Consider the following 54,786-nt stretch of genomic DNA (forward strand, 5'->3'; position numbering starts at 1 on the left):
CGAGGTGCTCACCAGCCGCACCCATCAGGGGCTGATGCCGTTCAAGCCCCGGCCCGAAGCCCTGGACGCGCACGAAGAGGTCGCCGCGGCGGTGGCCGGAGGGGACACAACGGCGGCAGAGTCGGCAATGCACCACATCCTGAACGAGGTCCGAGAGGCTATGGGCCTTCACTAATCCCCTCTGGTGCCGCTTTCCCGCTAAGCGCATAATCTTAGGGCCGCTCCAAATTCGCGGACATAATGAACGAGCGGATCATTCACCGGCTGCACCCAAAAGGCCGCCGGCATTCTGGCGAACGCGGGCCCGGGCTGGCCCGCTGGCTTCGCACCCCTGCTGAAAAAACGGTCTCAGAGGGTAGAAAGACAATGCTGCATCGCACCAAAAAGGGACTCATGTCCATGCTCGTCGCCGGCGTCCTGACGGCCGGGCTCATGCCCACCACTGCCGCCGCCCATGGTGGCGGGGACGACGACGATAAGGATAGGAAGCTGACCTCCGAGCAGCGCAAGCTGGTCAAGACCCTGAAGGACGTCACCGAGGAATACCGCTCGCTGGCTGAGGCGAAGGAGGACGGCTACAAGAAGGTCACCCCATGCGTGGCCAAAAAGGGCGTGGGCGCAATGGGGTTCCATTACGCCAAGAACTCGCTGATTGACGCAAAGACCGACCCCCGCAAGCCGGAGATCCTGGTGTACATGCCCAACAAGGAGGGCAAGTACAAGCTGGTAGCCGTCGAGTTCCTGTCAACTGCTAAGAAGCGTCCGGAAATTGCTGGCGTGAAGTTCGAGAACGGACCGTTCCCCGGCACGTTCGCCCTGCACGCATGGATCTGGCGCGACAATCCTGACGGCATGTTCGCGGCGTACAATCCCAGGCTCCACTGCCCCAAGTAGCGTGAGCCCCCGCCGGTTGAACTGGTTCGCCGGTTGAGCCTGTCGAAACGTACCGCACATTGATCTCGACAGGCTCGATCAGCGGTCAGTAGCTCACTTTGCCTCTGCTCGCCAGGCGTCCGACTTCCCGGACTTCCAGGAAAAACTTCACACCGCCGTCGGTCAGCAATGTCCGCCGCCAGCCGATCCTTTGAGGCTCCAGCAGATGGAGGCAACCGAGGGCTCCTCTGACAACTTGGTTGATTTCCCTTGCCCACTCCTCGGGAATCGGCTCACCGGACCGCGTGACGAACCCGGCATCCTCCAGGGCAGCGCGGGCCACCTCCACCTTGCGGTTCCACGGCGGGGCGATGCCGCTCAGATGCCAGTGCGAGTAGAGGCGGGTGACGAGATAAACGGCGTCGTGCTTGGGCCGGGCGATGGCGTCGACGGCGTAGTCCCAGAGGTCGTCGGGCCGCTCCAGCGCGCGCCTGCCCCGGGGAGTCAGCACAAGGCGCCCCTTTAGGTTCCGGAGCAGTTTCCAGTTGATGAGGTGCTGCCGGAGTTCCATCACGGGCCACACATTCACCTCCCGGTTCGCCTTTCCCACGACTGAATCGCTCCAACCGAGCTCCTCCACGGTCCGCCGCACCAGGTCCGGCTTCAGGTAGCCGTCCTTGGTGAGTTGCACGCCGTCGGGCGACGCCTGTTCCAGCAGCCACCGCACCGGCCGCAGCACGGCGTCGCGTTCCTCCTCCGTGAGGGGCCGGGGCCACCACTGGAGGCTGAGTATCCGCAGCTTGCGGTTTGTGGAGCGAAGGTCAAAGGCTGATGCGTCGAACTGGGAGTCAAAGTCGCCGGTCAGCTGATAGAGCCAGCTGCTTGCATCTCCGTGTTCCGGGTGGGTCTTGTCCGCCAGAATCTGCACCAGCCGCCGGTAGCCGCCAGCGCCGCCGGAGTCCTCCACCGGCCCGCGGTTGGCTCCACCAGTGCAAATGAGATCGCCGGGACCCAGCCCGATGGCGCCAAGGACCTCCACGTGATGCACCCAGCCGTCGCCGAAGTCGTACTCGTAGTCAAAAGCGGAACGTTGCGGCTTGCTGGGGTCCAGGAGGTCGGAGAGTACGACGACGGAGGCCGGTTCCGCTTCGTAATCTTCCGTTTCGGGGTCCGGAAGGCCCGTTAGAGTCCTCGGCTCACCCTTGCCGCTCATGTACCGGATGCCGTAGAGGTGACGGTCCTCCCATCCGAAGGCCACTTGGACGGCCAGATGGAACTGAGGGACGGTCAGCGCCGACGGAACCTGAAGCCGGCGCCAGATCTCCGGTTCCGTACCCGTGATGCTGATCCGCAGGTCAAAGGCGGGGACGGCACCGGTTGATTGCATGAGGACCATTGTTTCAGAGTGCCGCTAGTTGGGCTGTCGAAACCTGGCGCCTTGACCTCGGCAGCCTCTCGATCGGCGGTCAGCAGACCCGAGAGCTCTGGTCCGGCGCAGTCCGCAGGTCTACGATGCAGGTGCGCGCCTGCGGTCGCCGCCGTGCCGCAGCACGCGTCAGAGCAACTGCGTGGGAGGACACGTCATGGAATGTATTACGTGGTTTGTGCCGATATTGCCCGGCAAGCTGGACGAGTGGAAAGGGCTCATCGAGGAGATTCACGGCCCCCGGGAGGAGGAACACCGGCGTTCCCGTGAGCGCATGGGACTGACCCGCGAAGTCGTCAGCCGCATGCAGACGCCGCAGGGGGACTTTGCCTGCCTGTTCCATGAGGGCGAGGATCTGGCCAAGTCCTTCCAGACGGCCGCCATCTCGGACGATCCGCACGATCAGTGGTTCAGGGAGAAAATCCAGGCGATTCACGGCATCACGGCCGACATGCTGCAGGGTCCCCTCCCGGCGACACTTCATTACGATTTCAAGGCCGGGTGACCTGCGGACGCCGAGCAGCTCCGGCGCCCGTAGCGCTGCCTGCCTAGGAATACCTTCCGGAGGCTGAAGACCCCCGCGCCGGAGGCGTTCCTGCGGCTAACTGCACACTTGGATTAACAATAAAGCAGGGCCCGTCCGGAGACGGGCCCTCGGTTTCTGGTCTGCCCTGCAAGGTTTTCCCAAGGTCGCAGGACTAGAAGTGTAACTCCCCGGATGACCGTAGATTCATCCGTCAGGCGTTGAACGTCGTCGCGCGCATCCGCATGCATATCTCCCATTGTCAGGCCCGGTCCCCCGGGATTTCCCCCAGATGACAGAGAGGTCATCATGCGCATGGTCATCCGATTCCTCACCCCTTTGACGGTGGCTGGACTACTTGCTGGACTGCTTATGGGCCTCGCCGCTCCGGTCGCGAGTGCCGCCGTCGTACAGGTCAGCGCAACGGTCGAAACTGCCCCGATGCATGGGACAGGGGATGCTGCGGACGACCCCGCCATTTGGCTCCATCCCACCGACCCGTCGATGAGCACCATCATTGGCACGGACAAGAGCAGGGATGGGCGCGGTCTCGTCGTCTACGACCTGTCTGGACGGGAGTTGTTCTACTACCCCGATGGGCGCATGAACAATGTTGATGTCCGCTATAACTTCCCCCTCGGCAGCAGCCGCGTCGGCTTGGTCGGTGCCTCAAACCGGGAACGGAGCCTTGACTTCTATAGGGTCAACGAGTCGGACCGCTCGCTGACAAAGGTGGGCAGCTTCACGCCCACTGCCAACATCGGCACGCCCCGCGGATTCTCGTTCTACCACTCCCCGGATACGGGTAAGTACTTCGCTTATGTCACCGATATCGGCAAGGTCGAGCAGTGGGAACTTGACGGCTCCACCGGCTCAGTTACCGGCCGGCTCGTGCGCAGCTGGACGGTGAGCGGTCCGGCGCACACTGAGGGTCTGGTGGCCGACGACGAGATGAAGCGGCTCTACATTGCGCAGGAGGACGTCGGCGGAATCTGGCGCTACGGCGCCGAGCCCGGGGACTCAACCGCCGGGACGAAAGTTGTCAGCACGATCGAGAACGGCGGCGACATCGTCCAGGACATCAAGGGCATCAGCATCTACTACGGTAGTGGTGGCGCCGGTTACCTGCTGGCCGCGAGCCAGGGCTCCAACCAATTCCACGTCTATGCCCGCGACGACAACCGGCCGCTGGGAGCTTTCGCCATCCCGGCCGGGAACGGGATCGATGCTGTCACCGGCATGGACGGGATAGACGTCACCAACTTCGGCGTCGGCGGGCCTTTCCCCCAAGGCTTCTTCGTCACCCAAGACACAGCCAATGACAACGGGCTGCAGCAGAACTTCAAGCTGGTGCCATGGCAGTCCATCGCTGCCGCCTACGCCCCGGCTTTGCTCGTCGACGCGGTCTACGACCCGCGCAAGATCGGGGCGGGGACCACCACCCCCGATCCGCCGGACACCACCATCACGAGCACGCCGGCCAACCCGTCGAGCTCCACATCGGCTCAGTTCAGCTTCACCTCGGCATCCAGCAGCGCGACCTTCGCCTGCTCGCTCGACTCGGCAGCATTTGCCAGCTGCACCAGTCCGGCGTCGTACTCCGGACTCCTCGATGGCGCACACACTTTCCGGGTTCGCGCCTCTGACCAGAACGGCGGTGACCCGTCCCCCGCCAGCTATACGTGGACCGTGGACACGACCCCTCCGGCAGGGGACACCATGCCGCCGGAGACGTCGATCACGTCGGGACCACCTGCGTCATCGACGTCGACCAGCGCCTCCTTCGCATTCACCTCGAATGAAGCCAATTCGACGTTCCAGTGCAGCCTGGATGGTGCGGCGCGCGCCGCATGCACGTCGCCCCAGACCTACACCGGTTTGTCCACTGGATCCCACACATTCGATGTCTGGGGTACTGACGCAGCCGGCAACACTGACCTGACAGCAGCGAGGCATGCCTGGAGCGTCGGCTCCGGCGGCGGCACGACGGAGACCGTGACGCTCACGGCCACCGCTGACACTTACGTGTCCAGCGGGGCCTCGGGGACGAATTTTGGCACGGGCACTGTGTTGGGTGTGGACAGCAGCCCGGTGGAGGCCACGTACTTCAAGTTCGACCTCTCGGCATATGCGGGCAGGACGCTGCAGAGTGCGACGTTGCAGCTGCGCAGCGCCGGGAGCGGATCGACCGGCAGGCAGAACGTCAAGCTGGTCGCCACTGACACCTGGACCGAGAGCGGGACCGGCGCGATCACATACACCAACCGCCCGGCGCTCGGCACCACCAGCATCGGCACGCTCGGCCCGACAACGACCAACACCAACTACAACGTTCCGCTGACCGTCAGCGGCCTGACCGGTGAACTCGGCCAACAGCTCTCACTCGGTATGGACTCCAGCAGCAGCGACGGCCTGGACCTCAACTCCAAGGAGGCCGGCAGCGCGGCCGCACCCAAGCTCGTCCTCACGGTCAGCGGCAGTGGCGGTGGCGGTGGCTCTGATACGACGGCTCCGACGGTGACGGCTACGTCTCCGGCTGATGGCGCGGCTGGTGTAGCGGTTTCGGCGAATGTGACGGGGTCGTTCTCGGAGGCGATGGATGCCTCGACGCTCACGTCGAATACGTTCTCTCTGAGGACTGGGACGACGACGGTGCCGGCATCTGTGACGTACGGCGCGGACAGGGTCGCGACGTTGAACCCGACTGCGGACCTGACGGCGAATACGACGTACACGGCGACGATCAGGAGCGGCCCCGACGGGGTGAAGGATCTTGCCGGTAACGCGCTGGCGACGGACAGGACGTGGACCTTCACCACGGCTGCCGCGGTCGGCGGCACTTCCGAGACCGTCACGCTCACGGCCACCGCTGACAGCTACGTCTCGAGCGGGGCGACGACGACGAACTTCGGCACGAGTACCTTGCTGGCTGTGGACAACAGCCCGGTGGCGCACACGTACTTGAAGTTCAACCTCTCGGCCTATGCAGGCAGGACCCTGGAAAGTGCGACGTTGCAGCTGCGCAGCGCCGGGAGCGGATCGACCGGTACCCAGAACATCAAGCTGGTCGCCAATGACGGCTGGACCGAGAGCGGGACCGGCGCGATCACCTATAACAACCGTCCGGCGCTTGGCACCAGCATCGGCAGGCTCGGCCCCACCACGACCAACACCAACTACAACGTTCCGCTAACCGTCAGCGGCCTGACCGGTGAACTTGGCCAACAGCTCTCACTGGGCCTGGACTCCAGCAGCAGCGACGGCCTGGACCTCAACTCCAAGGAGGCCAGCAGCACCGCCGCACCCAAGCTCATGCTCACGCTGAAGAGGTAGGTACAGGTTCCCTGCTAATGGCCCGGATCGTGGTCACGCTTGGTCGGCCGATAGCCAGCAAGTTCGGCGCGGACGTCGCCTTCCTCGTGCCCGCCCTTTCCCTTGCCGAGCGGCAGCGCTTTGAGCAGCGGGTGCACGACAGCCATTACAGCGATGCCCCAGACGACTCCGACGACGGCCGAGCACAGGGTGTTCACGAGCCAGGCCAGGAATCCGCCCACCACCGCGATTCCGACGAAGGGGTGCTCGAGGGCATGGACCAGGTCATACGGCGCGTGCCAGCCGAGGTCGTGGGCTCCCTGCAGCATGATGTGGCCACCAACCCAAAGCATGGCGATTGTCCCGATAGCGGTGATCGCGGCCAGCACGGCGGGCATCCCCTTGACGAGCAGCTCGCCGAAGCGCTTGGAGCGCGCGGAGTCTTTGGTAGTCAGGTGCAGGCCGATGTCGTCCATTTTGACGATCAGTCCGACGGCACCGTACACGAGCACCGTGATCACCAGGGCCACGACGACCAGAATGATCGCCCGGGACAACAAGGAATCTCCGGCCACCTCGTTCATCGAGATGACCATGATTTCGCAGGACAGGATGAAGTCGGTGGTGATGGCGCCCTTGATCACCTTGGTTTCCGCTTCGGGGCCCCGTTCGACCGCCGGGGCTTCTTCGTCCGCGGAGTGGTGGCCGCGGAGCTTGTGCCAGACCTTTTCGGCACCTTCGTAGCAGAGGTAGGTGCCGCCCAGCATGAGGATGAACGGGATGGCCCCCGGGAGGAAGGCGCTAATGAGCAACAGTGCCGGCAGGATGATCAGCAGCTTGTTCCGGAGCGAGCCCCAGAAGATCCGCTTGATCATCGGCAGCTCGCGGGACGGGTCTGCCCCGGACACGTACTGCGGGGTGACGGCGGCGTCGTCGATCACCACGCCGGCGGCCTTGGCCCCAGCCTTGGCGGCTCCGGCAGCGACGTCGTCCACCGAGGCGGCCGCTATGCGGGCCAGGGCGGCGACGTCGTCCAGCAGGGCGACGAGACCGCCGCTCACAGGTCGCCCCGGTGCTGCTCGAGGGCGGACGGCTGGGCGTGGGTGCCTCGGTTGAGTCGCGTGATTGGCATGTTCGGAGTATATGTCTTACGACAGCCGCGCACCGATTCGGGCCCAAACTGCAGATGCTGCCAACCTCCGTTCGAGGCGTGCAGGCGGCACAAGGAATAACGAAAAAACAGGGCCCGTCCGAAGACGGGCCCTGCTCGAAACCTAACGGTCCCGGTTCTCTAGGAAATTAGAGAGCCTGGATGTTGACAGCCTGGGGACCCTTGGGGCCCTGCTCGGTGTCGAAGGAAACCTTCTGGTTCTCTTCGAGGGAGCGGAAGCCGCCGGAGTTGATCGCGGAGTAGTGCGCGAAAACGTCCTGCGAGGAGTCGTCCGGGGAGATGAAGCCGAAGCCCTTTTCAGCGTTAAACCATTTGACGGTACCAGTAGCCATTATTTTTGTCCTTCGTGAAGGTGGAGGGAAAGTCCCGACTTTCGGGCCCTCCGGTGTGGGGTGTTCAAAACCGCTACTTCAGAAGAACGCGGACTTTCGACCGCGCGTACTGCCTGAACTACCAACTGCATAAACACAACAACGAGTACAACACTACAGGAGATTTTCACCACCGGTGACCACGGCTTCCGGCCAGGACCCAGACCCGGCCGCCGTCCGGTATCACGACGGCGGTCTGCCGGCTTGGGTGTCGACCGGTGCCGGGTGCGGGAATATGCTTCAGACAAGTCCAGCCTCTCCCGCCACCCCACCGCCAAGGAAGTGTTCAGAATGCAGATGCCCAAGCCGTCCGAGGAGGACAAGGAGCGGTTCCGTGCTGCCGTGCCGGATCATCCGGACGTGGTGGTGAAGCCGATGTTCGGAAACCTCGGCGCCTTCGTAAACGGGAACATGTTCGCCGGGCTGTTCGGTCCCACCATCGGCGTCCGGCTGTCCGAGGCCGACCGAACACTACTGGAGAGCTCCGAGCGGACCGTGCCGTTCGGCCCGGAGGAGCGGCCGATGGGCGGCTATGTCGGACTGCCCGAGGTGTGGAACGAAGAAGGCGACGGCGATCAAGCGCGGGCACGGGCGTGGGTGATGAAGGCCTACGCCTATGTGGCCGGACTGCCGCCAAAGGAGCCCAAAGCACCCAAGGAACCCAAAGCGCGCGGCCAGAAGAAATAGCGCCCGGGGGATTTCGCGGGCCGCTGCCGGCAGGACTCCGGCTGCGGCCGCTAACCGGCAGCACCTCGCGGTGCCCCACCGTTAACCCCCGGTTCACGCTGGGATCAGGGGCTGTAAGAATTCCCTGCATACCGTCGGCTCCATGGACAACATCTCACGCAGGTCAATTCTTTCCGCCGGCCTCGGGGCCGGACTGGTCGCCGCTTTGCCGGGTGCCGCCGTCGCGGTTTCAACTACGGACGACGCCGGGCTCCGCAGCGATCCCTTCTTGCTCGGCATCGCCTCCGGCGAGCCGTGGCCGGACGGCTTCGTGCTGTGGACGCGGCTGGCGGTCGATCCGCTCGCCGAAGACGGCCTGGGCGGCATGCCTTCGCGCAGCGTTTCCGTGGCCTGGGAGGTCGCAGAGGATGCCGGCATGCGGAAGGTGGTGGCCCGCGGGGTCGAGCAGGCACGGATCGAGAACGCCCACTCGGTCCATGTGGAGCTGCAGGGCCTGAAGCCAGGGCGTGAGTACTTCTACCGCTTCCGCAGCGGCCGCCACATCAGCGCCGTCGGCCGGACCCTCACCAGCCCGGCGCCGCACGAGACGCCGGCCGCCCTGGCCATGGCGTTCGCGAGCTGCTCGCAGTATGAGCACGGCTACTTCACGGCCTACACCCGCCTGGCCCAGGATCACCCGGACCTCGTGCTGCACCTGGGTGACTACCTGTACGAGTACAAGAAGGGCAGCTACCTGATCGGCGGCGGGAACCCGCGCGACCACGAAGGACCGGAGACGGTCACCCTGGAGGGTTACCGGCAGCGGCACGCGCAGTACAAGTCCGACGCCGACCTGCAGGCCGCGCACGCAGTCGCACCGTGGCTGGTGGTCTGGGATGACCACGAGGTGGACAACAACTGGGCGGACGAGGTTCCGGAAAACAACGATCCGGCCCAGAAGAACGACACCACCGAGCGGTTCCGCGAGCGCCGGGCCGCGGCCTTCCAGGCGTACTACGAGAACATGCCGCTGCGCCGGTCGTCCGTGCCTGCCGGCTTCGACATGAAGATCTACCGCACCATCCAGTGGGGCCAGCTCGCCAACTTCCACATGATGGACACGCGGCAGTACCGGGACGACCAGCTTGCCGGGGACGGCTGGAAGAAGAACGTCACCGAGCGGCTGGCCGAGAACCGCTCCATCACCGGCGCGGAGCAGGAGAAGTGGCTGCTGGACGGCTTCCGGAACTCCACGCAGCGCTGGGACATCCTGGGCCAGCAGGTGTTTTTCGCCGAGCGCGACCGGAACAGGGCCCCCGAGATCGACGACTTGTCCATGGACGGCTGGGACGGCTATGCCGCTTCCCGCCGCCGCATCACCCAGGGGTGGGTGGACGCGAACGTGCGCAACGCCGTCGTGCTCACCGGTGACGTGCACCGGAACTGGGCGAACGACCTCAAGGTGGACTACAAGGATCCCGCGTCGCCGGTGGTCGGCTCGGAGCTGGTGTGCACGTCCATCACCTCCACGGGCAACGGCTCCGGCTCCACCGCGGATCCAGTCATGGCGTGGAACCCGCACCTGAAGTTCTATAACGACAACCGCGGCTACGTGAACGCGCGGATCACCAGGGACTCACTGCAGGCAGACTTCCGCGTGCTGGACTACGTCACGGCGCCGGGCTCCCCTGTGTCGACGAAGGCTTCGTTCGAGATCCAGGACCGCGTGCCGGGACTGGTGGCGCGCGGGTAGCCGCCTTTTCTCTGAGCGCGACGCCCCGGCGGGGCATTTCTGCACCGCTTTGCAACCGCCAAAGCCTGGGCGCCCCCGGAATTCCGAGGGGCCAAGGCTGGTGCAGCACGGAATGTGGTGCAGATTTGCGCCGAGGTGACTTCCTTTTGCTGCCTTGACGCCTGCCCTTGAATGCCGCACAAGGGCACTCTAAAATTAGAGAACCTAGTTTTAGAAGGTGACGCCATGGAGACGGCACAAGCGGGAACCTCGCCAAGGCCCGCACAGAGGGGCGGCGGTTGAGATGGACTGGCAGGGCTGGGCGCTCTTCGGACTGCTCGCCACCGCGGCCCTGACCGTGGTGATGATTGCCGCCCAAATGGCCGGCTGGACCCGGCTCGATCTGCCCCTGGTCCTGGGTACCCTCGTCACCCCGGATCCGGACAAAGCGAGGGTCGCCGGGTTCTTTATCCACTTGGCGGCGGGGCAGGCCTTCGCCCTCGGCTACGCGGCGGTGTTCGCGCTGCTTGGCCGGGCCACGTGGTGGATCGGTGCCCTGCTGGGGCTGTTGCATGTTGCCGTGGCGCTGACCGTGATTCTCCCCCTGCTGCCCGGCATACATCCGAGAATGGCCACCACCAGGGCCGGTCCGGAAAGCCGCGCGACGCTGGAACCTCCGGGCCTGCTGGCCCTGAACTACGGGATCCAGACGCCGGCGGTGGCCGTGGCCGCCCACGTGGTCTACGGCTCGCTACTCGGACTGCTCCTCACGGTCTACTGACGCCTCTCAATACGAGAGAAGGTGAACGCATGGCACCCGTTAGCACCCCCGCCCTGTCGGATTACGGGCTGCTGGGAGATACCCGCACGGCCGCCCTGGTCTCGGCCGACGGCAGCCTCGACTGGCTCTGCGCGCCCACCTTCGACGGCGAACCTGTCTTCGGCGCCCTGCTCGGCGGGCCGGAAGCGGGCACTTTCCGTGTGGGTCCCGCCCTGCCCGCGCCGGCCGTCGCCCGCCGCTACCGGCCGCACACCGCCACGCTCGAGACGGTATGGTCCACGGGCGGAGGCACGCTGTCGCTCACGGAAGCCATGGTGGCGGAAGTGTCGGGCAGCCTGCTGCCCACCACCCTCCTCATCCGGCGGCTGTCCGCCCATGGCGCCCCGGCCGAGGCCGCCGTCGACTTTGACCCGCGCCTCGGCGAGCGCCACCTCCACCCCCGCGTCCGGCCGGGCCGGCACCTGGTCTGCGAGTGGGGCCCGCTGGCGTTGTCACTCGGCTGCAGCGGCGGGATGAGGATTACTCCGGGGACGACGACGGCACTCACCGTCGAGCCCGGCCGTCCCGTCGTGTTCGTGCTCGCCGTGGCCTACGCGGAACCGCTGATCTGGGTGGACCCGGAATCCGCGTGGGATCTGGTGGAAGCCGACGAGTCGCGCTGGCGGGAGTGGGCGTCGGGCATCAGCGGGGACATCCCGTTCCGTGACGCCGTCCTGCGGAGCCTGCTGACGCTGAAACTGCTGACCTATTCCCCCTCGGGCGCACCCGTCGCGGCACCCACCACGTCGTTGCCCGAGGACCCTGGTGGTGTCCGGAACTGGGACTACAGGTACGCGTGGCCGCGGGATGCCAGCATCGGCATCGGCGCGTTCCTGGGCGTGGGCAAGGACAGCGAGGCCCTCAACTTTTTGAACTGGCTCCTGCATGCCAGCAGGCTGGAGCGGCCCCGGCTGCCGGCCCTGCTTACGCTGACGGGAGGGCATGTCCCCCGCGAGCGCACGCTGGAGAACTGGCCGGGCTTCCTTGGCAGCGCGCCCGTGCGGGTGGGCAACGGAGCCGCGCACCAGCACCAGCTCGACGGTTATGGCTGGGTCGTCGACGCCGCGTGGAACCTGGTCCGGCAGGGGCGCCGGCTCAATTCAGAGACCTGGCGGGCGATGCGCGGCTTCACCGACCTCGTAGCACGGCGCTGGCCGGAGCCCGACGCCGGCATCTGGGAGATCCGGGCCGACGCGGCCCACCACGTGCACTCGAAAATCATGGGCTGGCTCGCGCTGGACCGGGCACTGCGCATCGCCAAAAGCCGTCGCGTCAGCGCCCGGCGGCAGCGGCGGTGGGAAGCAGCGAGGACCGGACTCGCCGCCGACATCAGGACCAGGGGATTCGACGCCGCCCGGAACACCTACACCCGCTCGTACGGATCCGCCGACCTCGACTCGGCCCTGCTGATCCTGCCCGTGACCGGCTTCGAGTCACGGGACTCTTTGCGACTTCAGGGGACGGTGGATGCGGTCTGGGTGGAGCTGTCGGCCGGCTACCCCTTCCTCTACCGCTACCCGCCGGGCCAGGACGGGCTGGCCGGGGACGAGGGGGCGTTCCTGCCCTGCTCGTTCTGGCTCGCCCAGGCCCTCGCCCTGACGGGAAGGGCAACGGAGGCCGCGGAGATAATCGAGGCGCTTCTTGGGATCGCCGGTCCGCTCGGCCTGTTCAGCGAGGAGATCGATCCTGCCACCGGGGTCTTCCTCGGCAACTACCCCCAGGCCATGACCCACGCCGCGCTGGTCCAGGCAGCCCTGGCCCTCCGCGACGCGGCGCTGGTCGAGTGTGCTAATACCGAGCCCGCCGAAACCAAACCCGCCGGTTGAGCCTGTCGAAACCCAGCCCGCCGCAATCAACCCGCAGACAACGCCAGCCCCGGGTTCTACAATGAGCTTTCACAAGCAGGTGCGCGGGCGCTCCTGCTTCGTTCGTAGGCGGTGAGGCTGCCTTGGACGGATCATGAATGGGGATGACTGATCATGAGTGACGGCGCATCTGACTCCGGACCAGAACCACGCGCCGTCCCACCACGAAAACCGGCCAATCCGCCGCGGATCGGAACAGCAAAAGACAGTTCGACGGCGGCCAAGCGACCGCCCGCTTCGCCAGCCACGCGGGGGGTGAGCAGGGACGCGGCGCCGGCGCCGCCGCTCGACAACTATGCGGAGTTCATCGGACGGCTGGACGCAGCTGCCGGGAAACTCACTCCGCGGCGGGATGCCCTGGCCAAGGCCCTTGGCGCTGCGGAGCTGCTCTTCAACCAGAACCACGCCGGGCTCGAACTATGGGGTCAGCGCCTCTCCCTCATCAACCAGCTCCTGGCCCGGCACACGGCAGCCCAGCACGCGCGGCGGTACAGCACGCTGAAAGAACTGCATGACGTTGCATTCAAGATGGAGCAGATGTTCACCAGCCGCACCCAGCGCGTGCAGGGAGTGTGCCGCGCGATCCGGGCGCGCCGGGACCAGATCAACACGTCGCTGTTTGAGCTTGAGAAAAGCAGGGTCAAACTGACGTCGTCCCGGATGCTCGCGCTGGAGCGGGAGAACCTCCGGAAGGTTGCCAATGATCTTTCGGTCCCCGCGGAGGGCATCAATCTCGGCTTCCCGGACCCGGGGCTTCGGGAAAGCCTTCGGGAGGCGCGGGAAGCGATCATCCTGGCCGAGGCCCTGCTGGAAGTGAAAGGGAACTGATCATGCCAACTCCACGGACAGAGACCCGGGAAATCTGCAGCTTCACTTCCAAGGACTGGACGGGCAGGCCGGCCGACGGTGCGGGCGCCATGTTCGGCGGATTCTCCGTCATCGGCTTCGTCCTATGCCTGGTCCTGATGACCTTCACGCCCGGCCTCAGGGACGTCGGCGCCACGATGCTGTTTGTCGCGCTCTTCGCCTCGACGTTCACGGTCCTGGGAATCCTGGGCAAGAACTCGAGTGAGCGGACATTCCTGGAGCGGCTGACCGGCACTGTCAACGAAGTGGTTCTTGAACTGACGGCGGACAGGACGAACCAGCTCTCGCCTGATGAGCTCCGCTCGCTGCTCGTCGAGGGCGGGAGCCTCCCGCTGCTGGTGAACGGCGTGTCCGGCCTGCACCTGATGGTCATTCCGCAGCCCTCGCCGAAGCCGAAGCAGTACGCCAAGCCGAAAACGGAAGTGGTCACCACCACGCGCATCGTCATCGCAGCTACCCCACCGGATTACGGCATCAGCAGCTTCGACCGGCTGCTCGAAACCGCCACCACCGATCCGGGCTTCAATTCGGCCGCCTCGTAGCGCACGCGGGCTGCGGGCCCGGCAAGCCCCGAGTTTTTGGCCAGATATCGCGACTTGAATCGTGCCAAGGGTGGATTATCTGGACAAAAACTCGGGGTGAGGCGCTAACGGGGATTGAAGGGCGCGCCCGGCCAGGCCGGACGAGCCCTACACTTTGCGCGGAACCCAAGCCGGGCTTCAGTCGATGAGCACCGGAGGCTCGACGCGCTCCGAAGAATGAGCGCGGCCCGGGGTCTTGGCGGAGCGCTTCATGGAGAGGTCCATGGAACGGTGGTGCAGCCAGTTCCCCACCGCCAGGAGAACCACGAGGCCGAAGGTGCTCAGGAGCTGGGGACGGGAATCCTCGCCGATGAAGCCGACAGTGAAGATGGCCGCGAGAATGAGCAGGCCAAGGCCTGTCAGCCAGGGGAAGCCCGCCATCCGTAAGGGAAGGAAAATCCCCTCACGGTCGGCGCGGAGACGCAGTGCAAGCTGGGCGAGCAGTGCGGAAGTCCACACCAGCAGGGACGTCGAGCCCACGATGTTCAGCAGGAGGGGTAGGACCTTCTCCGGGAAGGCAACCTCGAGCACGGCCGTGACGACGCCGAAGGAGACGCTGGCCAGGACGGCGACAACCGGGACCCGGGCCTTGGACAGGAAAGCGAGCGAGCGCGGCGCTTCGCCCCGTTCGGCGAGCGAGAACGCCATCCGGGAGGCGCCGTAGAGGTTGGCGTTGAGGGCAGAGAGCAGAGCTGCGACAGCAACCAGGGTGATGGCGGTGGCTGCGCCGGGCATGCCTGCGGCCTCCAGCACGGCAGCGAACGGGCTCTTCAGCCCCGCCGATCCCACGGGAACCACGGCCGCGATGATGAAGATCGCGCCGATGTAGAAGATGAGGATGCGCCAGAGGACCGTGCGGACGGCCTTCCCGACGCTGCGGGCAGGATCCTGGGTTTCGGCTGCGGCCACGGAGACAATCTCCGTGCCGCCGAAGGCGAAAGCCACAACGAAGAGCGCCGTGGCGATCCCCGCGAAACCGTGCGGCGCGACATCGCCTCCCGTGAAGTTGGCCAGGCCCGGTGATTGGACGCCCGGCAGCCAGCCGAAGAGCAAGGCCGCGCCGATGAGGAGGAACCCGACGATTGCGGCCACCTTGAGCAGCGCGAACCAGAACTCGAATTCGCCGAAGTTCTTCACCCGGGTGAGGTTCACGGCGGTGAGCACCGCGATGAACACGAAGGCCATCAGCCATACTGGCAGGGCGGGGAAGATCGTGGAAAGCAGGCCTGCCGCACCGAGCGCTTCAGCCGCGATAACAACCACCAGCTGCAGCCACCAGAGCCAGCCCACCGTGGCGCCGGCCACGGGCCCGAAGGCCCTGGCGGTATAGACGGAGAAGGCGCCGCTGTCCGGGTTGGCGGCAGCCATTTCACCAAGGGCCCACATCACCAGGATGATGAGGGTACCGGCGACCAAGTAGGAGATCAGCACCGCCGGGCCGGCGGCCTGGATGCCGGCGCCCGAACCGATGAAGAGACCCGCGCCGATGGCGCTTCCGAGTCCCATCATTGTGAGCTGACGGGGTTTAAGGGCGGCGCCAAGCGCCGGGGCAGACGTCATTGTCTGTTGTTCCATGGGTAGTCCTCTGGGTTGTCGGTCGAACGGGTAAAGGTAGAACGGGCAAAGGTGGAACGGATGGGGGTTTCAGGCCGTGTGGGCTGCTGGGACGGCCTTCAGAACCTGGAGCACGCGGTCGTTGGAAGCGGGGTCGGCAACGGTGATCCGGATGCCGTCGCCCTGGTAGGCGCGGACCAGGATGTCCGCTTGGTCGAATGCGGCCACGAGCCTCGCCGTGAGGTCATCATCGGCCCGGATCCATAGGAAGTTGCCTTCGCTTGGCTGCAGTTTCCAGCCCTGGGCTTCCAGCTGTGCGGCCAGCCGGGAGCGCTCTTCCTTGACGACGGCGACCCTCGCCTGCATCTCGTCGGCCGCGTCCAGCGAGGCGACGGCTGCCTTCTGGGCCAGGGCGGTCACGGAGAAGGGGATGGCGGTCCGGCGCAGTCCCTCCGCGATGTCCGGCGCGGCCACGGCGTATCCCACGCGCAGGCCGGCGAGTCCATAGGCCTTGGAGAACGTGCGAAGGATGCAGACGTTCGGGTAGTCACAGTAGAGCGCGAGGGAGTCAGGCCCGCTGCCTGCTTCGGCGTATTCCACGTAGGCCTCGTCGATCACCACGAGGATGTCGGACCGCACGGAGCGGAGGAACGCCTCGATGCGTTCATGGCTGATCGGGACGCCCGTCGGGTTGTTGGGGGTGCAGAGCAGGACCACCTTGGTCCGCTCGGTGACGGCTGCGGCCATGGCGTCAAGGTCGTGGCCCTCGGCGTCGTCCAGCGGGATGCGGACGGGCCGGGCGCCTGCCAGCTCCACCAGGATGGGGTAGGCCTCGAAACTCCGCCACGCAAAGATCACTTCATCCCCGGCGTCGCAGAGCCCGGTGATGATCTGCTGGAGGACGCCGACGCTGCCGGGTCCCACCGCGACTTCCCCGGCGCTGACGCCGAGGTGCCCGGCGATCCGTTCCCGGAGTTCGACGGCGGCCATGTCCGGGTAGCGGTTCATCCGGCCGGCCGCTTCGGCCACGGCCGCGGCGGCCGCGGGCAGTGGTTCATAGTGGCTTTCGTTGCTGGCGAGGGCTGCGATGTCCTCGCCGGCACTGCGCCGGCCGGGTACATAGGACGGGAGGCCGGAGACCGCCGCACGCAGGATGGGGAGCGCGGTTTCGGCAACCGTCAGGATCTGATCAGTGGTCATGAGGCTTGATCATGGAAGTGACCCCGGCCACATTGCAAGATACTCTAGGGCCCTTGGGATTTCTGCTCAACTTCTAATGTCTGTGGTGAAAATATGACCATCCCTCCTGCCCGCACCTTTGATTCACTGGACGCCAGGATCATCCTCGCCCTCGACAAGGACCCCGAAGCCAGCGCCCTGGCACTTTCCCGGACACTCGGCGTCGCACGGAACACGGTGCATGCGCGCCTGTCGAAGCTGGAGCGCGGCGGCGCCCTTCGGTCCTTCAGCCGGAGGCTGGATCCGGCGGCCTTCGGCTACGGCCTGATGGCCTTCCTTTCCCTGGCCATCAGCCAGACCCGCGCGGGCTCGGTGGAACACGGACTCGAAGCGATCCCGGAGGTCATCGAGGTGCATGCCACCACGGGGGATGCCGATCTCATGGCCAAGGTGGTGGCCCGGGACACGGCCGATCTTTACCGCATCACCAACCAGATCTTGGAAATCGACGGGATCCAGCGGACCAGCACGGCCATTTCAGTCCTAGAACTCATGCCGCCCCGCTTCGACGGCCTGCTGAACCGGCTGTCGCAGCAGGAATCCCGCTCATCGGGCTAACGCAGAGTGACCCCCGCCACAACTGTGCAAATTGGCATTAGTAATACGTTTGACTGCCAAATATCCTAACCAAAATCCCATCTCTTGCTTATCGAGCGGCTGGATCCGACGATTCCTACATGACTTCACTTACAGTGTCCGGCCGCGTGGCACAGGTTCTCAGCAGCTATCTCAGCGATGTGTTCGGCGTGATGGGCAACGGCAACGTCTACTTCCTGGACGCCGCCGAGAAGGAGGGCCTCCGCTTCACCGCCGTACGCCATGAAGGTGGTGCCATCGCGGCTGCGGACGCCTATTACCGGGCATCCGGGCGCCTCGCAGCGGGGACCACCACCTACGGCCCCGGTTACACCAACGCCCTGACGGCCCTCGCGGAAGCGGTCAAGGCGCAGATCCCCGTCGTGCTCGTCACCGGGGACGCCCCGAGCAGCGGCGCCCGTCCCTGGGACGTGGACCAGGCGGCAATCGCCGCCGGGCTGGGTGCAGCGACCTTCACGGTCACCCGTGACGCCGCGGGCTCCATCACGCAGGAAGCGGTGGAGTACGCACTTGCCCGGCAGACCGCCGTCGTCATCGCCATTCCGTACGACCTTGCGGCCGTTGAGGCGGCGGACGAAGAGCTTCCCGCACCGCCGGCGGCTGCGGTTGCGGACGCCGTCGACGGCGGACTCGGACGGGCGGCCGAACTTCTGGCCGGCGCGAAGCGGCCGCTCATAGTTGCCGGCCGCGGCGCGCACCTCGCCGGAGCCGGCCCCGAACTCCGGGAACTCGCCGACCGCCTCGGCGCGCTCACGGCCGGGACGGCACTGGCGCTGAACCTGCTGCAGGGCGAGGGTTACCTCGGAGTCGCGGGCGGATTCGGCACGGATACCGCCGCCGGGCTCATGGGCGAGGCGGACGTGGTGCTCGTGGCGGGAGCAAGCCTGAGCCCCTTCACCATGCGCTTCGGGCACCTGATCGGCCCCGACGCCACCGTGATCCAGATCGACGCCGGCATGGAGCCGACGAACCCGCGGGTGGACATGTTCATCAGTGCGGACGTGAAGGCCGCCGCGGACCGGATCCTCCGCCTGCTGGATACCGCCGCCCCGTCCGGAGCCGATGCATCGAAGGCCTGGCGCGCGGAGGCACTCAAGCGCCTGGCCGAAGGACCCTGCCACCACCCCGGTACCGCGGATACCCCGGACGGCCGCCTTGATCCCCGGGCGCTTGCCACGGCACTGGATGCGGTCCTGCCGGAACGCCGCACGGTGGTCCAGGACGGCGGACACTTCCTGGGCTGGGCACCCATGTACTGGCGCATCCCGCGCCCCCAGGACCTGGTCATGGTGGGAACCGCGTTCCAGTCGATCGGGCTCGGCCTCGCCAGCGCCGTCGGGGCCGCCCGGGCACTGGACGACGGCAACACCCTGGTGCTGGCCGCGGGCGACGGCGGATTCCTGATGGGCCTGTCCGACCTGGAATCGCTCGTGGGCGCGGCGAGCAGCGCCGTCGTCGTGATTTACAACGACGCGGCCTACGGGGCCGAGATCCATCAGTACGGCTCGCAGGGCCTGACCGAAAAGCCCATGCTGATTCCCGAAGTGGACTTCAGCGGCATCGCCCGCGCGATCGGGGCGGAATCGGCGATCATCCGCACCTTGGCGGACCTTTCCGCGCTCACAGACTGGATCTACGCCGGCGCGAAGGGAACCTTCGTGGCCGACTGCCGCATCACCTCGAGCGTCCGGGCGCCGTGGCTGAGCGAATGGATGAAGGCGAAGGAGACGGCTGCGAAGGAGACGGTCGCCAGCTAAGTGCCTAAACTCCCTTTATCCTGGCTTGGACCAGGTTGGCGAAGGGCAGCTTTCCGTAAATCCTGACGAACTCCGCGTGGTAGGCGGCTTCGGCATGATTCAGCTCCTCTGCCGCCAGCTCCTTCCACGCGATAACCAGCGATTGAGAGTCGGCGAGCTGCCAAATGAGCCGCCCGTCCCAATGGCGGGCAGGCTTCCCGCGGCCGAAGTCAGCGAACTCTTGAATATGCTTTCGCAGTCCGCGGTTGCCCGTGCTTCCTGGGCCGGCCTTTCCGATGTACAGGACATCCGCGTTCTCGATCCACTCCGCCTCCAGGGCGGGATGGGGCAGGGATGGATCCCGCTTCTTGAACCGGGTTCCCAAGCTCTTCGCAAGGAACCTCCGCTCGAAGCCCTCGGGTTTGAGCACTACATAGAGTCCGGGGGCCCGTGGAACCCGGTTGATATCCAGCTGCTCAAATGGTCTGAATCCAGCGAACCCGTCGTCTTTCAGCGTCTGTTCGTTGATCTGCACTGGGTGGTCCTTAAGTTTCTCTGGATCAGCAAGCGGGTAGTTGCTCAGGGTCCCACTAGGCCAAGCCGACCACCAAATTGATCGTAGCGGCGAGGATGGTCGTGCCAAAAAGGTAGGACAGCAGCCCGTGTTTAAGGGCCTCGGCACGGATCCGATGGTTTTGCAGGTTGGTGTCCGATACTTGGTACGTCATGCCGAGGCTCGTGGCCAGGTACGCGAAGTCCGTGTATCGGGGCGGGTCCGCCTGGTTGAAATTGATGCCTGCGCTGCTGCTGTTCCAACTGCTGCCGTCTCCGCCGTCGCCTTCCGTCGGGCTGTAGTAAAGCTCCGCGTAACGAAGCGTGAACAGGGTCTGCACGAGCATCCAGGACAGGGCCACCGACCCCAGCGCCAGGAGGCCATCGCCGAGCCGGCTGCCAACATCGCCGCGATGTGAATCAACGACGACGGCGGCCACCGCCGCCAGACTTGCGACGTTCGCCGCGAGGATCAGGATGTCGGTGGCGCCCCGCGACGGATCTTCAGCGGTGGCGTGGGCCCGGGTTTGCGCAGGATCCATCCCGCCCACCACCAGCCAAACCCAAGTCACATAGGTCAGCGCAGCGGCACCCCACCCCAGCGTCGGGGCCTCCACCCAGTGGCCCGTGACTCCAGCGCCCAGGGCGGCAGTGATCCCAGCCAGCAGCATGACCACAAACCGAAGGCGGCTGCGCCTGATCTTTCCCTCGCGGCGATCCATGGGCCAACCCTAATTCCAAGGTCGGCAGGCCGGGAAAGAATTGCCTTGGACGTAAAGACAATGCCAGCCAGAAGAAGAACGGCGGCGGATGAGATACCAGCAGGAGGTCCGGCGCTGAAGCGGGCCCGGTGACGGTTACCTCACCGCGCCCGCCGGGGACCGCAAAAGGACCCTGCGGAGTCAGTCCTCCAGGCTCCTCAGCGTCTCTTTGGCGCCGTGCTGGTGCAGGCTGGCCAGGGCTTCGGAGTACGCGGCGACAAAGCGTTCGTTGTCGATGAGGTCCCCGAAAACTTCCCGGTTCGAGATGAAAGACAGCGGTTCCTGCCGCTGGCGCGCGGCGGCGGCCATAAGGGGGTCCTTGAGCCGGTCCACCACTTCGATCGGGTTGCCCTGTTCATCCGCTCCTTCGTCATACCTGGCCCAGCTCGCCACGATGGCCGCCGACCGGTGAATCTCTCCCCCGTTCTCGAGGTTGATGCGCACAACGGGCAGCAGCCACTTCGGGATCCGGTCCGAGCTCTCGGCACAAAGACGCGCCAGGGTGTCGCGGACGTATTCGTTGGAGAACCGCTCGATGAGTGTTCGCTTGTAGGTGTCCAGGTCGATGCCCGGCACCGGCTGCAGCGTCGGGGTGGCTTCCTTATCCATGTAGTCGAGCAGGAACTGCGCGAACAGCGGGTCCTGCGCCACTTCGTGGGCGTAGCGGTAGCCGGCGAGGTGGCCGAAGTAGCACATGCCCTGGTGGCTGGCGTTGAGCAGCCGCAGTTTCATCAGTTCGTAGGGCTCCACGTCCTCCACGAGCTGCACGCCGGCCTTTTCGAAGGGCGGGCGGCCGAGGCTGAAGTGGTCCTCCAGCACCCACTGCTCGAAGGGTTCGCAGACCACTGGCCATCCGTCTTCCACCCCGAATTCCTCGGCGACGGCCTGGCGGTCGTCATCCGAGGTGACGGGGGTGATCCGGTCCACCATGCTGTTGGGGAAGGGAACGTTCTCGGCCACCCACGCGCCCAGTGCCGTGTCCTTGAGCGAAGCAAAGGCGGTGAACATCTTCCGGGCGACGTCGCCGTTGCCCTGGATGTTGTCGCAGGACATCACCGTGAACGGTGCGAGGCCCCGTTCACGACGGCGGCGCAGGGCTTCCGTGATGAGCCCGAAGGTTGTCCGCGGGGCGGCTCCCGGCTGGAGGTCGTGGACCACGTCCGGGTTGTCGGCGTCGAAGTCACCGGTGACATGGTGGAAGTTGTACCCGCCCTCGGTGACGGTCAGCGAAACGATCCGGACGGCGTCGGACGCCATTTTTTCGATGACAGCCTCCGGGTCGTCAGGGGCGAAAAGGTAGTCGATGATTGAGCCGATGACCCGTCCCTCCCGTGTCCCGTCCGGGTTCTTCACCACCAGCGTGTACAGGCAGTCCTGCTTGTCCATGACCTGCTTCATCCGGGCATCGCCGGGCAGGACGCCCACTCCGCAGATGGCCCAGTCATGGGCGAGGCCAGCACTCATCAGCTGGTCCAGGTACATGGCCTGGTGGGCGCGGTGGAATCCGCCTACGCCGAAGTGGACGATTCCGGCCGTCAGGGCTGAGCGGTCATAGGACGGCTTGCCCAGGTTCTCCGAGAGTCCCGTCAGTGTTGCATTTGTGAGCGGTTGCATGGGTTTTTCCTTTCAGAGCGGGCTGTCAGCGGCCCGGGTAGACGACGGCTTTGAGCTGGCCGGGCTGTTTGCCGGCTTTGAGTGCTTCTTCGGATTCGGCGAGGCTGAACCTGCCGGTGACCAGGATGTCGAGGTCCACCTTGCCGTCGGCGATAAGCTGGATCGCCAGCGGCCAGGTGTTGGTGTAGCGGAATACGCCGGAGAGCCAGATCTCCCGGTTTTGGATGAACGAGACGGGGAGTTCGACGTCGTCGGCCCCGAGCCCCACGAGGATCACCCGTCCGGCGGGTCCGACGGCTTTGATGCCGGAGCGGACCGCTTGAGGTGCGCCGGACGCGTCGATGAAGGCATCGACGTCCAGGCCTTCGACGGTGTCGGTTTTGGCGTTGAGCGCGTGGGTGGCGCCGTGTTCCAAGGCGAAGGCGAGCCGGTCCTCGGCGATGTCCGAAATGTAGATTTCGGTGGCACCGAACGCGCGGGCCGCCTGCGCGGCGATAATCCCGATCGGGCCGGCACCGGCGATCAGCACCCGGCTGCCGGGCTTGATTTCCGCCCGCTCACAGGCCCACAGACCGACGGAGAGCGGTTCGATCAGGGCGGCCGCCTCGTCGCTGACGCTGTCCGGGATGTCGTAGGCGAAGTCGCTCTGGATGGTCACGTATTCGGCGAAGGCGCCGTCGACCGGCGGGGTGGCATAAAACTCGATGGCGGGGCACAGGTTGTAGCGGCCGGCCTTGCACTGCCTGCAGGTGCGGCAGGGCCGCTGGGGTTCGACGGCGACCCGCTGGCCGATGCGGGCGGGATCAACGGCGCTGCCGACGGCGGCGATCCGGCCGGAGAGTTCGTGGCCCAGGATCAGTGGGTGGTCCACGACATAGTCGCCGATCCGGCCGTGTTCGTAGTAGTGCACGTCGCTGCCGCAGATGCCGACGGCGGCGACCTGCACCAGGACCTGGTCGGCGTCGGGCTGCGGGACGGGCAGGGTCTCCATGGCCATGTCGCCCTGGCGCTTCAGGACGGCGGCGCGCATGGTGGCGGGAAGTTCAGGCTGTCCCAGCGCCGGGGACTGGGTGGTTGCTGTTGTCATCGAAGTATTCCTCGGGAGTTGAAGGGGCAGTCCGCTATTTCACGGCGCCGAGGGATAGGCCCTGGACGAGTTTGTCCTGGGCGGCGAAGCCGGCGAACAGCACCGGCAAGGAGATCACGACGGCGGCCGCGCAGACTTTGGCGAGGAAGAGTCCCTGGCCGGAGACGAAGCCGGTCAAAAAGACCGGTGCGGTGCCGGCCACGACGCCGGTCAGGACGCGGGCCAGGAGGAGTTCGTTCCAGCTGAAGATGAAGCAGATCAGGGCGGTGGCCGCGATGCCGGGCATGGCCACGGGGGCGATGATCCTGCGCAGGATCAGCAGCAGGCCGGCGCCGTCGATCTGGGCCGCTTCGAGCATTTCCTCGGGGACTTCAGCGAGGAAGGAGCGCATCATCCAGACTGCGATGGGCAGGTTCATGGACGTGTACATCAGGATCAGGAACCAGATGTTGTCCAGCGCGCCCACCGTCCTGGCGAACAGGTAGAGCGGCAGGATCGCGGCCACCACGGGCATCATCTTGGTGGATAGGAAGAAGAACATCACGTCCGTCCACTTCTTCACCGGGCGGATCGAGAGGGCGTAGGCGGCCGGGATGGCCAGCGCCAGCACCAGAACGGTGGAGAGGATCGAGGCGGTGGCGGAGTTGATCAGCGGCGGCCAGGGGCTGACCCCGGACGTGGCGCCGAAGAACTCCCTGTAGGCGTCCAGGGTGAGATCCGCCGCGACGGACGGCGGGTTGGTGGCGGCGTCGGTTTCGGAATGGAAGGAGGTCAGGATCATCCACAGGACGGGCGTGGCGAAGAGCAGGGCGAGCAGCCAGGCCGCGATTCCGGCGGCGGTGTTGTTCCGGGTGGGGTCCTTCCGGGACTTGCCGCCGAACTTCCCGAAGCCGCGGCGGGGGCTGCCAGTGTTTCCGGCAGTGCGGCCGGCTGCGGAGTTGTGTGACCTGGTTGGGGTGAGGGTGCTCATCGTGCTGCTTCCTTCTTGAAGAGCGAGAAAACGGTGCGGAGGGCGAAAGTCGCCACGATGATGGTGCCGATGACCACCACGACGCCGGCCGCGGAGGCCAGGCCGTATTCGTTGGCGAAGTAGAACGTCTGGTAGATCGCGTAGGGCAGGTTGGCGGTGCCCAGACCCCCGGCGGTGAGGGTGAAGACGGCGTCGAAGTTCTGCACGATGTAGATCGCGCCGAGCAGGCCGCCGAGTTCGATGTACTGGCGCAGATGCGGCAGGGTCAGGTGCCGGAAGATGGCCCAGGGCGTGGCGCCGTCCATCTGGGCGGCTTCCACGGTGTCCATGGGACGGGACTGCAGGCCGGCGAGCAGGATGAGCATCATGAACGGGGTCCACTGCCAGACCAGGGACACGATGACGGCCATCAGCGGCGCCTGGGAGAGCAGATCTAGCTGCGGCGCGCTGGCGCTGCCGAACAGGGACCAGACCCAGGTCAGGATGCCGTTGATCAGCCCGTAGGTCGGGTTCAGCAGGGCGTGCTTCCAGATCAGCGCCGCGGCCACCGGTACCACCAGGAACGGGGCGATCAGCAGGGTCCGGGCAAGTCCCCGGCCAATGAACTTCTTGTCCAGCAGCAGGGCCAGTCCCAAACCGATGAGCAGGCTGGCCAGGACCACGGCGACCGTCAGGAGGATGGTGGTGAAGATGGCCTGGCGCAGGTCCGGGTCGGTGAGGACGGTGACGTAGTTTTCCAGGCCCGCAAAGGCGGTCTTGTCAGGGCTGAGGCTGTTCCAGCTCAGGAACGAGATGATCAGCGTCACCACGAACGGAAGTTGGGTGACGATGATGAGGAAGATCAGGGCCGGAAGCAGTGGTGCACGCCGTGCCCAGGCCAGGGCGCGTTCCCGTGACCGGGCGTTCCGTGAAGGGGTGGCTGCGTTGTGTCCCGGGCGGGAGATGCGCGCCGTTGCGGTAGTCATGGTGTTCTCCTGCGGTTCGGTTGAGGTCACTTGTACTTGTCGCCGATCTTCTGTGCGGCTTGCTGGCCCTTGGCCAGCGCCTCGGCCACGGTGCCCTGGCCTGCAATGGCCGAGCTGACACCCTGGGAGACGCTGGTGCCCAGGGCAGCGAACTCGGGAATGCCGACAAACTGGATGCCGACGGCGGGGCGGGCCTGGGCGCCTGGGTTCTTCGGGTCCGCGTTCTCGATCGCGAAACGTTCGGCTTTGAAGAACGGCGCTGCCTTCTGGAACTCGGCGTTCTCGTAGGTGGAGATGCGCTTTCCGGAGGGAACCTTCGCCCAGCCGAGCTTGGAGGCGACCAGTTCCTCGTATTCCCTGGAGCTGGCCCAGGCGATGAACTTGCCGGCAGCATCCTGCTTTTTGGAGGCCGCCTGCATGGCCCAGGACCACGTCCACAGCCAGCCCGAGGACTTGGTCTTCTTCACCGGTGCCTGGGCGTAGCCGATCTTTCCCTTGACCGGTGATGCCTCGGCTTCCAGGGCGCCGGCGGCGGAGGTGGCGTCGTACCACATGGCCACTTTGCTTTGGCTCATGTTGTTCAGGCACTCGGTGAACCCGGCCTGCGCAGCCCCGGCCTCGCCGTGCTCGCGGACCAGCTTGACGTAGAACTCGGTGGCCTCGGTGAATTCGGGGGCGTTGACCTGGGCGTTCCAGTCCTTGTCGTACCAGGTGCCGCCGTAGGTGTTCACCACCGTGGTCAGCGGGGCGAAGACCTGGCCCCAGCCGGGCTGGCCGCGCAGGCAGATCCCCTTCATCCCCGGAGCCGCCCCGTCGGCCTTGGCCGCCAGATCGGCCACCTGGTCCCACGTGGGCTTTTCCGGCATGGTCAGGCCCTTGGCATCGAAAATGTCCTTGCGGTACATCAGGAAGGAGGACTCCCCGTAGAACGGTTCGCCGTACAGCTTGCCGTCCTTGCCCGTCAGGGACTCCGTGTAGGCAGGCAGGATGTCCGCCTGGTTGAACTCGGGATCCTTGGCCACATTGTCCAGGGGTGCCAGCCACTTGTTCTCGGCAAAGAAGGGGATCTCGTAGTTCGACAGGGACGCGACGTCGTACTGGCCGGCCTGGCTGGAGAACTCCTGGCTGATCTTGGCCCTGACATCGTTCTCCGGAAGGACGGTGTAGTTGACCTTGATGCCCGTTTCCTTGGTGAAGTTGTCCGCGGTCAGCCGCTGCAGGTCCTCCATCTGGGGGTTGTTCACCATCAGGACATTGATGCTGTTCGGGTCACCCGCGGCCGATCCGCCGCCCGCACCGGCGCAGGCCGTGGCGGAAAGTGCGATGCACAGGGCACCGGCAGCCATCGAGGCTGCACGCATGCTGGGACGCATAAGAACTCCTTTGTGCTCAAAAGTCGGGATGCCAGTCCGTGCCGCCGGATGCCGGCGGCAAACTGACGGATGGTGTCAGGGCCGAGTCGTGCTGCTTCGGCTCTTCCAGCAGCGTTTGCTCATTTGAGCGACTTCAATTGCTCATCTGTATAGTGACTCTAGTCATATATACTCGTTTGAGCAAGAGGCAATACTCAAATGATCAGATGTGAGAAACGGTGACCACATGCCCGAGCATTCCCATGAAGAGCTTCTGGCGCGCATCAGCAGCGAGTACTACCTCGAAAACCGCTCCAAGGTAGAGATCGCCGGGACCTACAACGTGTCCCGGTTCCAGGTGGCGAGGCTGCTTGCCGAGGCCCGTGAAAGAGGCATCGTGGAAATCAAGGTGCATTTCCCCTCCCGCGTCTCCGCTGCCGACATCCGCCGGATTGAGTCCGTGCTGGGGATACGCGAGGTGATTGTGGCGGACACCGCCGGGGACGTAATCCAGGCCCGCGGCATCCTCGCGAAGGCTGCTGCCGCCGAAGTCTCACGCCAGGCACCGGCGGACGGGACCCTGGGTATGTCGTGGTCCCGCACCCTGGATGTGGCCTCGCGGCTGGTCCGGGAGCTTCCCCGGTGCGACATCGTCCAGCTCGCCGGCGCCCTTCCTACCGAAGGCGAGAGCAATCCTCTGGAGCTGATCCAGCGGCTGGGACATGTGAGTGGCGGGCTCACCTGGCCACTGTGGGCACCTCTGGTGGTGGAAGACCCGACGACGGCAGCCGGCTTGCGCCGTCAGCCCGAGATTGCCGGGGCGCTGGCGAAGGCCGACTCACTCGACCTGGCCGTCGTCGCAATCGGCGCCTGGAAGCCCGGCACCTCCACCGTCTGGGAGCGCGCCGACGCGGAGGTGCGTAAGGCAGCGGTGGAGGCCGGCGCCGTCGCGGAATGCTCGGGCCGGCTGCTCGACGCAGCAGGGGTCCCCGTCGAGTCGGGGCTGGACGAGCAGATCATCGCCGTCACCATCAAGCAGCTGCAGCGGACGCCGAAGGTGATCGCTGTGGCCCAGGGGGAAGCACGGGCAGAAGCCGTGCTGGCTGTGGCCAAGGCGGGCTTTGTCACCACGCTGATCGTGGATGCGCCGCTGGCCCAGGCCCTAACTGACCTAATCGATGAGGAGAACAGTCAATGAGCGTTGTCGTCGGAGTGGATTCCTCCACGCAGTCCTGCAAGGTCCTCGCTGTGGATGCCGAAAGCGGCGACGTCATCTCATCGGGCACAGCAACCCACCCCGACCTCACGGCGGTGGACCCGCAGGTCTGGACCGCCGCACTGCGGGACGCATGGCAGTCCGCCGGCGCGGACCGTCTGGGCGGCTCCGTCGCTGCTGCCGGCATCGCTGCCCAGCAGCACGGGATGGTGGCTCTCGACAGCTCCAACACGCCCGTCCACGACGCCCTGCTGTGGAACGATACCCGCAGTGCGGCAGACGCGGCGAGACTGCGGGACGAGCTTGGGTCCGAAGCGTGGGTCGACGCCGTCAACCTTGTCCCGGTGGCCTCCTTCACCATCTCCAAACTGGCGTGGCTGGCGCAGAACAAACCGGACGCAGCGAACCGCGTGGACCAGGTGGTCCTCCCCCATGACTGGCTGAACGGCGCGCTGGGCGGTGAGTTCACCACGGACCGCAGCGACGCGTCCGGCACCGGTTATTTTTCCCCGCTCACGGACAGTTACCGGACTGACCTGCTGGAGCGCTTCTTCGGACGCGTTCCGCGCCTTCCGCGCGTCGTCGCCTCAAATGAGCAGGCCGGAACCGTGCAGAACGGCTGGGGCATCGACGGCGCCGTCCTCGCCGCCGGCGCGGGTGACAATGCCGGAGCCGCATTAGGACTCGGCCTGCGGCCCGGCGAGGTAGTGGTCTCCATCGGGACCTCCGGTGCTGTCTTCACCGCGGCACCTTCGGCGATGCCGGACCCCACCGGCGCAGTCGCAGGATTCGCGGACGCCGCCGGCGGCCACCTGCCCCTGCTGGCCATGCTCAACTCCGCCCGTGTCATGGCCGCGACCGCATCGATGCTCGACGTCGACCTGGCAAAGCTTAATTCCCTGGCACTGGCAGCCGACAGCGACGCCGGCGGACTCACCTTCCTGCCCTACCTCGACGGCGAGCGCAGCCCCAACCTGCCCCATGCAAGCGGGAGCCTGGCCGGCCTCACCAGAAGCAACATGACTCCGGAGAACCTCGCCCGCGCTTCCGTGCTGGGCGTGCTCAATTCGTTGGCCGACGCGATCGACGTCCTGAGGCAACTCGGCGGTACCCCGGACAAGGTTCTCCTCATCGGCGGCGGCTCGAAATCGCAGGCCCTGCGCCAGGCGGCAGCCAGCATCTTCAACCTGCCGGTGGAGGTGCCGGCGAGCAGGGAGTACGTTGCGCTGGGTGCAGCGAAGCAGGCCGCCTGGGCAGCCACCGGCGAGCTTCCGGACTGGAAGCGCAGCATCGAAGCGGCCTACGAACCCGAAGGAGACTGGGGCTTCGGAGTGCGGGAGCGTTATGCCGAGGCCCGCAAGAGCTTCTACGGGGTGTGAGGTGGAGCGGGATTCAGTGGTCCGGGTCTGAACCGGCTCCAGCCCGGGAGATGGCCGATTGGACTATCACTTTTGTGATGTGAGAGACTTCACAGGTTTTGGTGTGGTGCGCGCCACAGTGTCCACCGACCACGAGCACCCGCCAAACCCCATCACCCACCGCTCTGTTTAAAGGAAACCCACTTATGAGCGATGTCTTGTCAGCCATCAACAACGTGATCTGGAGCGACTGGCTCGTCTATCTGTGCCTCGCCACCGGCGTCTACTTCTCCGTCCGTTCCCGCTTCCTGCAGCTGCGGCACGTCAAGGGAATGGTCCAGCAGCTGCTGAACGGGGAGAAGTCCGCATCCGGCGTCTCCTCGTTCCAGGCTCTGGCGATGTCCCTGTCCGGCCGCGTCGGCACCGGCAACGTCGCCGGCGTCGCCACCGCGATCGCCTTCGGCGGACCGGGCGCCCTGTTCTGGATGTGGACCGTCGCCTTCCTGGGCGCGTCGACATCATTCGTCGAGTCGACCCTCGGCCAGATTTACAAGACCCGCGATCCGCTGACCGGCGAGTACCGCGGCGGCCCGGCCTACTACTTCTCCCGCGCGTTCGCCCACACCAAGGGCGCCGGTTTCTTCAAGGTCTACGGCTACGTCTTCGCCGCCGTGACCGTTCTGGCCTGCGGCGTCCTGATGCCGGGTGTCCAGACCAACTCGATGGCCACCGCGATCGGCGGCGCTTCGACCATCCCGCCGTGGGTCGTCGCCGTCGGCTCCGCCATCGTCCTTGCGCTTGTCATCATCGGCGGCGTCAAGCGGATCGCCAGCGTCGCAGCGTTTGTGGTGCCGTTCATGGCCGTCGGCTACATCATTCTTGCCCTGATCGTCGTCTTCATGAATGCTGCCCAGCTGCCGGAAATCCTCTCGCTGGTGTTCCGCAGCGCCTTCGGCATGGACGCGGCCCTCGGTGCCATCATCGGCCTGGCCGTCATGTGGGGCGTCAAGCGCGGCGTCTACTCGAACGAGGCCGGCCAGGGAACAGGCCCGCACGCCGCGGCCGCCGCAGAGGTGTCACACCCGGCTAAGCAGGGCCTCGTCCAGGCCTTCGCGGTCTACATCGACACGCTGTTCGTGTGCTCGGCCACCGGCTTCCTGGTCCTCTCGACCGGCGCCTACCGCGTCTTCTCCGGCGGCAGCGAAGACGGCGAGATCCTCGCCGAGGGCGGCCTGCTTTCGGTCACAGCTACCGTCGGACCCCAGTACGTGCAGACCGGATTCGACTCCGTCTTCCCCGGTTTCGGCGCCGCGTTCATCGCGATCACGCTGGTCTTCTTCTGCTTGACGACGGTCATCGCCTACTACTACATGGCGGAGACCAACCTGCGCTTCCTCGTAGGCAACTCCTCGAGCAAGATGATTCCCGGCGTCCGGACCAGCGTCGGCCGCGCAACGACACTCGCCCTCCAAGCAGCGATCCTCGTTGCCGCCGCCTACGGCTGCATGAACACGGCCGCTGACGCGTGGGTGATGGGCGACATCGGCGTCGGCCTCATGGCCTGGCTGAACATCGTCGGCATCCTGGTCCTGCAGAAGCCCGCCTTCAAGGCGCTCAAGGACTTCGAGAGGCAGCAGAAGCTCGGCCTCGACCCGGTCTTCGACCCACGGCCCCTCGGCATTACCGGGGCCACCTTCTGGGAGTCCTACAAGACGGCCGACCGCGAGAAGGAATCCGCGCGGATCTAGCGCGAAGTGCACCGTGCGCCGCGCCGTCCACGCGGCGCACGGTCACACCCCTTTGCACGTTTTCGACGGCGGGCTGGCTGCGGTGATGCTGCCGGGCGCGCTCCCCGCAGCCCTGGCCTGCGCCATCGGAATGGCGCTTGTCCAACAAACGCATCACACCCGCGATAGGCTGGACTCCCCGAACAAACGCAAGCGAGGCATAACGTGCACGAGGACGCCGTCCGGTTCCTGTCCCAGCCGGTGGAGGCCCAGCCCGGCTCACCGCTCCGGGTTGCCGTCTACTCACGCATCGCCGAAGCCATCCGCAACAACCTGCTGCAGCCCGGCTCCATGCTCCCCACTGAGACCGAGCTCGGCACGAGCATGTTGGTCAGCCGCACCGTGGTTCGCGAGGCCCTCATGCTGCTCGAGGAGGACGGCCTCATCCGCGCCCGCCGCGGCGTCGGCCGGTTCGTCGCCGACACCCTCCCCCGCATCGGCATCGAACGCATCCGCCCCTTCGAGGAAGTCCTCGGCGGCCCGGGCCAGCACCTCGAGATCAAGCGCATCCAGGTCGTGCGGCAGCCCGCCTCCGAGTTCGTGGCCCCCGGCGTCGGCGTCGAACCCGGCAGCGACGTCTGGCTCTGGGAATCCGTCCTGATCCGTGACGGCGAGCCCATCGCGCACCTGCAAGAAAACGTCACCGCACAGTCCGTGAGCATCGGCAGGAACGCCGCCGCGCCCCTTGACATAAGGGACGACGGCGGCGCCACCTTGCTTGCCACGCTCAACAACCAGCTGGGCCGGCTGGCCGGCCCAGGTGAGTGCCAGATCGGCCTCAGCCAGGTCGGCCCGAGCCGCGCGAAGCTGCTCGACCTCCGTGCCTCGGACCCCGTCCTCGTGCTGACGCAGTACGTCCGGCACACCAACCGGCCGTTTTACTTGGCCAAGTGCCTGATCGCCGACCGCGCCGGCCACCTCTCGGTGATGCAGTCGCTCCAGTCCTAAGCCGACTGGGTCCGGCTGCATAGGTGGCCCTCCCCCGCATAACCGGCCCGGGGCTCGGCCGTTCATGCGGGCGCCGGCCGGTCATGCCGGGCGCCGGACGGTCATGCGTCACGGCAACTGGGGGCAGCTGCCGGCGACGGCCTTGCAGGCATTCACCCTCCCGTGGGCCCAGTTTGTCCCGGTGCCTGTGATCCTGTCAGCGGTTGATTCGATTTTTGAGCGGACTAACGCGTTACTGGCGCCAGGCTGCGAGCTCCAGGCAAGCGCCACAGTTGCAGCGACGATGGGCGAGGCCATCGACGTACCGCTGGCAATGTCATAACCCGTGGCCCGGCCGTTCTGCGTGCCCAGAACGAAGGGGTGGTTCGGGAAGGTCGAGTAAACGTTGACGCCCGGCGCCGCGACATCCACCCACTTGCCGTAGGTGGAGAAGGATGCCTTGGCATCGTTGTTGTCGGTTGCGGCGACGGCAATAATGTTAGGGTAAGCGCCTGGGTAGATCTTGGCCTGGGTACCGGCATTGCCGGCCGCGGCAACGATCACCGCACCCTGACTCCACGCGTTATTGACGGCAGCTTCCAGCGTGCGTGAAGAGACGCGCTGTCCGAGGCTCATATTGATCACCTTGGCACCGTTGCTGGCGGCCCAGCTGATGCCGTTTGCAATGACTGAGCTGGAGCCGGACCCGTTGTCATTGAGCACTTTGACATCCAGGATGCTGCAGTCCGGGCACACGCCAGCAACACCTATCTTGTTGTTGTATTTGGCGGCTACGATACCGGCGACGTGGGTGCCGTGGCCGTACTTATCCTCAGGATCTGCTTCGGGATCTTCCTTGGTGTTCGCACTCACGAAGTTCGCGTAGCCAACAACCTGCGATGCGATGTCGTCGTGGACATTTGCCACACCGGAATCGAGAATGGCAACCTTGACGCCGCTTCCGGTGGTCACTTTCCAGGCTTCGACGGCGTCCACATCGGCGTCCGATTTACCCGCGGCTATGGTTTGCGTGTTGGCTGTGTTAGTGAACGACTGGCCATCGTTCTGCACGGCGTACTGGTGACCGAAATACGGGTCATCGGTAGCGGCCGTAACCAGCACGTCCGGCTCGGCGTACTCAACTGCCGGGTTCCGGCTTAAGGCTTCGATGAGCCGCAGTTCTTTGCCCGCCGGTACTTTGATGAGTTGAGCGCCCGTGCTGCCGATACCAAGGCCCTCCTTGAGGCCGTGCTGGCGCAGTACGCCGGCCGCCGCACCCTTGTCCCGGAATTTGACCATGATTTGTCCCGCGATGTGTGAGGACTGGGTCGCCGCGTCGCTCTCCGTCACTGCATTGCCTGGGGCCGCGAACGTGATTGCCCCGCAGCCGATGACTGCCGCCGCGAAACTAGCTATAACGATTCTTTTCATGGGAGGTATCTTGCTTGAATCTGCACTGGCTGGATAGTGTCTGCCCGCACATGACGATGCGGTCCGGCGACTGGAGTGCCAAGAAGAGGCGGTCCTGTTTGACTGTGTTCGTGATGATCCGAAAAGCCCGGCCAGACGACTTGGCGCGTCTGCAAGCCATCGAAGGTGCCGTGGGTGAGGCGTTTCGGTCGATCGGAATGGACGCCATCGCAGACGACGAGCCCCCGAGCATTGATGACCTGGCTGCTTATGCGGAGAGTGGCAGGGCGTGGGCCGCCTTGGAGCGCCTCCGCCCCGCTTGTTGAAGATCGCTGGTTGAGCTTGTCGAAACCACGGCCCCCAGCGCGGATTCGAAAAGCAAATGCTACGATTGCTACGGAGGCCAAGCATGACTACTATCCCGCATCGCGAGCTCCGCAATCAGAGCAGCAAGATTCTCGAGCGCGTGAAGAATGGCGAAACCATCGATGTCACCAACAATGGCGAAGTGGCAGCGACATTGATACCACCTGCGGCTTCGCCTCTTGAACGCCTGCTCCTTGCCGGAAACGTGCGGCAAGCGGCTTCGCAGCCTGTCGATTTCCGGATCCTGCCCCGCGTTAAGTCTGGTGCTGGCACCGCTGAGATTCTGTCCGACCTGCGCGGCGACCGTTGATCATTTACGTAGACACATCCGCTGCCCTGAAACTGGTGGTGGAGGAATCCGAGTCCGCCGCGGCGGCCGAGTATTTCTCAACAGCGACACGCGCATCCAACAGCCTGGTCGCCTCCATGCTCCTGTATACGGAGCTACACTGCGCCGGCAAGCGCCGCGGTCTGCCGTCCGAACTGATCAATACCGTTTTGAGCGGAATCAACCTGGTGGACCTGAGCCGCTCCGACCTCATGTACGCGGCAGCGATGCCCGGGAAGCTGCGTAGCGCCGACGCCATCCATCTCTCAGCGGCCATCCGGTTGCAAGTCGATGTACTGGTCGCCTACGACATTGAACTACTGACGGCAGCAACGGACGCAGGGCTGAGTGCCCTATCGCCCGGCAAAACGCTGTAACACCCTATCCACTGACTTAAATGCACGATCTCTCTCGGCGAGCGGAAAACCGCCCGATTCGCTTTGCTGGAGTGGTGTTGGGTAGAGACCGATTGCTTGAACTAAAACGCATCTACTGACTGTGTGCGGTCGCGTTACCTCGCATGCCCGTCGTCCTGATCGTAACCGCAGTAGTCACCCAAGCCAGGGACGTCCGGCGCCGGGATCCAGTCCGCCGGTTCCTCCGGCAACAGCGGCGGCAAGGGATGGCCCCGGCCGGTAGCCAGTGCGAAATGGAGGCGGTCATCCGCCGTCGTTGTTCCCGACCTGCAGAGCACGGTGACCACTTTTACCCGTCGGCGAGCGCGGGAGCCCGTTGAAGGACTACTCCTCCGTGACTGCTTGTCGAGACCGAACCCGCTAGTGCAGATCCCTGGGCGGCGCTGGCCCGTCAAGCGTCTAAACTCCCTTGGCCCTAGCCTGGACCAGGTTGGCGAAGGGCAGTTTTCCGTAAACCCTGATGAATTCCGCGTGGTACGCGGCTTCGGCAGCATTCACCTCGGATGCTGCCAGCTCCTTCCACGCGATGACCAGAGACTGGGAGTTGGCGAGCTGCCAAATAGGCCTCCCGCCCCAATGGCCAACAGGCTTCCCCCGGCCGAAGTCAACGAACTCTTGGATACGCTTTCGAAGTCCACGGTTGCCGGTGCTGCCTGGACCTGCTTTCCCGATATAGAGGACATCCGTGTCGTCGATCCACTCCGCCTCCAGCGCGGGCTGCAGCAGGGATGGATCCCGCTTCTTGAAACGGCCTCCCACGCTCTTTGCAAGGAACAACGGTTCGAATCCCTCGGGTCTGAGCACCGCATAGATTCCGGGGGCCTGCGGAACCCGGTTGATATCCAGCTGCTCGAACGAGCGGAATCCTGCGAACCCGGCATCCTTCAGCGTCTGTTTGTTGATCTGCACTGCAAATTCCTTATTTCGACTCGTCATGAGATTCGCCAACAGGCTATAACTTCCCTGTCCGGCTTCGACGAAGCCTCCAAAGGCCAGATCGCTAGGACAGTCTGCCACTTGGGCTGTCCGGTCGAAAGCGCCTTGTAGTATTCCTCTGGCAGCAGGGGTCCGGCGGGTAAGCCGGGGCACGGCGACGGTATTGGTCACCGGGCCTGGCCGAGGCAGGTGGACTGAGTCAGGCTTCCAGGCTCCTAAGCGTTTCCTTCGCCCTGTGCTGGTGCAGGCTGGCTGGCCACGGCGTCTGAGTAAGCGGTGACAAGGCGTTCGATGTCGATGAGGTCCCCGAAGACTTCCCGGTGCGAGATGAGCGAGAACGGGTCTTTCCGCTGGCGTACGGCTGCAGCAATGAAGGTGTTCTTGAGGTCCACGACTTCGATCGGGTTGCCCTGTTGTGAATGCGATGTCCTAACCGAGTCTGCATCACCCGTCGCCCTTCAGAAAAGGTGTAGCCATTACGACACGCCGCCGGACAGGTCAGAGTCACCACGCCTTGAGACACTGAACGCTAGGTCATGACCCCAACGAAAAGGAGCTCCCTTGGAGGCAGCAGCAATAACGACTTGGACGTTTGTCGACGCATGTCCTATTCCCAATGACGTCATGGAACTAATGGTCCCGGGAGAGCAGCCGGTGGCCGCATTCAAGACATTTCGGGATAGCGCCATCTTTACAACCAAGCGGATGATTGTCCGCGATGCCCAAGGATTCACAGGCAAGAAGGTGGAACTATATTCGCTGCCCTACTCCGCCACCAACATGTGGTCCTCGGAGAATGCTGGAACATTTGATACCGACGCCGAGCTGGAGCTGTGGACTCGGGCGGGGCACATCAAGATCAGGGTAGGCAAGAAGGTGGATGTTCGGCGCCTGGATATGTTGATCGCGCATTCGGTCCTTGGCGCGCAGCACTAGTTTCGGGTCCTCATCTAGGACGCAGAAACGGTGAGAGGATGCGCAAATGTGCGTGGCCTCCCACGGTTTGCGCATCCTGAGGGCCGGGCTTAGGACGCGGCAGCCCGGAGAACGCCGCAGCACCCACCCTGTCCAACAAACGCGTAGTACTTGCTAGGTGGATTTCCCCGAAGACCACTAAGCGAGGCATAACGTGCATGAGGACGCCGTCCGGTTCCTGTCCCAGCCGGTAAAGGCCCAGCCGGCCTCACCGCTCCGCGTTGTCGTCTACTCACGGATCGCCGAAGCCATCCGCAACAACTTGCAGCCGGGCTCCATGCTCCCCACCGATACCGAACTCGGCACGAGCATGTTGGTCAGCCGCACCGTGGTCCGGGAGGCGCTCATGTTGCTCGAGGAGGATGGCCTGATTAGGGCCAAGCGCGGCGTCGGCCGGTTCGTCTCCGACGCCCTCCCCCGCATCGGCATCATCGAACGCATCCGCCCCTTCGAAGAGGTCCTCGGCGGCCCCGTCCAGCACCTCGAGGTCAAGCGCATCCAGGTCGAGAAGCAGCCCGCCTCCGAATTCGCGGCCCCTGGCGTCGGCGTCGAACCCGGCAGCGACGTCTGGCTCTGGGAGTCCGTCTTATCCGCGGCGGCGAATCCATCGCGCACCTCCAAGAAAACCTCACCGCACAGTCCGTCAGTTTCGCCGGCGGTACGGCCGCGCCGCTGGAAATCAACGACGACGCCGGCACCTCCCTGCTTGCCGCCCTCAACAAAGCGGGCGGCCGGGTCTCGGGCCCCGGCGAGTGCCAGATCAATCTGAGCCAGGTCGGCCCGAGCCGCGCCAAGCTGCTGGACCTGCGGGCCTCGGATCCGGTCCTCGTCCTCACCCAGTACGTCCGGCACACCAACCGGCCGTTCTACCTGGCCAAGTGCCTCATCGCCGACCGCGCCGGGCACCTCTCGGTGATGCAGTCGCTCCAGTCCTAGAGACCGCCCCGGCCTGCGACCTGCTTGACGCCGTCGTGGGCCGTCAGCCGTGCTATCAGCGGCGCAAGGCTACCGCTGGTCCTCGAACTACCGGGTCGCCGACCGGCGCAGGGAGATTGGACGCGCCGAGTGAGCCGGTCATGACCGGGCCTCCTCATCTGCAGCGATGGATTCGGCGATCCGCTTGATCGCGGCGAGCGTTTTCGGGATGCCGTCGAGCGCCTGCTGCGTGCGGTCGGTGATCTGAACGGACGCCCCGTCACCGAACTTCTCCTCGAACATGGCAATCCCGGCCGGCAGGAATTCCCATGACTCAGTCAGGGTCGTCCCGGTATCTGCCGGGGTCAGGGTGAAGCCCCAGCGGACAAAGCTGCCGCCCACCACCCAGGCGAACTCGCGGCCACGCTCGGCAGCCACCACCTGCGACCGGGTCTCCCAAGTGCGGTGCGGAACCTCATTACGCCCGGTGAACCAGGCACCGACCTGGCCGGCGCTGTCCTCGTCGTCCCACCAACACGATGTACAGACCGGGCTCCACTCACCGGTGCGGGTGATGTCGGAGACCAGGTCGTAGAGTGTCTCGGCTGACGCCTGAACCGTGACGGACTCCCGGTGTTGGCGGATGCTGATCTGATTCATGGGTCCATCCTTACAGACGGTCATTTCTTCTGCCGCCGACTGCCGCCGTGCCAGTCCTCCTGCAGCCCGACCGTATCGGCACTGACTCCGAAGGCAGCAAGCTGCGGCTGCTCGCGCAGGCTTCGCTTGAGCTCTGCGAACCCCGGGAAGCGTGCCAGCCCGACCACATGGTCCCACAGCTCGGCGGCCGAATCTTCGTCCGGCAGCCGGCTGATCACCGGCCCGAAGAAGGCCACACCGGCGGGCGGCTCGAAGTGGATGATAGGCGTGCCCACATCCTTGCCCGTCAGCCCCAGCGCCTCATCCGTCTCCTGCCGGATCTCCCGGTCCCAGGAGTCGTCGTCCAGAGCTTCCGCAAGTGCCAGGGGCAAGCCGGCCTCGGTGAGGATCGGCTCCACAAATTCACGCGTCCCACGCCGCTCACCCTCCGTGCGCTGGCTGACCGTGTCCGGGGCAGCTTCGAAGATGTGTGTCCCGAACGCTTCGTACAATCGGGCGACCGACTCGCGGCCATGCTCCGCACGTGCCCGGGCCGCCACGCGCAGAAGCCGGAGCCCGGCCGTGTGCCCGGCCTCGTACTCAGGCGGAAAATGCGCGTCATAGTCAACCTCGGCGTTGATCAGACGCAAGGAGATGAACCGCCAGTCCACGGTGTAGTTGCGCTGCGCCTGCACCTGCCGCACCCACTTGCTCGTCATCCAGGCGAAAGGGCAGACCGGGTCGAAATAGAAGTTGATGTCGGCATTCACCCGTCCACCTTTACACCGGCTGGTAATCTGCGTCGAATCCAGGCCTCAACCAAAGAAGGTGGACACTCATATCTTCCGCCCTCGGTTCTTTTGTTCCGCGCATTGCGAAGCGTCGGAGATAACGGACGACGGCGGCACCATCCTGCTTGGCGGATACGATTCCCCTAGGCTTCCGGATGCCACCGGTTTCCGGGGAACTGAAAATGGGGGAATCGATGCAGGAACTGGGACGCATCTACTGGACGCGGCAGGGCCTTCGCCTGGCGTACTCGGCGGTGATGGTGTGGCTGGCCATCTCCGTGATGACAGCGCTCATGCCGAAGGAATCACCTGCCGGCGGCGCAGGGCCGTCCTCCGCAGCGGAGGTTCTGCGCGGCCTGGCAGATAGCGTCATCGCCGCGGTCACGCTCCCGGGCCTGGCCGTCTTCGTTTTGTTCATCCTCGCCGCCGTTATCGGTGCGCAGGATGTCCGGCGCCGGGATCCGGTGCGGCGTTTCACCCGCCAGCAGCGCCGCGACGGGATGGCCCGGGCCGACGGCCGGTGCGAGCTGGAGGCCGGGTTCGGGCGGCGCTGCGCCCGACCCGCCGAGCACGGCGACCACTTCTATCCGTGGTCCAAGGGCGGCTCCACCAGCCTGCAGAACTTCGTTGCCGCCTGCACCCGGTGCAACCGCGCCAAACGCGCCAGGATTCCGTCTCCTGGCCAGCAGCAACGGATGGAACGACGACGGCGGGACTACCTTCCGCCGTCGTCCTCCGTCAGCGTCGGCGAACGGCAGCCACTTCCCTGACGGAACGCAGCTGCACCGGCGACTAGCGGGCTCCGGCGAGCGCCTATCAGCCTCGGCCAGGTGGGACCCGACCGCTTCAGCTGATGCCTGCACCAGCGCCGGAATGTGGCCTCAGTTCAGACGTCCCCTTGTGTTTCCGCGCTGCCGCGTCGAGAGCTTCCAGCACCCGCGCATTATTTACTGCATCGGCGAGGTCGTAGCGGAGCGGCGTGCCGTTCAGGACGCTGTCGGCGAAGTGCTCGCCCATCCGCACGAAATGGTTCTCGCCCTTGACCTGGTGATAGATCGTGTCCTGCCCGAAGTGATGCTCCTCTAGGACGGAGTCCTCCTCCAAAAGCCCAAAAGGATTGTCTAGGTAGAGCCGGCCCTCAGTGCCCGTGATTTCGAGGAAGTTGCGGCGCTCGAGGTTAACTCCGGTATCAAAAAGCACCGTGGCACTGCTGGGAAAACGGAGCATGCCGGCGATGCTGGTGTCGATTCGGCCTCCGTCGTTGGCGTCGCGGTAGTTGCCGAAGGCGGCGACATCAGTCGGCTCCTGCGCCGTGACCATCCGGCTCATGTTCACGCAGTAGCACCCGGTATCGAACAGTGCGCCGCCGCCGAGCCCGCTGTACCAGCGGATGTTGTCGTCCCCGCCCACATCGAAGGAGTGACCGACGTGGACAAACGTCAGCTTTCCCACCACATTTGCCGCAAGCAGCTCCTGCAGCTTCTCGAAGCGTGGGTGGAACCGGTACATGAAGCCTTCCAGGACCTTGAGCCCGGTCTCGTCCGCCTTGCGTGCAATCTCCTCACACTCGGCGGCGCTCATCGCCAAAGGCTTTTCACACAGGACGTGCTTGCCGGCGTCCAGGGATTTCAGGATCCACTCGAGATGCAGCGCGTTCGGCAGCGGAATGTAGACGGCGTCGATGTCCTGGGACGCCAGCAGGGCCTCATAGGAGCCGAATGCCTGCGGGATGCCGTGCTTGCCGGCATACTCCCTGGCCTTCTCCTCGGAGCGGGATGCAATACCCACCACCTCGCCGTTCTTCGTTGCCTGCAACGCCGGAATGGTCTTGCGGACGATGCGGGCGCTGCCCAGGACGCCCCAACGCAATCTATCGCTCACTGAACTCTCCTTCTGCCCGATGTACTCCTAATCTAGGCGCCCTCAACCCTTGTCGTAACGACGGTCCCGCCCGGCCGGCGTCGCACAGCGCCGTCAGCTGTTCCAAGGCGGGGGTTACGACGGCCTCACCCGGCGGGTACAGCTTCGACGAGCTCAGCCGCCGTCGTGCGTTCAAAGTGGCTAAGCAGCGTTTCCACCAGGTGCGGGGCAAACTCCTCCTCCAGCGAGAGCACCACGCGGCACCGCGCGCCCTTCACCTCCGGGTAGCCCGCGTACAGTCCGCGCATGTCGCACACGGTCTGCCCGCGGCCCGGTCCGGAGGAGGTGTCGACGGCGGCCCGCACCACGGGCGCGACGGCAGGCTTCACCGCACCAACAGCGAGCGCCGCCGCCAGTGGATCGTGCATGGCCGAGCAGGGCCGGCCGTAGATGCCCTCGTAGAACCGGAAGTAGTAGCCCAGCATCTCCCCCAGCGCCTGCGGCACCGGCGCGGACGAAGAAAGCAGAGCCTGCCGGTGCGGCTCCTCCAGCACCGACGCCATGGTCACGTCCAGCGGCACCAGGGTCGCGTCCCAGCCGGAGGCCAGCACCAGGGCGGCGGCCTCGGGGTCGTTCCAGATGTTCGCCTCCGCCACAGGCGTGATGTTCCCCGGAGCCAGCGCGGCCCCGCCCATCACTGTCACGGTCCCGACCAGGGACGGCAACGAAGGCTCCAGCCGCAAGGCCTCGGCAAGATTGGTGAGCGGCCCGATCGCCACCACCCGCAGCTCCCCCTGGTACAGCCGGGCCAGCCGCACCAGCATCTCGGCCGCCGTCTCGGCAGCAAGCGAGGCATCAGACGGAGGCAGCACAACCTCGCCGACACCGTTCGACCCGTGCACCCACGGCGCCCCACCGCCAAACGAGCCGGCGAGAGGATCGTGCGCACCGCAGGCAACCGGAATGTCAGCAGAACCGGCTAGCTGCAGCAGGTCCAGGGTGTTGCGGGCGCCGGCGGCGGCGCTGACGTTCCCGCTGACCGTTCCAATGCCCTTCACGGAGGCAAGAGGCGAGGCGAGCAGGTAGGCCAGGGCGAGGGCGTCGTCGATCCCGGTGTCGCAGTCCAGGTAGATGGGGAAGGCAGTCATGGTTCTTCTTTCAGGTAGGAGCAAATCAAACGGTCTCGCCCTTGGGGGCGGCGACGAGGAGGCTGACGATGAACGCGGCGGCGGTGATGCCCACCGAGATCCAGAGGGCGGTGGCGTACCCGGCGGAGGTGGCCTGGGCGGCGAAGGGCGCCACGAGGACGACGCCGAGGCTTGCGCCGATGCCGAAGGAGGCGCCGTTGATGCCGGGCAGGGCCGCGGGGGCTTCCTTGGGTGAGAGCAGGACGGAGAGTCCGTTGATGGCGGTGAGGAAGAAGCCGTTGTAGAAGATGCCCAGGGCGGCAACGGCGATCAGGACGGCGATCTGGTTGTCGGAGAAGGCGGCGGCAACGATTGCGCACGCGAGGCTCAGGCCGGTACCAATGCGGAGGATGCGGATCCAGCCTCGGCGGTCGGCCAGCCACCCTGCCAACGGCGCGGCGAAGACGCCAATCAGCGCGGCCGGGGTGAGGAACAGCAGAGCCGAGATGGAGGCGGAAAGCCCGAAGCCGCCGTCGGAATCCTGGCTCAGCAGCACCACGGTGAAGTTGATGACGGCGAAGATGCCGGCCAGCGTGAGGACCGTGGTGGCGATGACCGGCCACACCTGGCGGGAGCGCAGGTGGTGCACGGCGATGAGCGGGTGGCTGCGGCGCTTCTCGATCAGCCAGAACGCGGCGAAGGAGGCAACGGTGCCGGCCAGCAGGGCCAGAGTAGACGACGCGGTCCAGCCCGCGGCAGAACCGCCGGAGACGAAGTACGTGATGAGCACCAGGAACAGCGAGAGCGATCCGGCGCCCCACCAGTCCATGGCGCCGCGCACGCCGTCGGGCCGGCCCTTGGGGACGATCTTGATGATGCACGCGGCGGCGATGGCGGTGAGGACGAGCACGACGACGAAGATGGAGCGGAAGCCGAGGGTCTCGGCCATGAGGCCGCCCACGTAGCCGTCCACGCCGCCTACTCCCCCGTTGATGGCGGCGATGATGCCCACGGAGGTACCGAAGACCTTGGCGTGCAGGTTCTCGCTGAGGACGATGTAGGCGAGCGCGAAGACGGCGCTGGAGACGCCCTGCAGGAAGCGGCCGGTGATGAGCAGTTCCAGCGTGGGCGCGGTGATGCAGAGGAGGGTGCCGGCGCCCATGATGGCCAGGACCAGCAGCAGCGCGGCGCGGCGGCCGATGAAGTCGCTCCACCTGCCGATCACGGGCCCGGCGATGGCGCCGGCCAGGAAGAACATGGACTGGACGGGGGCGGCGCTCTCGGCGCCCTTGCCGAAGTCGGCGGCGATCTGGGGCAGGGCCGGGGTGACCATGCTGGCGTTGAGCTGGAAGGACAGCACGCCTAGAAGCAGCGAGGAGATCAGCAGGGCGGCGCGGCGGCCGGAGAGCCTGGCCGGGTCGTCGGGAAGTACGACGGCGGCAGCGGCGTCCGCGGGTGGCGCGGCTGCCGCTGGGGTTGGGGTGTTCACATCAAACTCCTTTGTTCGAGCAGGCTTTGTTTTGGGGGACCGCCTTCGGGGTAGCGGCTCGGGTTGTTATACAACCACGTATGACTAGCAAGTACAACCATGCGCTACACTTTATCTTCATCAGGCCGCTTTTGCCGGCACCCCGCGAGAGAGACTTCCCATGAGCAATGCACTTCCTGCCGTCACCGTGGTCGGCAGCATCAACCTGGACCTGATCGCCACCGCCGAACGGCTTCCGACGGCGGGCGAAACCATCGGGGGCGCCGTGCTGTCCGAGCAGCCCGGCGGCAAGGGCGCCAACCAGGCCGCGGCCGCCGCCCGGCTGGGCGGGAGCGCCCGGATGGTGGGCGCGGTGGGCGACGACGCGCAGGGCCGGAAGATGCTGGACGCTCTGGCGAATGCCGGCGTCGATACCGCGGACGTTGCCGTCCTGCCGCAGCCGACCGGGACCGCGCTGATCGTGGTGGACCGCGAGGGCGAGAACCAGATTGTGGTGTGCCCGGGCGCCAACTCGCACCTGTCGCTGGACGGGGTGGAGTTCGGCCCGAATGAGGCGGTGCTGTGCCAGCTGGAGGTGGGCCTGCCTGTGGTGTTGGAGGCCGCGCGGAAGGCGCGGGGGTTCTTTGTGCTGAACGCGGCGCCGGCCATGGACCTGCCGGCGGAACTGCTGGAGCGCTGCGACCTGGTGATCGTCAACGAGAGCGAGTACGCGCTGATCCCGGCCCTCGCGGAGGGGAAGCTGGTGGCGGTGACTTACGGCGGGGACGGCTCGGCGATGTTCGAGCACGGCAGGAAGGTGGCAGAGGCTCCGTCGGTTGCGGTGGCGGTTGCGAACACCGTGGGCGCGGGTGACGCGTTCTGCGCCGCGCTGGTCCTGGCGCTGCGGAGCGGACTGGACCATACCCGGGCGCTGGCCGTGGCGAATGCTGTAGGTGGGGACGCTGTTGGTGACCCGTCATCGCAGCCGGATTTGGCACGGCTGGGCCACTACGTGGAGCGGACCGCTCCTGCGGTGGACGCACGGTGAGTGTGGCGCTGCCGGTGACCGTTGCGCTGCGGCTGGCGGCGCCGGAGGATTTTCAGGAGGTCCGGCGCATCACCCGCGACGCGTACCTGCAGGCCGGGCACTTCGCGGTCGACCATCCGTACATGGACGTGCTGGAGGACGTGGAGCACCGCGCCGAGCACGCGGAGGTGTGGGTGGCGGAGGCGGCCGCAAAGGTGGTGGCCGCAGTGACGCTGACGTTCGCCGGCCAGCCGTACAGCGAGATCACGCAGGACGGGGAGCTGGAGTTCCGTATGTTGGCCGTGGACCCGTCGCACCAAGGCGCCGGCGTGGGCCGGGCGGTGGTTAGCGAAATAGTGCAGTACGCCCGGCGACTGCCCGGCATCGGGGCGATCAGCATCACCAGCGCCACGTTCATGGAGCGCGCTCACGACCTGTATCGCTCCCTGGGCTTCCGCCGGGCACCGGAACGAGACTGGTACGTGCCGGACGAGGACGTGCTGCTCTGGGTGTTCCGGCTGGAGCTCTAACTTGAGACGGCGGGTTGCTGCTAGGAGTTTGAGTTTATGGGCGACTTGGGAGATGACGGCACCGAGCCCAGGCAGGTGCACAAGTTTCCGTACGGCAGCTGGTTCAGCTCCAGACCAAAACATTGAGGCGCGACTCAAATACGGGATGGATGTCGGTCAGAGTCCCGCGTCAAGAAGGTGCCGCAAAACGTCTGTTCCGAGGGCAATCCGGTCAACAGCGTCGATGCCGTCCACCTGTTTGATCTCAATGATGCCGTTCTCGGTAGCACCGAGCTCACGCCGAAGCGAGTCGTAGACTTCCGCGAAATCGTCCAGCGCAGGCCTCGATAGCTCCAATCCTTGCGTAACTGAGCGGATCCCGACACCACTGCGCCTGAGCTTCAACCGTCGCGGAATGGCTTCGTGCCCGGTAAACCACGGGTCCTCGACGTCGTCGGTGCTATCAATATTGCGCCAGATCGCTAGGAGATACGGATCCCGGTACCTGCTGTTGAGCGTGCTGGTACCGCCGCGGAGCATGCATAACGAGTAACCCATCCCACCGCCTTCTGAATAGTAAATTCCAGAGCCGCCCTCACGCATGGCCGGGTATTTCACGAAGTAGTATCGCCAGTCGAAAGAGAGCTCCGATTCACGCCGGGCGAGCCACTCCAATTGCATGGCAACGAGCATCGGCTCCAATTCGTTGCCACAGCTGATGGCGTCCAAAAGCTTGGCCAAAGCGGATCGTGTCTCCGAAAGAGCCGCACGATCTGCACCCGTCAACAGTTCCCGCCAGGCATTCTCGTACCGTTTGAACCCGGTTCCGAATTGAAACCTTCTATTGTTGGTTGTTCGTTGATACTCGCCGGCCGCTAGCAGCGCGCCGGTGACTTCGAACCAGGTCTCAGGCTCTGACGCCAACCGAAGGAACGCGTCGGTTCGAGCACTGAATTTGTCCGGATCTAAGCAGAAGGAGCCTATCGATCCGCGCAGGAGGTGGCTGTCTTCCAAACGATGGAGCGACTCGGTGAGCTCAGGATTTGCGGCCAGGAACTCTCGTTTCAGCAATTCCTCTCCGACCTGCTGCTTGTTGAAGCTGTCGAGTTCGGTAAGAACGCCGTCACGTACAAGTTTTTCAACGTCCCGGAGCAATCTGGGCATGCGGTCCACACGCAGTTCATTCGTGGAAGCTTCTATGAGGTTACGCAGGGAACGGATCCGGGGCCGAAGTGTGTGTGTTTCATGCATGAGGTGAAGAAGCACGGCGAAAAGCAGGAGACTCTGCCCGAACGTGAAAATCCGTGTTCTTCCGCTCGTTTCACCGAACGTCCGGCAGCAAACATTGAACAGATTTATCCGCTGGTCCCGGAAGAACAGCACAATTCGATCGGCTTCATCCCCGTCCTGCTCCGCCGTGCCCCTGAAGAGACCGCTAAACACGGCGGCGATGTCTCGCCCTTTCCATACATCGAATGCCTTAAACAAGAAGTCCAATGACTCGGATCGTCTGGCATTCGCCTCCCCAAACACCCGCTCAGTGCTACGGCTCAGAAGTTCTCGCCGCTCACGTCCGTCAGCGTCTGGATCCGCCCACTCGCACAACTCAGTAATGAAGCCTATGTAGTGTATGAATTCGTCGTCGACCAAGTCGTCTTCGCCGCGGAATCCCCAAAGCAAGTCCGACCATGCCCCGTCAACCCTTTCGGCAAACTCCGCAGCCCTCTCAGTTGATTCGATCGACCTCTCAAAATGCGCCTTGAAATTTTCGAATTCCGTCAGCGGCTTACCCCGTGAGTTCATCTTGATGTAGAGGTCTGCAGCCGAGCCCATATCAGACGGCGCGAGCACGAGGAAGGAAACCGCCGGCTTGATCGGATCTACGAGTCGCACCCAAGCCGTCTTGGCATCCTCGGTCCGGAATCGCATGTGAATTGCGTCCAGCATCACAAGCATGGACTGGATCGTGGGATCATGGCGCCAAACGAAGAGGTACCACGGCTGATCAATGACCCATGCCGACGGCTCTTCAACTGAGGCTGGCAACGGGGACACCACCAGGCGTTCACAGAATAGCCGTGCGCTCGGTCGAGTGGCATATGAGAACTGAGCCCATGGCTGAGAAGAGTGAAGCTCTCCCGCTCGCGAGGCCAGGTACCAGTGCAACAGGAATAGCGTCGTGAGCCGCTGTTGACCATCGAGGGGCTCCAGCACACCGGCCCTAACTTCACCGTAAACGAAGTCGAGGTGGACCGGAGCGGGGTTCTCTCCGGAGACGGCCGAGTGAAGAACGTCAATGAAGCTGTTGCGAATCTCTTCGATTGCGTCATCTTCACGGCGGCCCTGCGCATAGTCCCGCTGAATGAGTGGTATTTGGATCGCCCTAATTTGTTCCTCATCGCTTGCAACAAAAAGGCCGGTGAACGTCGTCAAGCGGCTTGATCTATTCATGCTTCACTCACTTCTTCCGTCAGATACCCACCGATTTCGTTGCGGAATGCGTCCAAGTAGGCACGGCGATCGGATGCGCTCCAGAAGTGGATTTGCTGTGCACCCTCCTCCGTGTAGTACTTCAGGAACACATTTCGTGTACACACGGGTATGTATGAACCCGCTCGGTCTCTTCGAAGTATTTCGAGCCTTTTTACTTCGAAGACGGCATTGCTCAATGCGCTGTTGTCTCTGCTGTCGAGAAGCGCAAGGTTGTCAATAACGTGTACGTCACCCTCCGCACCCTCATCACCGGAAGAAAAGATCGCGTTGACCTCGCGCTGCAGCGCAGGAAACGTATGCCGGCTGATCGTAGGGATCGCATCGTCGATCCGGCGGATCATCTCGTGACGACGGTCCTCGTCGATCGGCAGGCCGACTAATGCGTCACGATGTAGGCGGAGCCAGCTCGACCACTGCTCGGCCGTATTAAGTGCTTCGGCATTCTGCGCGTGGATATGTTCCAGCGACCATGCCCCGGCTGCGTGCGCACGAAATGAATAGCGCTCCGAGGAATGTTGCATCTTGCGGATTGTTTCGACGTTCATCAAAAGCAGTGCTTGGGTCGCCTTCTCCCGTCCTGCCGCGCTTTCATAGGAGAGCCCGGATAGTGCTGTATCTGTCAGGTCCAGTTTCGTTTTGATCATGTCGTCGAGCGACGCTTCAAAGCTGCTCTTGGTTCTGCCCGCCGCGACAGCGACGAGTTTGCCGAAAGGAGTCCCAGTTGCGACCAAGTATCCAACCTTGTGGAAAAGGTCTCGGTCCTCATACCAGCCCAGAATCAGGGAGTGGAGGTCGAGGACTTTGTTCCAAAAGATCTTGTAGTCAGAATCGATCTCGTCTCGTAGTGAATCAAAGGTCTTGAAGGTCGATGTTTCCCGTCCGGTCGACGCACTTGCAAGGCTGTCGAGCAGCAGAGCTATATGGTTCGACTGGCTGTTTGTCTGCCCTGTTACAAATGCCCACAGTTCGGGCGCACGCAGATCGCGTTCGAGGGTGTCCCACTGGGCGGCTATTTCCTGGGACCGGTCGGGCGCCTCATCAGTACCTCGAGCGCGGGTGAGCAGAAGCGCCTTCACCAGCTCCGCCTCCGTCAACGGGATACGACCAACATTGAGTCGGGTGAACAGGTCGGTCGAATCTATCGCAGTTGGTGCCTCGTACCAGATCACCTTCACGCGACGCGACAAATCGGTGTAGAAGTCGATTGCCGCCTGAGTTTCGCCAGACCCTAAAGATTCGAACCAGGATCTAATCGTGGAAGCAGCCTTGTGGATGTGAAAGAAGTCGATGTTGCGTGTGCTGCCCGCCTCGTCAGGTTCCTTCAAATACTCCTGACTCCCACCCCGGGTCGCATATTCGAGCTCGAATTGAACCTTTGCGAACGGCAACGACCGGCGGATGTCCTGCAGAATAAGGAACAAAGTGGTAAGTCTTTGTTGGCCGTCTACAAGCTCCCACCGACCATCTGCCATGGATTTCACGACGATCGGCTGCAGGTAGTACGCCGATTGGTGGCGGCTCTCCGCGATATCGTCCAGAAGGCGTGTAACTTCCTCGTCACCCCACCGATACCCACGCTGGTAGGCGGGGATGAAAAACCGGCCTTCAATATCACCGACAAATCGATCCTCTAGTAAACCTGATTTCCCCATGTCCGCAACTGTACCCAGCGCCTCCGACATTGGATGCTGTTTAGATAGCGTTTCACTATGTCTCGGGTTCAGGGTCTGGCGGCGCTGCCTCGCTTCGTTGGAGGCGTTTTACAAAGCGCGCCGTCGTGGCCGCCGCGAACGACCGACGACGGCACCTCCTAGCGCGCTTCGTCTTGTGGCGACCGGGCCTCGGCCACGCCGCCTGGTGCTGGGGTTTCGTAACGGCGCGCCGCCGGATCGGCAGGATTCTGACACGGCTGGCGCGGGTTTTAGGTCTTGAAAGCCCTGGACGGGCTGCTCGCTCATGAGGATCCGCAGTACGTCGCATTTCGCATTGAAGTCCGCTGTCATAGGTTGGGCGTGTAACGGGTCATCCATGACAGCGCTTGGCCAGCTGCGGTAGGTCGTGGACGCCGTTCGCCTGGACGAATTGAAGTTAATGCACGGTAGGAAAAACGCTGGAAGCAAACAGGGAACCACGGATGTGACGTTGAGCTTAGGGTTTAGTTGTCTGCGCTACGAACACGACTTTCAGTAGATGGCGAGCGCCCAGCACACAGGGCTAGCCCCAGTCGTCGGACTGCCCCCGCAGCCGTAAGGGAACGACATTCAGCAGCCAGCAAATCAACTCACCCCCGTGAACCCGTAGATCAAACGTATCTGCGGAGAGTGGCAGGTGGTGTGGTAACTGCTCAATGTCGAGGAGCACGTTTACGTGGCTGCTAATTCGGGTACTGAGCAATCCCACCACTTTACATTCACAAGGTGACTTTTCTTGGTGGCACGTTTCTGCAACCGAGCGACACCCGACCGCCATTCCGAACTCCTGCTTTGGCGGCTTGAGCCCGCTGAAGCACCAAGCGGTCGGACTTACGCTCCGATCCGTGATTAGCAAATAAAAACGCTAGACAAGCGTTATTCCGTCCATCGGTCTTATTCAAGTTGACCTTGCTGGAGTTAAACGGGTGTATGAAAAGGTTCTTTCTGCGCTCCAGAATATCGATTGGATTCCGTAGCTCTTTGGGACGCCTGTATAACCTGCCGATGCCCCAGCAAACAATTCCCTCAACCCGTCATCTGCAATGAGCTGTTTTACGCTCTCCATTGAGGGCGGACTTTACCAGTGAACGCGCTGATGTTGTTATCAACGTAAACGCCCTCGACGGAGAAGCCAGCGTTTCGCGAGTTCTTGCAAGCCTCAACTTGGCGTTCTACGCCAAGTTCACTCTGTTCCCGGTCAGAGCTGATCCGGGCATAGATGGCGACCTTTGCATCTACCGATCCAATGGCGTTCGTGACGCTAGGAGTCGTATCACGTTGCCCAGGAAAGGGGATGGCTCCCACGGAAGCCTCTTGCGGTCGGTCCCTATAACGCCACTCTCACCGCAACTAAGAGCTGCTGTCGCCCGTTCAAAGGCTTCTTGCCTTAGTTCGTGAGGTTCTCCCCGTTGCGCCATGGCTTTGGCAGCAGCTTCTAGAGGCCCTCGAACAGGATCGGGGTTAGACCACTTAGCCGTCCCAACCCGGACAGAGGTAGCGAAATACAGGCAAAGCCCCTCTCCAAGAGCGACTATCGATGCGATGTTCTGCAAGGTCCTGGGGTAGTCCGTAATGTTCATCGGGGTAACGCGCCAGTCAAGCAGCGACTTTGCCCGCTCCCTTAGCTGCCACAGGTGTTCGCGCTCGGCGGCAGCTTCTGTTGACCGCAAGGCGGCTTCCACGAGCGACTTGATGTCTTCAGCAACTAACTTCCGAACCAATAGCTCAACTGGTTGCGATTCCTTGGTAGACCGTTGAATCTCAACACATCGCCTAGCCACTCGGAGTAGCTCGCGGGGAAGACCGCCTGACCACGCGTGACAGAATGCTCCGACCAAAGGAGGAAAGCCCTCTGCTCTCTTGGAGATGACTTGAAGTGACTCGTCCAGACTTAGAGTTTCAACCGAAATAATTGTATCGAAGGATGAGTCAAAGGCATCCCGCGTAAACAGTCCCCGCTGTTCAAAACTAGACAACGCATCTGTTGACACCGAAACAACAAAATGAACTCCCTCAATGTGGAACAAATCCTTTAGATCATTTACGGTGTCGATCAAGTCAGAAGTAAGGCTGATCTTGTCGAGTTCATCGATAACGACAATGATCGGTTTGCGCTTCTCATCATCAGCAAAAGCCTTCAGAAGCTTACGCAGCCCAGTGACCAAGTCAGCGTGGGAAAGTGCTCGATCCTTGAGCGTGACCGAGTTCTCATCCTCCAAGGAGACATTTCCCGCGAGAAACTTCACCACGTTTTTTCTCTTAGTGTTCGTCTCTGAATCGTAGGAAAGCCTCGTCAGCGCTTCCTTGGCTTGAATTGCAGACTGCTTGTGATGCTGTTCCCCACTTCTCCACAAGCTATAACTTCCCCGCCATTCCTTTATGTAGGAAAGGAGAGCCATGACCAAGCCGGATACGGTGAGGACGGTTGCAGTTGCCTGAACCACTGACAGTTCAAATGACCAGGATTCAAGTGCAAATAGGGCAGCGCCTATAGCGGACACAAACAAGCCGAGCGAGGCGCGGGCAACGAGAACAGTCGTGGATTTTCGTCGCTGGAACTTACCGAACTCACCGCCGTGTTTGTCATCCACTTTGCGGGCAACCTCAAGGTACAAACGGCGGATAAAGTCCACGGAATCGTAGCGAACGGGCGCCGTCAACCATACCGACCTATCTACGTGCTTGGCGTCGGTCGCCAAACCACGCATGAGAGTCGATTTCCCGCTGCCCCTTGGTCCGGCGATACCTATTGCCGACGATTCGTGTCCCTCCACAAAGTTTTTCAGAAAAGTGGCGGTCCTCGACGCCACCACGGCGGACGTATGCAGTTCAACTAACCTTGGAGCGACTGTAGGAAAAGGCAACTTGTTCTCGGGACCTAGCGTTGCGTTGAGGACCTGCGTGAACGCGTCCTTGATCAGTGCGCTGGTCGTGCTTTGCAACTCGCTCTTGAGGGAGGCAATCGCGCTGCTCGACTTGGCGCGTACAGCCTGTAGCCGAGACACCAACGACGAGACACTCGCCAAGAGTCCGAGTATGGCGGCGATCGTTGCCGCCACAGTTGCCAAATCCACCGGACCGTTTACGAGTAAGACGATCAAGACAATTATGGCGACGACGAGAGCGATAGTACCCCCAACTAGAAGCCAAACAAGTCTCCGTTGGGCGCTCTTCGCAACGCGTTGATGGCTCGTCGCTTTGGGCAAAACGGCACTGTAGGCAGCCTCGGCTTCAACCGCCACACGCGACAGCGGCTCCTCCATAGCGGCATCTATACGAGTTCGGTACTCAACGTAGTGTTCGTAGTCGGAAGAGTCAGCAAGCTTTGTGTATTCCTCCCGGACTTCATCGATGCCCGGTGCCCTGAATGTATTGCTCACCCTTGCCGCTTTCATTTAGCCATCCAAACGTCCCCCGCTAATACTGTTTGCGGCGTTGGCAACTCTATCTGACGAGGACCTAACCGAAACGTCTCCACGCCAACAACGTGCGGAATCACATGTCAGCGACATTGCGCCTGCAGTTCGTCGTCCGGCAGGGAGGTCTATGGTGTGTTAACTTCAATTGGCGTGAACAATCTAACCGGATGTATCTCTCTCAAAGGAGACCTCGTACCCGAGCGACCCGAACAGGCCGGTCAGCATGCTCTTGGTATTCTCATCCGCTCTCTGCCGCAGCTCAGAATCCTCAGCAGCTTTGGCCATGTCGGATTCGGCGAGGAGATAGAGTTCGGCTTGCTGGGGCGCCGTGAACACATCTACGACTCGATCAGCAATGCCGCGATCCTGGCTATAAACATAAGACCGTTCATGGTCGATGTTTGGCTTGTCGAGCTGCGGCTCGGGCAGCCGCAGGGTCACCGATTTGCCGTCCGCTGCCAGAGTAAGGTCCGTATCGGCGAGGCCTGCAAGATCGACATAGGCGTTGACGGTGCCAGCGGCTACAAATAGCGTCCGTCGTCCCGCTATGAAATCAGGAAGCCCCCCGGTGTCATCTTTCTTATCCAACAAAAGCTCAAAATTACCGACCGCAGCGTGGTACTGGCTTACGTCCCGGACGGATTTGAGAAGAACGCTTTGGCTCCGCCCGCTCTTGCTCGCAAACGGGCCGAACCCAAGCATGCTCGCTACAAGCGTTACAGCCAGTAGCAGCGCTACCGCAGAAGCAGTGTACGCTGCCGGCTTGAATGATTTAGCTTCGGACACTAGACCCCTTTTGCCTTGAAACGGCCTGGGTTCCGTTCCTGATGATTGCATACCAGAGGTTGCTGTCTGGCTGATTCAGGATCAGTGTAGCGGGACTCGCCCAACGCTAAGCATGGCGACACTTCATGCGTTCCTATATGAATGTGGGACGATAACCACCGGTGCCATTTAGGCAAGGACCATGTTCTCAGGTCCTCCAGCGGCGTCGCTCCCACCGCCAAGGCGGTTTCACTTCCATGAGGGGACAAAGTGACTACTGACAGCAAGGCACTCGTGCCGGTATGGACACTAGCTACAGAGGCAGTGAGCGTTGCTGACGTGCTGGGTACTGAGGGTCTAACGCCGGCTCGCCTCGCAGAATTGCGAACCGTTCTGGCAGCACTCGCGGATTCTCCCATCGCCACACTCGAAATGCACCCGATGCCACAGACCCGCGATCGCAAGGGCGGCCTACCGCTTGACGTTGCAAGTCCGCTCGCAAAGCAGCTGGCGCAGCTCGTAACGCAAACAGCGAAATCCGCTCCCCCGAAGGTGAATGTGGCCGAAACGGGAGAGGTACTTTACCGGTTGGTGGTGCCTGCCAAGCTTGCCGCCCAGGCTGGCCAAGGACTCGTTCGTCCTATGGCCGCCAAAGGAGTTGCAGGAGCTATTCATGGTTCCCTTGTGAACTCGACCGGAATCGTGGGTGCCGCTACATTCGTCCCTGTCGCAAGCGGAGCAGCAGCTGCAGGCACGGCCGGTGCTGCAACTGGTGCGGCAGCTACAGCTGGCGTGGCGGTCGCCAGCGCTGGAGCCCTGACGGTGGCCGCGCCACTTGTGCTGATGGCCGTAGCCGTGAGCGTCAGCGCACATGCCGAGCACCAGCGCCAGGAAGCGATTGAGCGCATCACTGAACTCTTGGAGCAGTTGCACGAGGACAACCTTGATAAGGAACGCAACGAGTTGGACGGTTGCCGTGAAGCGATCGATAAAGCGACGTCGATCCTACTTGACCAGGGCCGGATCGGCTTTTCGCTCGGCCTGGATTCCTCCGTGCATGGTATCAACACCGCTATTGCGGCTACCCGTAGGCGGCTGAAGAAGTGGGAAGCTGCACTGGATGCCCTGCCCGACGGCGCAGTCGAAGTGGGCGAACTAAAGAAGTCATTTCCCAGCATCACCGAGGAAGGCGGCACCTTCCGGGCGCACTTGGAAATTGCCCGGCTAGCCGTTGCTCTTAAACGCCGGGTGCTTGTGCTTCAAGCAGTCGAACACGCCCAGCAGGACAAAGGCAATTCGTTCAAAAATTTCATCGGGGCGCTTCATGCTGACGGACGCAGCACAGACGAGTTGGAGTCGGGCATCAACCAGCTTCTGCTTCGACTGTCTGCCCTCGAGGTCAAGCGCGACGGCGGTTTCCGGCTTCCCGCATTTACGCCCGGCGAGGTAGACCAGCTGCTGCAGGCCGCATATCGACTTCGTGCTTTGGGAGACGGTCTCCAGCTAAATGACCACCGGGACGACATCGCAATTGAGATTGAGCGGAACAGCGACGGGTCGCTCGTAGTTTTCCCTGCGGTCCCCGCCTAGGTTGTCGGTGCGCAGAGCGCCGATGGGCTTTGCACACGTTTACCGGCTCTTCGCAGATGAGCATGGTTAGGGCGGTCTGAGGCTGGCGCCGCAGTTGCGGCGCTAGCGGTGCGGCGTGGTGCGGCAGCAAAGAGGCCAG

48 protein-coding genes and 1 pseudogene (1 of these 49 cut by a window edge) are annotated in these 54,786 nt (G+C 64.0%); 24 read left to right on the forward strand and 25 right to left on the reverse strand.

Going from position 1 to position 54,786, the window contains the following annotated elements; translation table 11 throughout:
• Together ACIP9X_RS18195 and ACIP9X_RS18200 are read left to right on the forward strand one after the other, a co-directional pair.
• Positions 1–175, forward strand: the end of a protein-coding gene (locus ACIP9X_RS18195; RefSeq protein ID WP_400481162.1) for a FadR/GntR family transcriptional regulator. 557 nt of this gene lie to the left of the window's left edge; 175 of the gene's 732 nt are visible here — the last part of the coding sequence; its start codon lies beyond the left edge, outside the window; it ends in the stop codon at positions 173–175.
• 191 nt (positions 176–366) lie between these two features.
• Positions 367–894 (forward strand): hypothetical protein, encoded by a 528-nt coding sequence (locus ACIP9X_RS18200; RefSeq protein ID WP_400481163.1) that lies wholly within the window; start codon positions 367–369, stop codon positions 892–894.
• A gap of 85 nt (positions 895–979) precedes the next feature.
• Here ACIP9X_RS18200 and ACIP9X_RS18205 read toward each other — a convergent pair whose 3' ends face one another.
• A complete protein-coding gene (locus ACIP9X_RS18205) occupies positions 980–2,260 on the reverse strand; it encodes a plasmid pRiA4b ORF-3 family protein (RefSeq protein ID WP_400481164.1) in 1,281 nt (426 codons plus the stop codon).
• Positions 2,261–2,456: 196 nt separating this feature from the next.
• Here ACIP9X_RS18205 and ACIP9X_RS18210 point away from each other — a divergent pair, with 196 nt between their 5' ends.
• The gene (locus ACIP9X_RS18210; protein ID WP_400481165.1) at positions 2,457–2,804 is read left to right on the forward strand and encodes a hypothetical protein; all 348 of its coding nucleotides are present in this window, start codon (positions 2,457–2,459) and stop codon (positions 2,802–2,804) included.
• A 327-nt stretch (positions 2,805–3,131) separates the two neighbouring features.
• Positions 3,132–6,155: a phytase gene (locus ACIP9X_RS18215; protein ID WP_400481166.1), complete on the forward strand. Its 3,024-nt coding sequence runs from the start codon at positions 3,132–3,134 to the stop codon at positions 6,153–6,155.
• Positions 6,156–6,169: 14 nt separating this feature from the next.
• Here ACIP9X_RS18215 and ACIP9X_RS18220 read toward each other — a convergent pair whose 3' ends face one another.
• Both ACIP9X_RS18220 and ACIP9X_RS18225 read right to left on the reverse strand, forming a co-directional pair.
• A complete protein-coding gene (locus tag ACIP9X_RS18220; RefSeq protein WP_400481167.1) occupies positions 6,170–7,195 on the reverse strand; it encodes a DUF808 domain-containing protein in 1,026 nt (341 codons plus the stop codon).
• Between the two features lie 238 nt (positions 7,196–7,433).
• Positions 7,434–7,637, reverse strand: a complete 204-nt coding sequence (locus ACIP9X_RS18225) for a cold-shock protein (RefSeq protein WP_309109126.1) — start codon at positions 7,635–7,637, stop codon at positions 7,434–7,436.
• A 330-nt stretch (positions 7,638–7,967) separates the two neighbouring features.
• Here ACIP9X_RS18225 and ACIP9X_RS18230 point away from each other — a divergent pair, with 330 nt between their 5' ends.
• The 6 genes from ACIP9X_RS18230 (at position 7,968) to ACIP9X_RS18255 (ending at position 14,168) form a co-directional block, all read left to right on the forward strand.
• Positions 7,968–8,363 carry a TfoX/Sxy family protein gene (locus ACIP9X_RS18230; protein ID WP_400481168.1) on the forward strand — a complete coding sequence of 132 codons (396 nt, stop codon included), beginning with the start codon at positions 7,968–7,970 and terminating at the stop codon, positions 8,361–8,363.
• A gap of 142 nt (positions 8,364–8,505) precedes the next feature.
• Positions 8,506–10,095 carry an alkaline phosphatase D family protein gene (locus ACIP9X_RS18235; protein WP_400481169.1) on the forward strand — a complete coding sequence of 530 codons (1,590 nt, stop codon included), beginning with the start codon at positions 8,506–8,508 and terminating at the stop codon, positions 10,093–10,095.
• 283 nt (positions 10,096–10,378) lie between these two features.
• Positions 10,379–10,855: a hypothetical protein gene (locus tag ACIP9X_RS18240; protein ID WP_400481170.1), complete on the forward strand. Its 477-nt coding sequence runs from the start codon at positions 10,379–10,381 to the stop codon at positions 10,853–10,855.
• Between the two features lie 29 nt (positions 10,856–10,884).
• The gene (locus tag ACIP9X_RS18245; RefSeq protein ID WP_400481171.1) at positions 10,885–12,720 is read left to right on the forward strand and encodes a glycoside hydrolase family 15 protein; all 1,836 of its coding nucleotides are present in this window, start codon (positions 10,885–10,887) and stop codon (positions 12,718–12,720) included.
• Between the two features lie 294 nt (positions 12,721–13,014).
• Positions 13,015–13,587, forward strand: a complete 573-nt coding sequence (locus ACIP9X_RS18250; RefSeq protein ID WP_400481172.1) for a hypothetical protein — start codon at positions 13,015–13,017, stop codon at positions 13,585–13,587.
• A gap of 2 nt (positions 13,588–13,589) precedes the next feature.
• Complete coding sequence (locus ACIP9X_RS18255; RefSeq protein ID WP_400481173.1) at positions 13,590–14,168, forward strand: hypothetical protein; 579 nt, start codon at positions 13,590–13,592, stop codon at positions 14,166–14,168.
• A 177-nt stretch (positions 14,169–14,345) separates the two neighbouring features.
• Here ACIP9X_RS18255 and ACIP9X_RS18260 read toward each other — a convergent pair whose 3' ends face one another.
• Both ACIP9X_RS18260 and hisC read right to left on the reverse strand, forming a co-directional pair.
• Positions 14,346–15,782 (reverse strand): amino acid permease, encoded by a 1,437-nt coding sequence (locus ACIP9X_RS18260; RefSeq protein WP_400481174.1) that lies wholly within the window; start codon positions 15,780–15,782, stop codon positions 14,346–14,348.
• Positions 15,783–15,851: 69 nt separating this feature from the next.
• A complete protein-coding gene (gene hisC, locus ACIP9X_RS18265; protein WP_400481175.1) occupies positions 15,852–16,961 on the reverse strand; it encodes a histidinol-phosphate transaminase in 1,110 nt (369 codons plus the stop codon).
• A gap of 93 nt (positions 16,962–17,054) precedes the next feature.
• Here hisC and ACIP9X_RS18270 point away from each other — a divergent pair, with 93 nt between their 5' ends.
• Entirely contained in the window at positions 17,055–17,558 is a 504-nt protein-coding gene (locus ACIP9X_RS18270; RefSeq protein ID WP_400481176.1) for an Lrp/AsnC family transcriptional regulator, read from the forward strand.
• Positions 17,559–17,677: 119 nt separating this feature from the next.
• Positions 17,678–19,354 (forward strand): thiamine pyrophosphate-binding protein, encoded by a 1,677-nt coding sequence (locus tag ACIP9X_RS18275; RefSeq protein WP_400481177.1) that lies wholly within the window; start codon positions 17,678–17,680, stop codon positions 19,352–19,354.
• Positions 19,355–19,358: 4 nt separating this feature from the next.
• On the opposite strand, the gene ACIP9X_RS18280 is transcribed toward ACIP9X_RS18275, so the two are convergent.
• The 7 genes from ACIP9X_RS18280 to ACIP9X_RS18310 form a co-directional block, all read right to left on the reverse strand.
• Positions 19,359–19,868 carry a hypothetical protein gene (locus ACIP9X_RS18280; protein WP_400481178.1) on the reverse strand — a complete coding sequence of 170 codons (510 nt, stop codon included), beginning with the start codon at positions 19,866–19,868 and terminating at the stop codon, positions 19,359–19,361.
• Positions 19,869–19,923: 55 nt separating this feature from the next.
• The gene (locus tag ACIP9X_RS18285; protein WP_400481179.1) at positions 19,924–20,607 is read right to left on the reverse strand and encodes a DUF1345 domain-containing protein; all 684 of its coding nucleotides are present in this window, start codon (positions 20,605–20,607) and stop codon (positions 19,924–19,926) included.
• 180 nt (positions 20,608–20,787) lie between these two features.
• Complete coding sequence (locus ACIP9X_RS18290; RefSeq protein WP_400481180.1) at positions 20,788–22,260, reverse strand: mannitol dehydrogenase family protein; 1,473 nt, start codon at positions 22,258–22,260, stop codon at positions 20,788–20,790.
• 25 nt (positions 22,261–22,285) lie between these two features.
• A complete protein-coding gene (locus ACIP9X_RS18295) occupies positions 22,286–23,347 on the reverse strand; it encodes an NAD(P)-dependent alcohol dehydrogenase (RefSeq protein WP_400481181.1) in 1,062 nt (353 codons plus the stop codon).
• A 34-nt stretch (positions 23,348–23,381) separates the two neighbouring features.
• Complete coding sequence (locus ACIP9X_RS18300) at positions 23,382–24,317, reverse strand: carbohydrate ABC transporter permease (RefSeq protein ID WP_400481182.1); 936 nt, start codon at positions 24,315–24,317, stop codon at positions 23,382–23,384.
• The gene (locus tag ACIP9X_RS18305) at positions 24,314–25,282 is read right to left on the reverse strand and encodes a carbohydrate ABC transporter permease (protein WP_400481183.1); all 969 of its coding nucleotides are present in this window, start codon (positions 25,280–25,282) and stop codon (positions 24,314–24,316) included. Before ACIP9X_RS18305 ends, ACIP9X_RS18300 begins: the two co-directional genes overlap by 4 nt.
• A gap of 26 nt (positions 25,283–25,308) precedes the next feature.
• On the reverse strand, positions 25,309–26,655 hold the full coding sequence (locus tag ACIP9X_RS18310) for an ABC transporter substrate-binding protein (protein WP_400481184.1): 1,347 nt from the start codon (positions 26,653–26,655) through the stop codon (positions 25,309–25,311).
• Positions 26,656–26,881: 226 nt separating this feature from the next.
• Between ACIP9X_RS18310 and ACIP9X_RS18315 the strand changes: the two genes are divergently transcribed.
• The 4 genes from ACIP9X_RS18315 to ACIP9X_RS18330 all read left to right on the forward strand — a co-directional run bounded on the left by ACIP9X_RS18315 (position 26,882) and on the right by ACIP9X_RS18330 (position 31,943).
• Entirely contained in the window at positions 26,882–27,832 is a 951-nt protein-coding gene (locus tag ACIP9X_RS18315; RefSeq protein ID WP_400481185.1) for a sugar-binding transcriptional regulator, read from the forward strand.
• Complete coding sequence (gene xylB, locus ACIP9X_RS18320; RefSeq protein WP_400481186.1) at positions 27,829–29,229, forward strand: xylulokinase; 1,401 nt, start codon at positions 27,829–27,831, stop codon at positions 29,227–29,229. Before ACIP9X_RS18315 ends, xylB begins: the two co-directional genes overlap by 4 nt.
• A 185-nt stretch (positions 29,230–29,414) precedes the next feature.
• Positions 29,415–30,956 (forward strand): alanine/glycine:cation symporter family protein, encoded by a 1,542-nt coding sequence (locus tag ACIP9X_RS18325; protein ID WP_400481187.1) that lies wholly within the window; start codon positions 29,415–29,417, stop codon positions 30,954–30,956.
• Between the two features lie 204 nt (positions 30,957–31,160).
• Complete coding sequence (locus ACIP9X_RS18330; RefSeq protein WP_400481188.1) at positions 31,161–31,943, forward strand: GntR family transcriptional regulator; 783 nt, start codon at positions 31,161–31,163, stop codon at positions 31,941–31,943.
• Between the two features lie 108 nt (positions 31,944–32,051).
• Here ACIP9X_RS18330 and ACIP9X_RS18335 read toward each other — a convergent pair whose 3' ends face one another.
• Entirely contained in the window at positions 32,052–33,353 is a 1,302-nt protein-coding gene (locus ACIP9X_RS18335; RefSeq protein ID WP_400481189.1) for a S8 family serine peptidase, read from the reverse strand.
• 388 nt (positions 33,354–33,741) lie between these two features.
• Here ACIP9X_RS18335 and ACIP9X_RS18340 point away from each other — a divergent pair, with 388 nt between their 5' ends.
• Both ACIP9X_RS18340 and ACIP9X_RS18345 read left to right on the forward strand, forming a co-directional pair.
• Positions 33,742–34,008, forward strand: a complete 267-nt coding sequence (locus ACIP9X_RS18340; RefSeq protein WP_400481190.1) for a type II toxin-antitoxin system Phd/YefM family antitoxin — start codon at positions 33,742–33,744, stop codon at positions 34,006–34,008.
• Positions 34,005–34,403 carry a type II toxin-antitoxin system VapC family toxin gene (locus tag ACIP9X_RS18345; RefSeq protein WP_400481191.1) on the forward strand — a complete coding sequence of 133 codons (399 nt, stop codon included), beginning with the start codon at positions 34,005–34,007 and terminating at the stop codon, positions 34,401–34,403. Before ACIP9X_RS18340 ends, ACIP9X_RS18345 begins: the two co-directional genes overlap by 4 nt.
• Positions 34,404–34,841: 438 nt before the next feature.
• Here ACIP9X_RS18345 and ACIP9X_RS18350 read toward each other — a convergent pair whose 3' ends face one another.
• Positions 34,842–35,378, reverse strand: coding sequence for a hypothetical protein (locus ACIP9X_RS18350; RefSeq protein WP_400481208.1), 537 nt, complete (start codon positions 35,376–35,378; stop codon positions 34,842–34,844).
• A 215-nt stretch (positions 35,379–35,593) separates the two neighbouring features.
• Positions 35,594–35,770 carry a hypothetical protein gene (locus ACIP9X_RS18355; RefSeq protein ID WP_400481192.1) on the reverse strand — a complete coding sequence of 59 codons (177 nt, stop codon included), beginning with the start codon at positions 35,768–35,770 and terminating at the stop codon, positions 35,594–35,596.
• Between the two features lie 169 nt (positions 35,771–35,939).
• Between ACIP9X_RS18355 and ACIP9X_RS18360 the strand changes: the two genes are divergently transcribed.
• Both ACIP9X_RS18360 and ACIP9X_RS18365 read left to right on the forward strand, forming a co-directional pair.
• Positions 35,940–36,314: a PH domain-containing protein gene (locus ACIP9X_RS18360; protein ID WP_400481193.1), complete on the forward strand. Its 375-nt coding sequence runs from the start codon at positions 35,940–35,942 to the stop codon at positions 36,312–36,314.
• A gap of 193 nt (positions 36,315–36,507) precedes the next feature.
• A pseudogene (locus tag ACIP9X_RS18365) lies at positions 36,508–37,289 on the forward strand (GntR family transcriptional regulator).
• A 138-nt stretch (positions 37,290–37,427) separates the two neighbouring features.
• Here ACIP9X_RS18365 and ACIP9X_RS18370 read toward each other — a convergent pair.
• Both ACIP9X_RS18370 and ACIP9X_RS18375 read right to left on the reverse strand, forming a co-directional pair.
• Positions 37,428–37,928, reverse strand: a complete 501-nt coding sequence (locus ACIP9X_RS18370) for an SRPBCC family protein (protein ID WP_400481194.1) — start codon at positions 37,926–37,928, stop codon at positions 37,428–37,430.
• A gap of 20 nt (positions 37,929–37,948) precedes the next feature.
• Positions 37,949–38,677: a hypothetical protein gene (locus ACIP9X_RS18375; RefSeq protein ID WP_400481195.1), complete on the reverse strand. Its 729-nt coding sequence runs from the start codon at positions 38,675–38,677 to the stop codon at positions 37,949–37,951.
• Positions 38,678–38,880: 203 nt separating this feature from the next.
• On the opposite strand from ACIP9X_RS18375, the gene ACIP9X_RS18380 reads away from it, so the two are divergent.
• Entirely contained in the window at positions 38,881–39,468 is a 588-nt protein-coding gene (locus ACIP9X_RS18380) for an HNH endonuclease (RefSeq protein ID WP_400481196.1), read from the forward strand.
• A 76-nt stretch (positions 39,469–39,544) separates the two neighbouring features.
• On the opposite strand, the gene ACIP9X_RS18385 is transcribed toward ACIP9X_RS18380, so the two are convergent.
• The 3 genes from ACIP9X_RS18385 to ACIP9X_RS18395 all read right to left on the reverse strand — a co-directional run bounded on the left by ACIP9X_RS18385 (position 39,545) and on the right by ACIP9X_RS18395 (position 43,174).
• Positions 39,545–40,579: a Gfo/Idh/MocA family protein gene (locus tag ACIP9X_RS18385; protein ID WP_400481197.1), complete on the reverse strand. Its 1,035-nt coding sequence runs from the start codon at positions 40,577–40,579 to the stop codon at positions 39,545–39,547.
• A gap of 125 nt (positions 40,580–40,704) precedes the next feature.
• On the reverse strand, positions 40,705–41,706 hold the full coding sequence (locus tag ACIP9X_RS18390; protein ID WP_400481198.1) for a nucleoside hydrolase: 1,002 nt from the start codon (positions 41,704–41,706) through the stop codon (positions 40,705–40,707).
• 25 nt (positions 41,707–41,731) lie between these two features.
• A complete protein-coding gene (locus ACIP9X_RS18395; protein WP_400481199.1) occupies positions 41,732–43,174 on the reverse strand; it encodes an MFS transporter in 1,443 nt (480 codons plus the stop codon).
• 160 nt (positions 43,175–43,334) lie between these two features.
• Here ACIP9X_RS18395 and ACIP9X_RS18400 point away from each other — a divergent pair, with 160 nt between their 5' ends.
• Positions 43,335–44,201: a ribokinase gene (locus ACIP9X_RS18400; RefSeq protein ID WP_400481200.1), complete on the forward strand. Its 867-nt coding sequence runs from the start codon at positions 43,335–43,337 to the stop codon at positions 44,199–44,201.
• Positions 44,198–44,710, forward strand: coding sequence for a GNAT family N-acetyltransferase (locus ACIP9X_RS18405; protein WP_400481201.1), 513 nt, complete (start codon positions 44,198–44,200; stop codon positions 44,708–44,710). The genes ACIP9X_RS18400 and ACIP9X_RS18405 overlap by 4 nt, the downstream gene beginning before the upstream one ends.
• A 156-nt stretch (positions 44,711–44,866) precedes the next feature.
• On the opposite strand, the gene ACIP9X_RS18410 is transcribed toward ACIP9X_RS18405, so the two are convergent.
• From ACIP9X_RS18410 to ACIP9X_RS18430, 5 genes are all read right to left on the reverse strand, one after another.
• Positions 44,867–47,122, reverse strand: coding sequence for a DUF262 domain-containing protein (locus ACIP9X_RS18410; protein ID WP_400481202.1), 2,256 nt, complete (start codon positions 47,120–47,122; stop codon positions 44,867–44,869).
• Positions 47,123–47,136: 14 nt separating this feature from the next.
• Complete coding sequence (locus tag ACIP9X_RS18415; RefSeq protein ID WP_400481203.1) at positions 47,137–48,864, reverse strand: DUF262 domain-containing protein; 1,728 nt, start codon at positions 48,862–48,864, stop codon at positions 47,137–47,139.
• A 1,062-nt stretch (positions 48,865–49,926) separates the two neighbouring features.
• Positions 49,927–50,178: a recombinase family protein gene (locus tag ACIP9X_RS18420; RefSeq protein ID WP_400481204.1), complete on the reverse strand. Its 252-nt coding sequence runs from the start codon at positions 50,176–50,178 to the stop codon at positions 49,927–49,929.
• Positions 50,109–52,268, reverse strand: coding sequence for a P-loop NTPase fold protein (locus ACIP9X_RS18425; protein ID WP_400481205.1), 2,160 nt, complete (start codon positions 52,266–52,268; stop codon positions 50,109–50,111). The genes ACIP9X_RS18420 and ACIP9X_RS18425 overlap by 70 nt, the downstream gene beginning before the upstream one ends.
• Positions 52,269–52,451: 183 nt before the next feature.
• Entirely contained in the window at positions 52,452–53,078 is a 627-nt protein-coding gene (locus ACIP9X_RS18430; protein WP_400481206.1) for a DUF4230 domain-containing protein, read from the reverse strand.
• 663 nt (positions 53,079–53,741) lie between these two features.
• On the opposite strand from ACIP9X_RS18430, the gene ACIP9X_RS18435 reads away from it, so the two are divergent.
• Positions 53,742–54,647: a hypothetical protein gene (locus tag ACIP9X_RS18435; protein ID WP_400481207.1), complete on the forward strand. Its 906-nt coding sequence runs from the start codon at positions 53,742–53,744 to the stop codon at positions 54,645–54,647.
• Positions 54,648–54,786 lie beyond the last annotated feature (139 nt).

The sequence above is a fragment of the Arthrobacter sp. NPDC093125 genome, assembly GCF_044754225.1.
Lineage (GTDB): Bacteria > Actinomycetota > Actinomycetes > Actinomycetales > Micrococcaceae > Arthrobacter.

Coding starts and splice junctions, on each gene's coding strand:
- ACIP9X_RS18200 (WP_400481163.1), top strand. CDS start 367: ATGCTGCATCGCACCAAAAAGGGACTCATGTCCATGCTCGTCGCCGGC.
- ACIP9X_RS18205 (WP_400481164.1), bottom strand. CDS start 2,260: ATGCAATCAACCGGTGCCGTCCCCGCCTTTGACCTGCGGATCAGCATC.
- ACIP9X_RS18210 (WP_400481165.1), top strand. CDS start 2,457: ATGGAATGTATTACGTGGTTTGTGCCGATATTGCCCGGCAAGCTGGAC.
- ACIP9X_RS18215 (WP_400481166.1), top strand. CDS start 3,132: ATGCGCATGGTCATCCGATTCCTCACCCCTTTGACGGTGGCTGGACTA.
- ACIP9X_RS18225 (WP_309109126.1), bottom strand. CDS start 7,637: ATGGCTACTGGTACCGTCAAATGGTTTAACGCTGAAAAGGGCTTCGGC.
- ACIP9X_RS18230 (WP_400481168.1), top strand. CDS start 7,968: ATGCAGATGCCCAAGCCGTCCGAGGAGGACAAGGAGCGGTTCCGTGCT.
- ACIP9X_RS18235 (WP_400481169.1), top strand. CDS start 8,506: ATGGACAACATCTCACGCAGGTCAATTCTTTCCGCCGGCCTCGGGGCC.
- ACIP9X_RS18240 (WP_400481170.1), top strand. CDS start 10,379: ATGGACTGGCAGGGCTGGGCGCTCTTCGGACTGCTCGCCACCGCGGCC.
- ACIP9X_RS18245 (WP_400481171.1), top strand. CDS start 10,885: ATGGCACCCGTTAGCACCCCCGCCCTGTCGGATTACGGGCTGCTGGGA.
- ACIP9X_RS18255 (WP_400481173.1), top strand. CDS start 13,590: ATGCCAACTCCACGGACAGAGACCCGGGAAATCTGCAGCTTCACTTCC.
- ACIP9X_RS18260 (WP_400481174.1), bottom strand. CDS start 15,782: ATGGAACAACAGACAATGACGTCTGCCCCGGCGCTTGGCGCCGCCCTT.
- hisC (WP_400481175.1), bottom strand. CDS start 16,961: ATGACCACTGATCAGATCCTGACGGTTGCCGAAACCGCGCTCCCCATC.
- ACIP9X_RS18270 (WP_400481176.1), top strand. CDS start 17,055: ATGACCATCCCTCCTGCCCGCACCTTTGATTCACTGGACGCCAGGATC.
- ACIP9X_RS18275 (WP_400481177.1), top strand. CDS start 17,678: ATGACTTCACTTACAGTGTCCGGCCGCGTGGCACAGGTTCTCAGCAGC.
- ACIP9X_RS18285 (WP_400481179.1), bottom strand. CDS start 20,607: ATGGATCGCCGCGAGGGAAAGATCAGGCGCAGCCGCCTTCGGTTTGTG.
- ACIP9X_RS18290 (WP_400481180.1), bottom strand. CDS start 22,260: ATGCAACCGCTCACAAATGCAACACTGACGGGACTCTCGGAGAACCTG.
- ACIP9X_RS18295 (WP_400481181.1), bottom strand. CDS start 23,347: ATGACAACAGCAACCACCCAGTCCCCGGCGCTGGGACAGCCTGAACTT.
- ACIP9X_RS18300 (WP_400481182.1), bottom strand. CDS start 24,317: ATGAGCACCCTCACCCCAACCAGGTCACACAACTCCGCAGCCGGCCGC.
- ACIP9X_RS18305 (WP_400481183.1), bottom strand. CDS start 25,282: ATGACTACCGCAACGGCGCGCATCTCCCGCCCGGGACACAACGCAGCC.
- ACIP9X_RS18310 (WP_400481184.1), bottom strand. CDS start 26,655: ATGCGTCCCAGCATGCGTGCAGCCTCGATGGCTGCCGGTGCCCTGTGC.
- ACIP9X_RS18315 (WP_400481185.1), top strand. CDS start 26,882: ATGCCCGAGCATTCCCATGAAGAGCTTCTGGCGCGCATCAGCAGCGAG.
- xylB (WP_400481186.1), top strand. CDS start 27,829: ATGAGCGTTGTCGTCGGAGTGGATTCCTCCACGCAGTCCTGCAAGGTC.
- ACIP9X_RS18325 (WP_400481187.1), top strand. CDS start 29,415: ATGAGCGATGTCTTGTCAGCCATCAACAACGTGATCTGGAGCGACTGG.
- ACIP9X_RS18335 (WP_400481189.1), bottom strand. CDS start 33,353: ATGAAAAGAATCGTTATAGCTAGTTTCGCGGCGGCAGTCATCGGCTGC.
- ACIP9X_RS18340 (WP_400481190.1), top strand. CDS start 33,742: ATGACTACTATCCCGCATCGCGAGCTCCGCAATCAGAGCAGCAAGATT.
- ACIP9X_RS18350 (WP_400481208.1), bottom strand. CDS start 35,378: ATGACGAGTCGAAATAAGGAATTTGCAGTGCAGATCAACAAACAGACG.
- ACIP9X_RS18370 (WP_400481194.1), bottom strand. CDS start 37,928: ATGAATCAGATCAGCATCCGCCAACACCGGGAGTCCGTCACGGTTCAG.
- ACIP9X_RS18380 (WP_400481196.1), top strand. CDS start 38,881: ATGGGGGAATCGATGCAGGAACTGGGACGCATCTACTGGACGCGGCAG.
- ACIP9X_RS18390 (WP_400481198.1), bottom strand. CDS start 41,706: ATGACTGCCTTCCCCATCTACCTGGACTGCGACACCGGGATCGACGAC.
- ACIP9X_RS18400 (WP_400481200.1), top strand. CDS start 43,335: ATGAGCAATGCACTTCCTGCCGTCACCGTGGTCGGCAGCATCAACCTG.
- ACIP9X_RS18415 (WP_400481203.1), bottom strand. CDS start 48,864: ATGTCGGAGGCGCTGGGTACAGTTGCGGACATGGGGAAATCAGGTTTA.
- ACIP9X_RS18425 (WP_400481205.1), bottom strand. CDS start 52,268: ATGAAAGCGGCAAGGGTGAGCAATACATTCAGGGCACCGGGCATCGAT.